General features: G+C 66.6%; 59 protein-coding genes, 4 tRNA genes and 3 pseudogenes. 38 read left to right on the top strand and 28 right to left on the bottom strand.

Annotated elements, in window-relative coordinates:
* Positions 1-295 precede the first annotated feature (295 nt).
* On the bottom strand, positions 296-976 hold the full coding sequence (locus A5625_RS06745) for an alpha/beta fold hydrolase (RefSeq protein ID WP_066990568.1): 681 nt from the start codon (positions 974-976) through the stop codon (positions 296-298).
* A gap of 319 nt (positions 977-1,295) precedes the next feature.
* On the opposite strand from A5625_RS06745, the gene A5625_RS28185 reads away from it, so the two are divergent.
* Genes A5625_RS28185 through A5625_RS06735 form a run of 3 tightly spaced genes read left to right on the top strand, consistent with a single transcriptional unit; the run spans position 1,296 to position 2,210 of the window.
* A complete protein-coding gene (locus A5625_RS28185; RefSeq protein WP_156747999.1) occupies positions 1,296-1,496 on the top strand; it encodes an excalibur calcium-binding domain-containing protein in 201 nt (66 codons plus the stop codon).
* 14 nt (positions 1,497-1,510) lie between these two features.
* Positions 1,511-1,738: a hypothetical protein gene (locus tag A5625_RS06740; RefSeq protein ID WP_066990566.1), complete on the top strand. Its 228-nt coding sequence runs from the start codon at positions 1,511-1,513 to the stop codon at positions 1,736-1,738.
* 31 nt (positions 1,739-1,769) lie between these two features.
* A complete protein-coding gene (locus A5625_RS06735) occupies positions 1,770-2,210 on the top strand; it encodes an alpha/beta hydrolase fold domain-containing protein (RefSeq protein ID WP_232003478.1) in 441 nt (146 codons plus the stop codon).
* Between the two features lie 330 nt (positions 2,211-2,540).
* Here the strand turns inward: A5625_RS06735 and A5625_RS06730 are convergent, their stop codons facing one another.
* Positions 2,541-3,932, bottom strand: coding sequence for an MFS transporter (locus A5625_RS06730; RefSeq protein WP_066990559.1), 1,392 nt, complete (start codon positions 3,930-3,932; stop codon positions 2,541-2,543).
* A 381-nt stretch (positions 3,933-4,313) separates the two neighbouring features.
* Here A5625_RS06730 and A5625_RS06725 point away from each other — a divergent pair, with 381 nt between their 5' ends.
* The 3 genes from A5625_RS06725 (at position 4,314) to A5625_RS28995 (ending at position 6,055) form a co-directional block, all read left to right on the top strand.
* Positions 4,314-4,769 (top strand): PPOX class F420-dependent oxidoreductase, encoded by a 456-nt coding sequence (locus A5625_RS06725; RefSeq protein WP_066990579.1) that lies wholly within the window; start codon positions 4,314-4,316, stop codon positions 4,767-4,769.
* 317 nt (positions 4,770-5,086) lie between these two features.
* Complete coding sequence (locus tag A5625_RS28180) at positions 5,087-5,239, top strand: phage major capsid protein (protein ID WP_232003476.1); 153 nt, start codon at positions 5,087-5,089, stop codon at positions 5,237-5,239.
* Positions 5,240-5,674: 435 nt separating this feature from the next.
* The gene (locus tag A5625_RS28995) at positions 5,675-6,055 is read left to right on the top strand and encodes a hypothetical protein (protein ID WP_156747997.1); all 381 of its coding nucleotides are present in this window, start codon (positions 5,675-5,677) and stop codon (positions 6,053-6,055) included.
* Between the two features lie 712 nt (positions 6,056-6,767).
* Here the strand turns inward: A5625_RS28995 and A5625_RS06715 are convergent.
* The 3 genes from A5625_RS06715 to A5625_RS06705 all read right to left on the bottom strand — a co-directional run bounded on the left by A5625_RS06715 (position 6,768) and on the right by A5625_RS06705 (position 7,034).
* Positions 6,768-6,842: transfer RNA gene (locus A5625_RS06715), tRNA-Val, on the bottom strand.
* A gap of 17 nt (positions 6,843-6,859) precedes the next feature.
* A tRNA-Cys gene (locus tag A5625_RS06710) sits at positions 6,860-6,933 on the bottom strand.
* Between the two features lie 28 nt (positions 6,934-6,961).
* A tRNA-Gly gene (locus A5625_RS06705) sits at positions 6,962-7,034 on the bottom strand.
* Positions 7,035-7,216: 182 nt separating this feature from the next.
* Here A5625_RS06705 and A5625_RS06700 point away from each other — a divergent pair.
* A tRNA-Val gene (locus A5625_RS06700) sits at positions 7,217-7,288 on the top strand.
* Between the two features lie 34 nt (positions 7,289-7,322).
* Here the strand turns inward: A5625_RS06700 and A5625_RS06695 are convergent.
* A pseudogene (locus A5625_RS06695) lies at positions 7,323-8,304 on the bottom strand (NAD(P)H nitroreductase).
* A 126-nt stretch (positions 8,305-8,430) separates the two neighbouring features.
* On the opposite strand from A5625_RS06695, the gene A5625_RS06690 reads away from it, so the two are divergent.
* The 3 genes from A5625_RS06690 (at position 8,431) to A5625_RS06680 (ending at position 10,102) form a co-directional block, all read left to right on the top strand.
* Entirely contained in the window at positions 8,431-8,877 is a 447-nt protein-coding gene (locus A5625_RS06690) for a hypothetical protein (RefSeq protein ID WP_066990551.1), read from the top strand.
* 14 nt (positions 8,878-8,891) lie between these two features.
* On the top strand, positions 8,892-9,185 hold the full coding sequence (locus tag A5625_RS06685; RefSeq protein WP_066990549.1) for a hypothetical protein: 294 nt from the start codon (positions 8,892-8,894) through the stop codon (positions 9,183-9,185).
* A gap of 95 nt (positions 9,186-9,280) precedes the next feature.
* Complete coding sequence (locus A5625_RS06680) at positions 9,281-10,102, top strand: enoyl-CoA hydratase/isomerase family protein (protein ID WP_197515994.1); 822 nt, start codon at positions 9,281-9,283, stop codon at positions 10,100-10,102.
* A gap of 7 nt (positions 10,103-10,109) precedes the next feature.
* On the opposite strand, the gene A5625_RS06675 is transcribed toward A5625_RS06680, so the two are convergent.
* The 3 genes from A5625_RS06675 to A5625_RS06665 form a co-directional block, all read right to left on the bottom strand.
* Complete coding sequence (locus A5625_RS06675; RefSeq protein ID WP_066990577.1) at positions 10,110-10,898, bottom strand: MBL fold metallo-hydrolase; 789 nt, start codon at positions 10,896-10,898, stop codon at positions 10,110-10,112.
* Between the two features lie 8 nt (positions 10,899-10,906).
* Positions 10,907-12,466 carry a long-chain-fatty-acid--CoA ligase gene (locus A5625_RS06670; protein ID WP_066990537.1) on the bottom strand — a complete coding sequence of 520 codons (1,560 nt, stop codon included), beginning with the start codon at positions 12,464-12,466 and terminating at the stop codon, positions 10,907-10,909.
* A 93-nt stretch (positions 12,467-12,559) separates the two neighbouring features.
* Positions 12,560-13,159, bottom strand: a complete 600-nt coding sequence (locus A5625_RS06665) for a hypothetical protein (RefSeq protein ID WP_066990535.1) — start codon at positions 13,157-13,159, stop codon at positions 12,560-12,562.
* A 254-nt stretch (positions 13,160-13,413) separates the two neighbouring features.
* Between A5625_RS06665 and A5625_RS06660 the strand changes: the two genes are divergently transcribed.
* The 3 genes from A5625_RS06660 to A5625_RS06650 all read left to right on the top strand — a co-directional run bounded on the left by A5625_RS06660 (position 13,414) and on the right by A5625_RS06650 (position 16,012).
* Positions 13,414-14,205, top strand: a complete 792-nt coding sequence (locus tag A5625_RS06660; RefSeq protein WP_066990532.1) for an SDR family NAD(P)-dependent oxidoreductase — start codon at positions 13,414-13,416, stop codon at positions 14,203-14,205.
* Between the two features lie 18 nt (positions 14,206-14,223).
* On the top strand, positions 14,224-15,165 hold the full coding sequence (locus A5625_RS06655) for a catalase family peroxidase (protein WP_066990530.1): 942 nt from the start codon (positions 14,224-14,226) through the stop codon (positions 15,163-15,165).
* Between the two features lie 61 nt (positions 15,166-15,226).
* On the top strand, positions 15,227-16,012 hold the full coding sequence (locus tag A5625_RS06650; RefSeq protein ID WP_066990527.1) for a sulfite exporter TauE/SafE family protein: 786 nt from the start codon (positions 15,227-15,229) through the stop codon (positions 16,010-16,012).
* A gap of 39 nt (positions 16,013-16,051) precedes the next feature.
* Here the strand turns inward: A5625_RS06650 and A5625_RS06645 are convergent, their stop codons facing one another.
* Complete coding sequence (locus tag A5625_RS06645; RefSeq protein WP_066990524.1) at positions 16,052-17,137, bottom strand: glutamate--cysteine ligase; 1,086 nt, start codon at positions 17,135-17,137, stop codon at positions 16,052-16,054.
* A 23-nt stretch (positions 17,138-17,160) separates the two neighbouring features.
* The gene (locus A5625_RS06640) at positions 17,161-17,598 is read right to left on the bottom strand and encodes an anti-sigma factor antagonist (protein WP_066990522.1); all 438 of its coding nucleotides are present in this window, start codon (positions 17,596-17,598) and stop codon (positions 17,161-17,163) included.
* Between the two features lie 156 nt (positions 17,599-17,754).
* On the opposite strand from A5625_RS06640, the gene A5625_RS06635 reads away from it, so the two are divergent.
* Complete coding sequence (locus A5625_RS06635; protein WP_066990519.1) at positions 17,755-18,372, top strand: TetR/AcrR family transcriptional regulator; 618 nt, start codon at positions 17,755-17,757, stop codon at positions 18,370-18,372.
* On the opposite strand, the gene A5625_RS06630 is transcribed toward A5625_RS06635, so the two are convergent.
* Complete coding sequence (locus A5625_RS06630) at positions 18,369-19,037, bottom strand: DedA family protein (RefSeq protein WP_066990517.1); 669 nt, start codon at positions 19,035-19,037, stop codon at positions 18,369-18,371. The genes A5625_RS06635 and A5625_RS06630 overlap by 4 nt on opposite strands.
* A 36-nt stretch (positions 19,038-19,073) precedes the next feature.
* On the bottom strand, positions 19,074-19,883 hold the full coding sequence (locus tag A5625_RS06625; RefSeq protein WP_066990514.1) for an SGNH/GDSL hydrolase family protein: 810 nt from the start codon (positions 19,881-19,883) through the stop codon (positions 19,074-19,076).
* Between the two features lie 50 nt (positions 19,884-19,933).
* Between A5625_RS06625 and A5625_RS06620 the strand changes: the two genes are divergently transcribed.
* Complete coding sequence (locus A5625_RS06620) at positions 19,934-20,749, top strand: IclR family transcriptional regulator (RefSeq protein ID WP_066990512.1); 816 nt, start codon at positions 19,934-19,936, stop codon at positions 20,747-20,749.
* Here the strand turns inward: A5625_RS06620 and A5625_RS06615 are convergent.
* From A5625_RS06615 to A5625_RS06595, 5 genes are read right to left on the bottom strand one after another with little or no spacing between them, the layout of a single operon-like run.
* On the bottom strand, positions 20,746-21,465 hold the full coding sequence (locus A5625_RS06615; protein ID WP_066990509.1) for a class II aldolase/adducin family protein: 720 nt from the start codon (positions 21,463-21,465) through the stop codon (positions 20,746-20,748). The two genes, A5625_RS06620 and A5625_RS06615, sit on opposite strands and share 4 nt — an antisense overlap.
* The gene (hcaB, locus tag A5625_RS06610; protein WP_066990506.1) at positions 21,462-22,256 is read right to left on the bottom strand and encodes a 3-(cis-5,6-dihydroxycyclohexa-1,3-dien-1-yl)propanoate dehydrogenase; all 795 of its coding nucleotides are present in this window, start codon (positions 22,254-22,256) and stop codon (positions 21,462-21,464) included. The genes A5625_RS06615 and hcaB overlap by 4 nt, the downstream gene beginning before the upstream one ends.
* The gene (locus tag A5625_RS06605) at positions 22,253-22,528 is read right to left on the bottom strand and encodes a dihydrodiol dehydrogenase (RefSeq protein ID WP_066990503.1); all 276 of its coding nucleotides are present in this window, start codon (positions 22,526-22,528) and stop codon (positions 22,253-22,255) included. Before A5625_RS06605 ends, hcaB begins: the two co-directional genes overlap by 4 nt.
* Entirely contained in the window at positions 22,525-23,049 is a 525-nt protein-coding gene (locus A5625_RS06600; RefSeq protein WP_066990501.1) for a 3-phenylpropionate/cinnamic acid dioxygenase subunit beta, read from the bottom strand. The genes A5625_RS06605 and A5625_RS06600 overlap by 4 nt, the downstream gene beginning before the upstream one ends.
* Positions 23,046-24,404 (bottom strand): aromatic ring-hydroxylating dioxygenase subunit alpha, encoded by a 1,359-nt coding sequence (locus tag A5625_RS06595; RefSeq protein ID WP_066990498.1) that lies wholly within the window; start codon positions 24,402-24,404, stop codon positions 23,046-23,048. The genes A5625_RS06600 and A5625_RS06595 overlap by 4 nt, the downstream gene beginning before the upstream one ends.
* Positions 24,405-24,676: 272 nt before the next feature.
* Here A5625_RS06595 and A5625_RS06590 point away from each other — a divergent pair, with 272 nt between their 5' ends.
* The 5 genes from A5625_RS06590 to A5625_RS06570 all read left to right on the top strand — a co-directional run bounded on the left by A5625_RS06590 (position 24,677) and on the right by A5625_RS06570 (position 28,717).
* Complete coding sequence (locus A5625_RS06590) at positions 24,677-25,645, top strand: Rieske 2Fe-2S domain-containing protein (protein WP_066990496.1); 969 nt, start codon at positions 24,677-24,679, stop codon at positions 25,643-25,645.
* Positions 25,642-26,127, top strand: coding sequence for a hemerythrin domain-containing protein (locus A5625_RS06585; RefSeq protein WP_066990482.1), 486 nt, complete (start codon positions 25,642-25,644; stop codon positions 26,125-26,127). Before A5625_RS06590 ends, A5625_RS06585 begins: the two co-directional genes overlap by 4 nt.
* Before the next feature lie 61 nt (positions 26,128-26,188).
* A complete protein-coding gene (gene pcaH / locus A5625_RS06580) occupies positions 26,189-26,947 on the top strand; it encodes a protocatechuate 3,4-dioxygenase subunit beta (RefSeq protein WP_066990480.1) in 759 nt (252 codons plus the stop codon).
* On the top strand, positions 26,940-27,500 hold the full coding sequence (pcaG, locus tag A5625_RS06575; RefSeq protein WP_066990477.1) for a protocatechuate 3,4-dioxygenase subunit alpha: 561 nt from the start codon (positions 26,940-26,942) through the stop codon (positions 27,498-27,500). The genes pcaH and pcaG overlap by 8 nt, the downstream gene beginning before the upstream one ends.
* A complete protein-coding gene (locus tag A5625_RS06570; RefSeq protein WP_066990475.1) occupies positions 27,497-28,717 on the top strand; it encodes a lyase family protein in 1,221 nt (406 codons plus the stop codon). The genes pcaG and A5625_RS06570 overlap by 4 nt, the downstream gene beginning before the upstream one ends.
* On the opposite strand, the gene A5625_RS06565 is transcribed toward A5625_RS06570, so the two are convergent.
* From A5625_RS06565 to A5625_RS06545, 5 genes are all read right to left on the bottom strand, one after another.
* Complete coding sequence (locus tag A5625_RS06565) at positions 28,714-29,361, bottom strand: TetR/AcrR family transcriptional regulator (RefSeq protein WP_066990473.1); 648 nt, start codon at positions 29,359-29,361, stop codon at positions 28,714-28,716. The two genes, A5625_RS06570 and A5625_RS06565, sit on opposite strands and share 4 nt — an antisense overlap.
* 96 nt (positions 29,362-29,457) lie before the next feature.
* A complete protein-coding gene (locus A5625_RS06560) occupies positions 29,458-29,721 on the bottom strand; it encodes a hypothetical protein (protein ID WP_066990470.1) in 264 nt (87 codons plus the stop codon).
* Between the two features lie 158 nt (positions 29,722-29,879).
* Positions 29,880-30,098 carry a hypothetical protein gene (locus A5625_RS06555; RefSeq protein WP_197515993.1) on the bottom strand — a complete coding sequence of 73 codons (219 nt, stop codon included), beginning with the start codon at positions 30,096-30,098 and terminating at the stop codon, positions 29,880-29,882.
* Positions 30,099-30,263: 165 nt separating this feature from the next.
* On the bottom strand, positions 30,264-31,103 hold the full coding sequence (locus A5625_RS06550) for a class I SAM-dependent methyltransferase (protein WP_066990464.1): 840 nt from the start codon (positions 31,101-31,103) through the stop codon (positions 30,264-30,266).
* The gene (locus tag A5625_RS06545; protein WP_066990461.1) at positions 31,103-31,408 is read right to left on the bottom strand and encodes a DUF2249 domain-containing protein; all 306 of its coding nucleotides are present in this window, start codon (positions 31,406-31,408) and stop codon (positions 31,103-31,105) included. The genes A5625_RS06550 and A5625_RS06545 overlap by 1 nt, the downstream gene beginning before the upstream one ends.
* A gap of 56 nt (positions 31,409-31,464) precedes the next feature.
* Here A5625_RS06545 and fdxA point away from each other — a divergent pair, with 56 nt between their 5' ends.
* From fdxA to A5625_RS06520, 5 genes are all read left to right on the top strand, one after another.
* Complete coding sequence (gene fdxA / locus A5625_RS06540) at positions 31,465-31,818, top strand: ferredoxin (protein WP_066990458.1); 354 nt, start codon at positions 31,465-31,467, stop codon at positions 31,816-31,818.
* Between the two features lie 87 nt (positions 31,819-31,905).
* Positions 31,906-32,529, top strand: a complete 624-nt coding sequence (locus A5625_RS06535; protein ID WP_232003482.1) for a metalloregulator ArsR/SmtB family transcription factor — start codon at positions 31,906-31,908, stop codon at positions 32,527-32,529.
* Positions 32,526-32,951, top strand: coding sequence for a hypothetical protein (locus tag A5625_RS06530; RefSeq protein WP_066990452.1), 426 nt, complete (start codon positions 32,526-32,528; stop codon positions 32,949-32,951). The genes A5625_RS06535 and A5625_RS06530 overlap by 4 nt, the downstream gene beginning before the upstream one ends.
* A gap of 51 nt (positions 32,952-33,002) precedes the next feature.
* Positions 33,003-33,347 (top strand): cupin domain-containing protein, encoded by a 345-nt coding sequence (locus A5625_RS06525; protein WP_066990449.1) that lies wholly within the window; start codon positions 33,003-33,005, stop codon positions 33,345-33,347.
* A gap of 5 nt (positions 33,348-33,352) precedes the next feature.
* Positions 33,353-34,294, top strand: a complete 942-nt coding sequence (locus A5625_RS06520) for a nitronate monooxygenase family protein (RefSeq protein WP_066990446.1) — start codon at positions 33,353-33,355, stop codon at positions 34,292-34,294.
* Between the two features lie 6 nt (positions 34,295-34,300).
* Here A5625_RS06520 and A5625_RS06515 read toward each other — a convergent pair.
* Positions 34,301-34,570, bottom strand: a pseudogene (locus A5625_RS06515) (transcriptional regulator); the annotation flags it as partial.
* On the opposite strand from A5625_RS06515, the pseudogene A5625_RS29520 reads away from it, so the two are divergent.
* Positions 34,551-34,726: pseudogene (locus A5625_RS29520) on the top strand (hypothetical protein); the annotation flags it as partial. The pseudogenes A5625_RS06515 and A5625_RS29520 sit on opposite strands and share 20 nt — an antisense overlap.
* Positions 34,727-34,735: 9 nt before the next feature.
* On the opposite strand, the gene A5625_RS06510 reads toward A5625_RS29520, so the two are convergent.
* The gene (locus A5625_RS06510; protein WP_066990574.1) at positions 34,736-35,236 is read right to left on the bottom strand and encodes a DUF1990 family protein; all 501 of its coding nucleotides are present in this window, start codon (positions 35,234-35,236) and stop codon (positions 34,736-34,738) included.
* 36 nt (positions 35,237-35,272) lie between these two features.
* Here A5625_RS06510 and A5625_RS06505 point away from each other — a divergent pair, with 36 nt between their 5' ends.
* On the top strand, positions 35,273-36,178 hold the full coding sequence (locus A5625_RS06505) for an aldo/keto reductase (RefSeq protein WP_066990443.1): 906 nt from the start codon (positions 35,273-35,275) through the stop codon (positions 36,176-36,178).
* 36 nt (positions 36,179-36,214) lie between these two features.
* Positions 36,215-36,841 carry a PaaI family thioesterase gene (locus A5625_RS06500; protein ID WP_066990440.1) on the top strand — a complete coding sequence of 209 codons (627 nt, stop codon included), beginning with the start codon at positions 36,215-36,217 and terminating at the stop codon, positions 36,839-36,841.
* A 42-nt stretch (positions 36,842-36,883) separates the two neighbouring features.
* Here the strand turns inward: A5625_RS06500 and A5625_RS06495 are convergent, their stop codons facing one another.
* Positions 36,884-38,599, bottom strand: a complete 1,716-nt coding sequence (locus A5625_RS06495) for a sodium:proton antiporter (RefSeq protein WP_197515992.1) — start codon at positions 38,597-38,599, stop codon at positions 36,884-36,886.
* A 97-nt stretch (positions 38,600-38,696) separates the two neighbouring features.
* Here A5625_RS06495 and thrS point away from each other — a divergent pair, with 97 nt between their 5' ends.
* From thrS to A5625_RS06445, 10 genes are all read left to right on the top strand, one after another.
* On the top strand, positions 38,697-40,805 hold the full coding sequence (gene thrS / locus A5625_RS06490) for a threonine--tRNA ligase (protein WP_066990434.1): 2,109 nt from the start codon (positions 38,697-38,699) through the stop codon (positions 40,803-40,805).
* A gap of 2 nt (positions 40,806-40,807) precedes the next feature.
* Positions 40,808-41,383: an HIT domain-containing protein gene (locus tag A5625_RS06485; protein WP_066990431.1), complete on the top strand. Its 576-nt coding sequence runs from the start codon at positions 40,808-40,810 to the stop codon at positions 41,381-41,383.
* A gap of 49 nt (positions 41,384-41,432) precedes the next feature.
* A complete protein-coding gene (pgsA, locus tag A5625_RS06480) occupies positions 41,433-42,080 on the top strand; it encodes a phosphatidylinositol phosphate synthase (RefSeq protein WP_066990428.1) in 648 nt (215 codons plus the stop codon).
* A gap of 47 nt (positions 42,081-42,127) precedes the next feature.
* Positions 42,128-43,066, top strand: a complete 939-nt coding sequence (locus A5625_RS06475) for a phosphatidylinositol mannoside acyltransferase (protein WP_066990425.1) — start codon at positions 42,128-42,130, stop codon at positions 43,064-43,066.
* Positions 43,066-44,190 carry a glycosyltransferase family 4 protein gene (locus A5625_RS06470; protein WP_066990422.1) on the top strand — a complete coding sequence of 375 codons (1,125 nt, stop codon included), beginning with the start codon at positions 43,066-43,068 and terminating at the stop codon, positions 44,188-44,190. The genes A5625_RS06475 and A5625_RS06470 overlap by 1 nt, the downstream gene beginning before the upstream one ends.
* A complete protein-coding gene (locus A5625_RS06465) occupies positions 44,190-45,215 on the top strand; it encodes an NUDIX domain-containing protein (RefSeq protein ID WP_066990420.1) in 1,026 nt (341 codons plus the stop codon). Before A5625_RS06470 ends, A5625_RS06465 begins: the two co-directional genes overlap by 1 nt.
* Positions 45,216-45,285: 70 nt before the next feature.
* Positions 45,286-46,191 carry a pyridoxal 5'-phosphate synthase lyase subunit PdxS gene (pdxS, locus tag A5625_RS06460; RefSeq protein WP_066990417.1) on the top strand — a complete coding sequence of 302 codons (906 nt, stop codon included), beginning with the start codon at positions 45,286-45,288 and terminating at the stop codon, positions 46,189-46,191.
* Positions 46,192-46,200: 9 nt separating this feature from the next.
* Positions 46,201-47,046, top strand: coding sequence for an acyl-CoA thioesterase II (tesB, locus tag A5625_RS06455; protein WP_066990414.1), 846 nt, complete (start codon positions 46,201-46,203; stop codon positions 47,044-47,046).
* 7 nt (positions 47,047-47,053) lie between these two features.
* The gene (gene pdxT / locus A5625_RS06450) at positions 47,054-47,644 is read left to right on the top strand and encodes a pyridoxal 5'-phosphate synthase glutaminase subunit PdxT (RefSeq protein WP_066990411.1); all 591 of its coding nucleotides are present in this window, start codon (positions 47,054-47,056) and stop codon (positions 47,642-47,644) included.
* Positions 47,645-48,018: 374 nt separating this feature from the next.
* Positions 48,019-48,774: a YebC/PmpR family DNA-binding transcriptional regulator gene (locus A5625_RS06445; RefSeq protein WP_066990408.1), complete on the top strand. Its 756-nt coding sequence runs from the start codon at positions 48,019-48,021 to the stop codon at positions 48,772-48,774.
* A gap of 10 nt (positions 48,775-48,784) precedes the next feature.
* Here A5625_RS06445 and A5625_RS06440 read toward each other — a convergent pair whose 3' ends face one another.
* On the bottom strand, positions 48,785-49,249 hold the full coding sequence (locus A5625_RS06440) for an RICIN domain-containing protein (RefSeq protein WP_066990405.1): 465 nt from the start codon (positions 49,247-49,249) through the stop codon (positions 48,785-48,787).
* 77 nt (positions 49,250-49,326) lie between these two features.
* Positions 49,327-50,847: a polyamine aminopropyltransferase gene (locus A5625_RS06435; RefSeq protein ID WP_066990571.1), complete on the bottom strand. Its 1,521-nt coding sequence runs from the start codon at positions 50,845-50,847 to the stop codon at positions 49,327-49,329.
* Positions 50,848-50,891: the final 44 nt, after the last annotated feature.

The raw sequence follows: 50,891 nt of genomic DNA, 5'->3' as shown, positions 1-50,891 counted from the left end.
GACCGGGCTGTGGGGACTGGTTGGGCTTGCAGGGCTTTTCGGGCTGGCCGGACTAGCGCGGCGGCGCACCGAGCCCAACATCGGAGCAGGAACCGTCGGGCCGAGTACTCCCGGCCAAACACCAACGGTTTAACCTTCGCCTGACCCTAGCGGCGATGCAGTTCTTCCGGCACTTCCAGGGCGCTAAATAGACGCTGCTGGGCCGGTGCGGCGCGGACTCCATCAACGATCCGCCTTCCGGATGTTGCGGCCTGAGGTCACGGCGAGGACCGCGAAATAGCTTGTGCCGCTGCGATCAGACTCGCGCGAGAACATCGGCCAACTGGTCGGGATGCGAAAGCTGCATCATGTGGTCAACTGGCAATCGAAGGACATGATCGGCGTTCACTGCCCACGCCTCCTGAGCAGCCACCGAAGCGTCGGTCTCGCGGGCAGCAATCACGTAGGTGGTCGGATGTGTGCGAACCGGTGCAGTGCTCGTGGCCGCGAAGGACGAATCGGACTGCAGCGCAAAGCGCCCGAGCACCTCGTGAGCGCGGTCGCGATCCAGGTCTGGGCAGAACGACTGCCAGGCGAACTCGAAATCTCTAGTGATTTCGAACGCACCGTCATTCCGCTGAGTGAACACGGGGGGCAACACATCCCCCATCAAATTCAATGCCGACTGGCCGCGCTCAGGCCACATCGCTGTGAGGTACACGGTGTGCCGCACTTTCAGGTGGTCGGCTAACTCGGTGACAACCATTCCGCTATAGGAGTGGCCCACCAGTACGACGGGCTTCTCGATCGCGTCAAGCATCTGTCGCACGCAACCTACGTCGGCCGCCAGGTCGCCGAGCGTCGCTGGGTCGCTGCCAACGCTCGGCAAGTGATCCACAACATGTACGCCGTGCGAGCCAGTTTCCAACCGCTTCACAACGTCATCCCATACCCAACCGACGCAAAGCCCGCCGTGTACTAGCAAGTACTCGCCCATGGCGAAATTGTGCAGTTACCATGGCTACGCGGTCCCGCGTTTCGCCAAAGGCCACGCCATCCCAAGTGTGCGATCCAAACGCTTACTGGCTGGGGTGGCCGCGTGAACTCGCGCCTGCCCGCCCGCTGCCCACCAGCTGGGTGCTCCACCCCCTGGAGCTTGTCACCGACAAATTGTTAGTCCGTAAAAGTCATTGGCAGCAATGGTTTTCGTGTATTTGGGCTGGTCATGCGTTGTGCGGCAATGGGTTTCGGGGAGAGCGTCGACCGTCAATTAGATCCAGGCCGAGCTCCGGCTTCCGGATCAAGATCAGAAATTCGTGGACTCCCTGTCGACTACCGCTGCACGCGATTCTCTACACGCCGCGAGCCCGAGCGCAAGCCGGCTAGCGATCTATTACAAGAAGTGCGCCGACGCCCACCCCGACGGCCGCTGCGACATTCCCGAGGATGACCCGGCCTACCGACTAGGCCTGGATAAGGACCACAACGGCATCGCCTGCGAGTCCCGCAAGGCATAAGACGCAACGCTGGTGTGCTGCACAACATATGGTCGGGCGATGGCACCCCAGCGCATCCGGTTGTTGCGGCGTGGTGGCTGGCGCAAGCCGCCCGGCGCCGTGGTGGTCACGCGGCGCGGCCGTTGGAAAACCCGTTCGACTACCGCGACCTTGAGGACGGCCGTGCCGAAGCGGTCGCGCGGTTCGCGGGCTGGATCGTCAACCCGGCCTCGGCGCCGATCCGCGGCGGCACGACCACTTAGGTTTGAGCTGTAAAACTCTTGCCTGATCGGATTGCAGTCGGCGGCGACAGCGCGGGGGGGCACGCTTGCCGCTGTTGTATCGAGGCTGGCACGCGACGACGGTGGTCTACTACCCGCGCTGCAGTGGTTGGCCTATCCTCTGACCGCTGCCGGCGCCAAGACGCCTTCGCGTGCGCTGTTCGCGGACGGATTCCTGCTCACAGAACACGATTTGAACTGGTTCAACGACGAATACTTAGATGGATCGGACGTTGCCCTAACCGATCGGCGCGTGTCCCCGCTGCTGGCCCCGAACCTGGCCGGCCTGCCGCCGGCCGTGCTCATCACAGCCGGGTTCGATCCGCTGCGTGATGAGGACACCGAGTATGCGGACGCGCTGCGGTCAGCAGGTGTGGCGGTCGATGTGCGGAAAATGCCATCGCTGATTCACGCATTTCTGAATCTCGGCTCGCTTGGGGTAGCCACAGAGTAAGCCATCAGCGAGTCCATCGCTGCCCTGCATGGCCATCTGAAATACAAATGATCCGGGCCGTGCGGGCATGTCGCGCCAGCGTCTGGCCCGTCCTTGGTGCAGATCGAACTTCGTGTCGGGCGGCCGCACCGCCATCGTCCCGGGGACTGGTGGCGTGATGACTCCACATCCGGGATCCCGGCGATCGTGATTGTCGCTCGCCCGCAAGGTCTTTGCCAACGCATTCCATGGCTACGCGCTCGGGCATTCCCGACGTGAGCGGCGCCGCGATCCGGAAGCGCATCGGCGACGATCACTGGAGACGCCAACGGCACACTTGCCCGCGCCGGATCACCGGACGCAATTGTCTACCGGGCGCAACGGGTCCTCGACCCGTCCGACGGCATCGAGTGGGCAGGAGCGGGTCTCGCGCATCGCTAGCTGGGCGATGAGGCTGACCCCAGCCATCACCATGAGGTAGATGCCCACATAGGCGACTCCGTGGGTGGTGGTCAGCCACGTCGCGATGAACGGTGCCACTGAAGCACCGAGGATGCTCGCAATATTGAAGGAAATTCCCGACCCTGTGTAGCGCACGTTGGTCGGAAACAACTCCGGCAGCACAGCGCTTATGGGGCCATAGGCGAAACCCGTCAGCGTCATCCCGATGATGAGGAACAGCAGCACCGTCGCCGATGACGCATGATCGGCGGCCAGCAGGGGACTGAACAGGGCGCCGTAGACAATGATGCCGACGCTGGTCACTAGGAGGGTCGGCCGTCGGCCGAAACGGTCGACCAGCCAGCCCGCGACCGGCAGCATGGCCGCGAAGAACAGCACGGCGATCAGCTGCATCCGCAGGAAGTTCATGTATCCCATGCCTAGTCCGGCGCCTTTCGGCCGGCGGGCGCCAGTGCCGTAACTCAGCACCCAAGTTGTCACGATATAGAACAGCGAATAGGCGCCGACGATCGCGAAGGTGCCGGTGATCAGCTGGCGCCAGCTCGTACGCACCACTTGCGCCAGAGGCGCTTTGACGCGCTCACCGCGCTCGATGGCCCGCGTGAATACCGGAGTCTCCACTAGCCGCAGCCGCACATACAATCCGATCACCACCATCACCGAACTGAGCAGGAACGGAACGCGCCAGCCCCAGGTGTAGAACGAGTTGTTCTGCGGGGTTTGCGGCGAGCCGTCGCCGAGCACCGTGAGCAGCACCAGGAAGACCGCGTTCGCCAGCAGGAAACCCAATGGCGCCCCTACCTGTGGCCACATCGCGGCCCAGCCCCTCCGGCCGGGGCGCGCTGATTCAATGGCCAGCAGGGCGGCCCCACTCCATTCGCCGCCTAGGGCCAGGCCCTGGCAGAACCGCATAACGGCCAGCAGGGCCGCGGCAATCAACCCGACCCTGTCGTACGTGGGCAGCAGTCCAATTAAGAAGGTGGCGATGCCCATGGTGAGGAGGGACACGATCAACGTGGCCTTACGACCAATTCGATCCCCGAAGTGACCGAAGAGAATTGACCCGACGGGACGCGCAACGAACGCCAGCCCGAAAGTCGCCAGTGATGCCAGCAGCGCTGTAGTCGGGTTGCCCCGGGGGAAAAACAACTGCGGAAACACAGACACTGCCGCTGTGGCGTAGACATAGAAGTCATAGAACTCGATGGTGGTACCCGCCATGGACGCCACCGCGACGCGGCCCCACGCGACGTCGACGACGATCCCCTCAGTTGTGCCCATATGTCTGGTTCACTCCTCGACTAGCGTCCATCGGTCCCTACGCAACGCGCATTTATATCGATGGCGGGCCGCATCGCTCCGCACCCGGGTATGAACGGAAACAGCACCGATCCGTCCGGGGTTGACCGTCGCGACGAACCCAAGCTTGGCGCTGTCGACGATGGCGCGTATGTCATTGTCGATGAGCGTCATTCACTGCTTTCTGTTAGGGGCGCGGGACTGGCGCAGGTGGTCGATGCCGACGACATCACTGCCCGGTGGGCAGAGAGCGACACGTTATTGTACGCGGGCCAAATAGTTTCCTTACTCCCGTGGACGATGGCCTCCGGTCCCTTGAGCCCGCAGCCCGCTGAGACGGCCGCGACAGTTACAGTGTTCGAAATGGCTCCAAAACTGGCGACAGCCGAGCGGGTCGATCGAGCCGCGATGCTTGAATTCATCCGACCACGGCACAAGATGGTGTTGACCACCTTCCGCTCGGACGGGTCGCTGCAGAGTTCACCGGTCACCGGTGGTGTCGACGGGCAGGGCCGGCTTGTGGTGTCGAGCTATCCGCAACGCGCGAAATGTGTGAATATCCGCCGGAACCCGGCGGTCAGTGTGCTCGTCTTGTCTAACGACTTCAACGGAGCGTATGTGCAAGTCGATGGAAACGCTGAGATCGTTGACCTGCCTGACGCGGTTGAATTTCTCGTCGATTACTATCGGGTGATCGCTGGCGAGCACCCCGACTGGGGACAATACCGGCGCGCCATGGTCGAACAAGGCAAGTGCTTGATCCGAATCACACCGCTCCGCTGGGGTCCGATGGCCACAGGCGGCTTCCCGCCAAGGTAATGGTTGGTCGCGGCTGCTTGGTGGACGTGGCCTTTCGCTCGTCACCGTCCACTCGCTCCGCAAGCGACGTCCTTAGACATTGCGAGGCAACGGGAAACAGGTTGGCGCGTCGACCCCGCTAGTGACGACAGTGGTCCCTCGACATGCTGACCTGACAAGGAACGCTTGATCCCGTCGCATTCGGCATGGCGGAGGCCAGAAACCGAAACCTCCTGGGTTAGCCGTCTCGGTCGGCAGGCCTATGCCTCGGCAGCGCGAAGTACAACCTTACCGCTCTTGCCGCGCCGGGCAGTTCGAGCGAAGGACGGCCCTTGCGAGTGTCGCTGGAACTGTTGCAGGACGCCGCTTTTGACGTTCAGAGTTTAGTGACGCGCAAGGTGTCGCAGCGTATCGCCCGCGCGCAGGCCGCGCATTGGGTGAACCGCACCGGCAGCAGCCAGCCATACGGCCTCAGCACCGGCATGTCCTGAGCGGCGGCATACGCGAGTTCAAGGCGCTTGTCAGCTGCTGGTTCTTCGGACGACATTCTCGGCAATCCGCTGAGGCTGGGTTGGCAACTGCATGTTCGCCAACATTACGGGCTTCCGAGCCGGCGGCACTACAGGAACTGGCCGGGCGGCCATCAGCGCGCGGTGTTCGTAGTCTGCGCGGGTTGCCAGCGCCTGGTGGCGGCGACATCGACTAGCGGCCAGAGGCACGGCCGCGGCGCCGACCGCCAGCGCATTCGCAGGCGAGTTGACGCAGCGGTCCGCCGTGCCGGCTTACGTCTAACCTCGGGTGCATGGAGTTCGAACAGAAGTACGTAGCCGCCCCTATTCAGCGCCGTTGCCGGCGCGACTGACATCGGCTACCTACGACTGACTGATGCCCAACTCCAAGCGTTTCTGTACGTTCTCGCGTGGTACATGGGCGGAAAGCAGGAGGCAGTAGATGGCTTTGTTGTTGGCGCGCCCGACACAGATGCCGGCAACCTCACCGTCTACTGGATAAGGGGCGAATCCATCGGGTCTCTGACCCTGGAAGGCAGTGACGTTGGAAACGCCGAACTACCTCCGATTAGCGGCTGGCTGCGTTCGGCACGAGAAGTCGAGCAGGTGAAACTTAGTGCCGTCGTCAAAATGGACAGCTTCACACAAGTGCCGGATGTTCGGCCTGTTGTGCTCGTCTGCTTCCGCGGCGAGCGGCCCATTGAAATTTCGGCCGACCGGCCGAATGAGCGTGCCCGTAAACAGGCGAAAGATTTCATCGCCCGCCTTCGAGCAGTTATCGGCGGCCAGCCCTCATAGGCTCCGTGGGGGACCAGTGGTCGGCGGGCCGGTGACGCGGCCGTGGTAGCTGCAGCGGTGGCGGCCATTTCCGCACCTGCGCCATCAGCTTCCGGTGCTCCCAGGCGGCCCGCGCGGCCAACGCCCCGCGGCGCTGCTGGCGGCGCACGGCCGCGTACACGGCCCCGCCGGCCCCGACAACGGCGAGTAGCCACGGGTGCGCGACCGCCATCGCGAGCACGACGATGGCCAGGGTGACGGCGGCGGCCAGGTGTCGATCCGGCCAGCTGCCACGCGCGCAACGGGATTCGAGCCGGCACGCGTGCGCGGTCACAGCCCCACGTCGCGGGCCTCGGCTGCGAGTGTCAGGAGATCGCCGGCGTTCTTTACCCCCGACCGCCGGAAAGCACAGACCGCCCCGCCAACGCCGTGCCTGCGCACCATCTCGTCGGTCAGCATCCACATCGGTGGGCACCCGTTTGCCCGCCAACGCCGCTCGGCCGCTGCATCCTCCCAAGGGCTGCTCCACTCCCAAGGCTGCATATCGTTCCCCTACGTTCTCTGTTGGTCACCACTCGCTCGAATGGTGCAGGACCGCAACAGGGTCGCAACGCTTTCCGGGTCTTTGGTGTGCATGCCCGCCGTACACCGCCGCTTGCCGCCGACGGGAATCGGGTATTTGGCACGAATTTGGCACGTGGCCGGGCCGGTAATTCAAAACACGGCTTTGAGCTGGTGCGCGATACTGGGATTGAACCAGTGACCTCTTCCGTGTCAGGGAAGCGCTCTCCCGCTGAGCTAATCGCGCCGGGGAAACCAAAAGCTTGGAGGTGGAGACGGGAATCGAACCCGTGTGCACGGCTTTGCAGGCCGTTGCCTCACCACTCGGCCACTCCACCGTTGGGGTCCACGCCACTAGCACCTTCGAGCGGATGACGGGATTCGAACCCGCGACCCTCACCTTGGCAAGGTGATGCGCTACCAACTGCGCTACATCCGCGCGCCTCGGACGAGATCGTCGCCCGGTGCGAAGCACGACGATAGTCCACGTGAGCGGGCACATACAAATTTCTTGGTACGAGCCGTGTCTAGGCTAGCGCGTCGTACCCGCCAACGGATGTGGCCGGTATTGTCGAGGGCTGGCGCATGCTAGTCTTCGACGTCGTTCGCCATCTCGGCGCCGGTCCCGTGGCTCAGTGGGAGAGCGTCCGCTTCACACGCGGAAGGTCGCTGGTTCGATCCCAGCCGGGACCACATATTAAATCCGCAGGCAGGGCTCGCCAGGCCCTTAATCCTGCAGCCGCAAGACTTCGCTCAGCGGTCGGCGTGGCGTAGGCCTCGGGTGTTCGCCGCCCGCCGGCGCCACACCCACCCGGATCAGAAGCTGCGGCCGTCTGCCTTCTTCCAGCAGTCCTGCAATCATCTCCCGGGTAACTTCGAGTTCGGTGACGTGGGTGACCGGGCAGGTGGCCAACTTCACCACCGTGCATTCGACCAACACAGTCGAGAGCGCTTCGCCGGACAGCAACGCGGCCAGGCGAGTGTCGTCATCGGTGGATAGCACCAGAATTGTCGACCGGTCTTCAGGAACTTCGGTGCGCCGTTCGCGGCGATGCGTCATCGGAAACATCCGCCCGACGTCGACCCGCTCACTTTCGGCCGGCGTCACCTGGGAACTGTACGGAACACCTTCTGTGGTCTCGAATGGCGTTGTCCACCAGTGAAGTTCATCATGGTAGGCGTTGTCGTAGAGCCGCAACGATTCGGCCATCCGCGACGCCCGGGCCAGCCTGTGGCGCACTTCGTCGGCCAGCACGTCCAGATGCACGGCATCGTTGTCGATGGCACTGTGCAGCGACCGCTGCAACGCTTCGGAGTTCATCGGCGCAATAAACGGCAATCGGTCGGTTCGGCGTTCCCAGATCGCGCTGGCGCTTCGACGTTCACCGTCGGTAACGGTTTCCGCCGGGATGAACTCAACGGACGCCAGATGGTACGGGTCCTTCGGATCGGGGAAGCGGGAAAATTCGGGCTCGCCACTCCGCCGCGGCGAGCGCCAGTCGTAGGTGATCGAGCGCAGCGCCGCAGCCGATCAGCGCCTCCCGGCCGGAGCGGTCGGAAACCATCTCCCGGCCTACATCGAGAAACAGCTCCAGCCGGCCGCCGGCGGCCACCCACTGCCAGGGTTGGCTGTTGTGCAGTGACGGCGCCCGGCATGCCGACCGCACTGCGTCCTTGATGAGTTCGGTATCCACCGTGGCGGCTGGCATGTCGACCTCAATCCCTTGCCTGCCATTGAGCATCCCACTTTCGAGCCTCTTGCGGGACGAGCATCCATATTGCGAAGGCCGCGTGCGTGGTAGCACCCCTTGCCTAATCGCATCGGCTGGGCCAGCATGAGCTGCATGAGTAAGGTAACCCTAACTACCGAGCTGCCGATCCCGGTCGAGACGGCGTCCGCGCTGGCGCGCAAACCCGAGCTGATGCGGCATGTTCTGAGTCCGGTGCTGCGGGTTTACCGGCTCGACGTCCCCGAACGGATCGAGGTCGGCACTCAGGGTTCGGCGCGGTTCTGGTGGTTCGGCTTCATCCCGTCCTGGACTCATCACCTCACCATCGAGCGGCTCGAGCCACACGAGATCTATACCAACGAGCACGGCGGACCCGTGCACACCTGGAATCACCGCCTGACGTTCGAACCCATCGACGAACACAGCTGCCGCTACACCGACGAGATTGAAACCGACGACGGCCTGCATGGGCTGCTGACCCGCGCCTTCGTCCGGGTGATGTTTCGCCACCGGCATCGGCGATGGCGCAAACTCGCCCAGATCCTGCACTGAAAGGACGGTGACCCATGGTCGGCAACCAAGAGGGCGTCGGCATGCTGAAACTCGAATGCCCACAGAGCCATCCCGTCGGACGGATCCTCAAAGACGCCCCGCACCAGGCGGTGCAGTTCGACCCGGGAGCTCAGGTTGGGCCGCGCCGGTTCTGGCCCGACGAGGACGAGCAGCCGAATTTCACGACGCAGTGCCGGTTCTGCGACAAGCCGGTCGGTGACGCTACGTCCGCCTTACAGGCCAAGCTCGCCACGGTGATCGCCGACTCGTCTGCGACCGTCGAGACGGCCACGCTGCCTTACCTGTAGGCGCCCGGCCGGCCGGATACCGTAAGCGCTACAGTAGCGGCGTTGCGGCGCGACGTATCCGGCGACGCCGACCCGAGAGGAGTCCCGTGGCGCAGATACTGCAGAGCACCCCCCGTCCACCGGAGGGCGATTGGCTGGGCACCCCATACCTGCGCTTCGAGCGCCAGGGACCGATCGCGGTGTGCACCATCGACCGGCCCGACGCGCGCAACGCCCTGAGTCCGGCGATGTACTTCGGAATCCGTTATGCGATAGGGCGTCTCAACGAAGACCCCGATTTGGCCGGGCTGGTGCTCACCGGAACCGGTGACGTCTTCGCCCCCGGCGGCGACATGGGCGGCGGGGGAGGCGAGGACAACTGGATCACCTTCGGCTCCGCGCTGGGCATGGACGTCACCCCGTTCGACGCGGTGCGCACCTCGCGCAAGCCCATCGTCTCCGCGGTCAACGGGCTGTGCCAGGGCGGCGGATTCCAGATCGCCCTGTGCAGTGACCTGTCGGTGGTGAGCGATCGGGCGACCTTCCGGGTGCCCGAGTTGTTCCGCGGCTACGCCGACACCTACTACAGCCAGATGCTCACCCGCGTCATCGGGCCGGTGCGCACCCGCGACCTCATGTTCACCGGCCGGGTGCTTACCGCGGTGGAAGCCCTCGACTGGGGTCTGGTCACCCGGGTGGTTCCGCATGAGGGTCTGCTGGACGCGGCGAAAGACATACTGGCGCAATGCTGTCGGACCGCGCCACGCGCCCGCGGCGTCATCAAGTCCAGCATCGACAACTACCTCGGCCTCTATGACCGCATCGGTATGACGTCCAGCCTGTCCGACGCCGAGGCCATCGAAGGCTTCCGCTCGTTCAAGGAACGCCGCTCACCCGACTGGGTACACCCGGATCTGCGCGTCGAGGGACGCCTGTAGCCGCCCGCTAGGTGAAGTCGATCCACTCGCCGTGGGGAGCAAGCTTCAGTACGTTGCTGATGCCGGCCTGATCGAACGCCGCGACGAATTCGTCGACGCCCTCGCTGAAGTGGGCCCAGCCGTCGACGTGGGCGGGGATCACGGCCGTGGCGCCCAGCAACTCGGCGGCGGCCGCCGCGCGCGCCGCGGTCAATGTCAACGGCCGCCCGCGCTCCTTGCTGGGCACACTCGCCGCCCCGGCGAACAGCACGGCGATGTCGATCTGGCCGACGCGATCGGCGACGTCCTTGACCGCGGCCATCGAGGCGTTGTCCCCGCTGAGATACACCGTCGGCAGCCCGGTCCCGGACAGCACGAAGCCGGTCACCTCGCAGTTGACGTGGCCGCCGGCGTCGCGCTGGCCGTCGGCCGGTCCGTGAACGGCCGGAACCGCTTGTACCGCAAGTGATCCGGTTCCGCCGGACAGCTGGTGAGACTGCCATGGTGCCAACCCGACCGCCGGCGGGCCTAACCGGCCGGCGGCACCGGGATGGGTGAGAATCAGCGGCGCGGCCAGCGCCATCCGGCGGCCGTCGTCGTCGAAATTGTCGGGATGCTGGTCGTGGCTGACCAACACCACGTCCAGCGGCCCCAGCGCCTCGGCGCTCACCGCGGGACCGGTGAGCTTGGTCAGGTAGGCATGCGCTCCCGGTGGATCGAAGCTCGGGTCCATAACGATCCGGCGCCCCGCTATGTCGACGACCGTCGTCGGCCCGCCCAGCACACTGATCGCGCAACCGCGTCGCTGGGCATCCACCTGAATGCTCATATTCCCCTTGCCCGCTCCCGCCAAAAAGGCTCCCGCAGCTGAGTTTTCAAGATCTTCCCGCTGGCGTTGCGGGGGAGTTCCGGTACGAAATCCACGGTGCGCGGACATTTGAAGCCGGCCAGATGCTGGCGGCAGAAGTCGATGATGTCGGCGGGATCGGCCTCGCCGTCGGCAACCACGATCGCCTTGACCGATTCGCCCCAGAAATCGTCGGGCACCCCGATCACCGCGGCGTCCTCGACGGCAGGATGTTCGATGAGCACGCTTTCCACCTCGGGGCCGTACACGTTTTCACCGCCGGTGATGATCATGTCCTTGATGCGGTCTTCGATGTAGACGTAGCCCTCGGCGTCCAGGCGCCCAACGTCACCGGTGCGCACCCAATCGTCGGCGGTGATCGTCTCGGCCGTCGCGTCCGGGCGATTGAGGTAGCCGGTCATGTTCTGGTTGCTGCGCACCCACACCTCCCCGGATTCGCCTTCCGTCAACTGGTTTCCGGTCTCGGGATCGACGATGCGAATCTCGCAGCCCAGCACCGCTTTTCCGGCGGCCAGTTGCAATTCGGGGCGTGCGGAATCACGGTGATCGTCGTCGGACAGAGCGGTGACCGCCCCGCACAGTTCCGTCTGCCCGTACACCTGCACGAATTTCGTGTCGGGCCAGGTGGAAAGCGCTCGATGCAACAAGGGCAACGGCATCGGTGCCGCGCCGTACACGATGTAGCGCAAGCCGGCGATGGCGGCGCTGGCCGCCTGGCCCGCATCCAGGAACCGGGCGATCACCGGTGGCACGAAGAACGCGTGCGTGGCCCCGGCGCGCACCGCGCCGATCAGCGTTGCGGCGTCAGGCTCGCGTGTCATGAAAGTCGGTGCGCCGGAACGGATTCCAAATAGCGCGTATCCGATTCCGCCGACGTGGAACAATGGCATGGCGACCAGATTCGCGTCCCCGTCGGCGAAGGGAAACGCCGGAGCCAGGTTCGACGCGTGGTTAACCAGCGCACGCTGGCTGAGCAACACGCCCTTGGGCCGGCCGGTGGTGCCGGAGCTGTAGATCACCAACGCGGTCTCGTTCTCGCCGACGCTCGGGTCGGGCTGGGCCGGTGGGGCTGCGGCGAGCAACGATTCGTACTCCTCGCCGATCTCGATGATGCGTTCCAGGCCCGGGACCCGCTCGGCGGCCGCTGTGGCGGCCGCACGCAGTTCGGCGCCGACCAACAGCATGCGGGCACCGCTGTCGGCCAGGACGTGGACCAGTTCGTCGCCGATCACCCGCCAGTTGACCACGGTGGTGACGGCGCCGATGGATGCCCCGGCGATGAGCACTTCGAGGCAGGCCGGGTGATTCTTGTCCAGAAACGCCACGCACTGGCCGCGCTCGATCCCGGCGGCCCGCAGCGCTCCGGCGGTGCGACGAATCCGCGAGTTCCAGTCGGCCCAGGACCACTGGCGCTCGCCGTAGTGGATCGCGGTCGCGTCGGGCCGCTGCTGCGCATGTCGTGCGACGATTCCGGCGAGCGTCTCCGCCGTGCTGGTCGTCGTGTCGGCTGGTGGCATGTACCCCTCCGGCTTCGGTTTGTTCCACTCTGTACTACGCGGCCGGTTCTGCGCGCACGACGCCGACCATCGCGAGCATATGCGGGCGCGAACTCACTGCATGGAGCTGATCATCAGCCCGCCGTCGCCGGCGGCTTGGGTGGTCGCGCTGCTGTCCTGCCGGAAGTCGATGAACGCCGAACGGCCGTTCCCGGTGTTCAGCATTTCGGTGAAGGTGCCGATCACCGGAATGGTGCCCTGCGGATCCACCACGGTGGCCGTGTAGTTGATCGAGGCTTCCTGCTGAAAATTGGCGCCGGGTAGCGGCTTGACATCGGGCGCCGACAAGCGGTTCACGTCGGTCAGGATGGCCGATGCACTGTTGGTGTACTGGTCGATGTCGGCCTGCAGTAGCCCCGCGGCGTCGGTGCCGGCGGCCGGTTTGACCGTGATCCGCAGCTGCGCGCTGGTGTCGGCGTTGTTCAGTGCCACCCAGTTCGGGCCGCGGTGTCCGAATGTCCAGCCGGGCGCGGGGGTGACCGAGACGCCCTGCGCGATGGCGATCGCGTCATCGGAGGTTAGTGCCACCGAGGCCGTCGATTCGGTGCGGTGAGCGACGGCGCCGACCACCACCGCGGCCGCGACGATCACGCGCACCGTCGCCAATCGCCACCCGGCCCGGCGGGAGCGCCTTTGCAGCTGAGTTGTTGACATCGCTATTCCTAACGTCGTCGGACGCTGCGAAATTCGTCCGTGGGCCCATCGTCCTTCAGGGCCAGGAGCAAAGTCCAAGTCGGGTTTGCTTTTAACTGGCACGGCCCCGTTGTCGAATCGTCGGCGCCACTCTGTAAACGCAAGCGCGCAAACTGGTTTCACGCGAAATTCCCTATTCGTGACGCGATTTCGGGGCGGTGTGTCACCATGACGGGGCTCCGACCCGCCTGATCGACTCAGACAAGGACCCTTTCATGGTGAACCCCGACCGCGCCCGTTCCCGCACCTTCGTCGTGACCGGCGCCGCGTCCGGCATCGGCCTGGCCACCGCGCGGCGGCTGCTGGACGAGGGCGGCACGGTGATCGGCGCCGACCTGACCGCCCCGCCCGACGACCTGGGTCCGCGATTCACTTTCGTCTCCGCCGACGTCACCGACGAAGCCGCGATCGCCGCGGTGCTGGCCGCCGTGCCCGGCCGCCTCGACGGGCTCTTCCACGCCGCCGGCGTCGCCGGGGGAGGCCCGGTGCACCTGCTCGAGCGTGCCGAATGGGACCGGGTGATCGGGATCAACCTCACCGGCACCTTCCTGGTGGCCAAGGCGGCCCTGGCCAAGATGATCGACCAACCACGAGCCGACGGCGAACGGGGTTCCATTGTGACCGTCGCCAGTGTCGAGGGTCTGGAAGGCACCGCCGGCGGCAGTTCGTACAACGCGGCCAAGGGCGGCGTCGTGCTGCTCACCAAGAACATCGCGCTGGACTACGGGCCGAGCGGCATCCGGGCCAACGTGATCTGCCCCGGATTCATAGAAACACCGATGGCGCACAGCGTCTTCAGCATCCCGGGGATGGAGGGACCGCTGGCTTCGATCACCAAGGAGCACGCCCTGCAGCGGTTGGGCCAACCCGAAGAGATCGCCGCCATGGCCGCCTTCCTGCTGTCGGCGGACGCCTCGTTCGTCAGCGGCCAGGCCCTTGCCGTCGACGGCGGCTACACCGCCGGTCGCGATCACGGTGTCGTCGAACTCTTCGGCTTTCCCACCTGACGCGACTAAGATTCGTACATGAGCGGTGGACTTACTCCTGACAAAGCGATCGAGGCGATCAGGGGCGCCGGAGGTGCTCAGCCCGGCTGCCGCGCATTGCACGCCAAGGGCACGCTGTACCGCGGCACGTTCACCGCCAGCCCCGACGCGCTGATGCTTTCGCGCGCACCGCATCTCGATGGCTCACCGGTTCCGGCGCTGATCCGCTTCTCCAACGGATCGGGAAACCCCAAGCAGCGTGACGGCGCACCCGGAGTGCGCGGAATGGCGGTGAAGTTCACGCTGCCCGACGGCTCCACCACCGACGTTTCGACGCAGACCGCCCGCCTGTTCGTCTCCAGCACGCCCGACGGCTTCATCGATCTGCTCAAGGCGATGCGGCCCGGCCTGACGACACCCGTGCGCATGATCAAACACCTGCTCTTCCACCCGGGGCTGCTCGGCGCGTTACCCATACTGCGTGAGGCGAACCGCATTCCGGCCAGCTACGCCACCACCGAATACCATGGCCTGCACGCGTTCCGCTGGACCGCCGCCGACGGCAGCGCCAGATTCGTTCGCTACCACCTGGTTCCGACCGCGGCCGAGGAATACCTGTCCGGGTCGGATGCCAGCCGCAAGGATCCCGACTTTCTCACCGACGAGCTGAAGACGCGACTGGACGACGGGCCGGTGCGGTTCGACTTCCGGGTGCAGATTGCCGGACCCACCGACTCGACGGTGGATCCCTCGGCGGCCTGGCAGAGCACCCAGATCGTCACGGTCGGCACCCTGAAGATCACCGGTCTGGACAAAAAACGAGAGCGCGGCGGCGACATCGTGGTGTTCGACCCGATGCGCGTGACCGATGGCATCGAGCCCTCCGACGATCCGGTCCTGCATTTCCGAACCCTGGTGTATTCGGCTTCGGTCAAGCTGCGCACCGGCGTGGATCGCGGCGCCGAAGCTCCTCCCGCCTGACCGGGGCCGACCCTGGACTCGGTTCGCACCGAAATCGGCGGCAGGCTAGGGTTTTTCTTCGGTGTCGCCATTTCAGATGTTCCTCATATGCCTGGCCGGGCTGGGCGCCGGCGCGATCAACGCGCTGGTCGGGTCCGGCACCCTGATCACCTTCCCGACGCTTGTCGCGCTCGGCTATCCACCGGTGACGGCCACCATGTCGAACGCGACAGGTCTGGTCGCCGGTAGCCTCTCGGGCACCTGGGGCTATCGCGCCGAGTTGAGCGGTCAGTGGGATCGGCTGCGGTGGCAGCTCCCGGCCTCACTGGCCGGCGCGGTGCTGGGCGCCTATCTGCTGCTGCATCTGCCCGAGCAGGTATTCGCCGAAATTGTGCCGGTGCTGCTTGTGCTGGCCTTGGTGCTGGTGGTGATCGGACCGCGGATCCAGGTTTGGACGGCGCGGCGGGCCGAGCAGGCGGGCCGCGCGCCCGAGCACGTCAGCCCGCGCCGGATGGCGACGCTGGTGTTCGGCACGTTCGCCGTCGGCGTCTACGGCGGCTACTTCACCGCCGCGCAGGGCATTCTGTTGGTCGGCCTGATGGGGGCTCTGCTGCCGGAGTCGGTGCAGCGCATGAACGCGGCCAAGAACCTCTTGGCTTTAGTGGTGAATGTGGTTGCCGCCGTGGCCTATACGGCGGTGGCGTTCGACCGGATCAGCTGGCCGGCCGCCGGGCTGATCGCGGCGGGCTCACTGGTCGGCGGGTTGCTCGGCGCGCGTTATGGGCGACGGTTGTCGGGCAACGCGCTGCGCGCCATCATCGTAGTCGTGGGACTGGTCGGGCTGTATCGGCTGCTGGCGGTGGCCTGACGAGCAGCCCGCCGCGGCAACGGGATTCACAGCTCCGGCTCAACTCAATGTGGCCTCGGCGGCTTCGGCGATGACGTCGCGCACCTCACCGCGTTTGCGCCAGGCCCGCAGCTGACGCATCGCCCCGTTACCGTGCGATACGACTCGGGCGAGTTCGTCGAGAACGTAGTCGTATTCACCCAACGACTCCAGCGCGGGGCGCACCCGCTGCACCAGCGCCTGCAACTGCTCATCCGCCGGCACCGCTCCGCGGTCGTGAATCAAATCGACTGTGCGGCCGGATAACCCGTCGTGTGCGGCCTTCCAATATGCCGCGCGCAATGCACCTGGCGGCAGCCGCCGAGCCTCATCGGGTGCGTCCAGGGCCGTCATCACCGCCGCCCTGGTCAAGGTGGCAAGCAGCACCGTCTCGGCGACCGTGGCCGGCACGTCGGCCACCCGGACCTCCACCGTCGGAAAGTCCGCCGATGGACGCACGTCCCAATAGACCATGTCCTTGTCCAGGATCACCCCGGTGTCGACCAACATGCGCACCGTCTCGTCGTACTCGTCGGATGAGGCGAAAAACGGCGGTGCTCCCGCGGCGGGCCAGCGCCGCCACAGCACGCTGCGCCAGCTCGCATACCCACTGTCGGCGTTGCGGTATACCCGCGAATTCGCCGACAGCGCAAGCAAAGACGGCAGCCACGGCCGCAGCCAATTACTGACATGGATGGCCGCGTCGCGATCGGGCACCTGCACATGCACATGGCACCCACAGATGCCTTGCTCGTGAGCGATCATCCCGAACTCCTCGCCGATCCGCTGGTAGCGCGGAGTGTCGGTGACGGGAAACTCGTGCGGCGTGGCCGGCGGAAGCCCACAGGCCAGCAGCTGGACACCGACGGCCTGCGCGGCCTGCGCGGCGGTGCGCCGCAGCCGGCTCAGTTCCTCGCCGAGCTCGGCACCTGTCGCCGCCACCGATGATGTGGTCTCCACCTGGCAACTGCTCAGTTCGAGCTGCAGCTTGACGCCCCGGCGCTTCGCCTCCGCGGCCACCGCGGCATTTTGCGGGGCGGGCTCGCCCTTTTTCGGGTCGACGAGGAGGAATTCCTCTTCGGCACCAACGGTCGGATTCTCGCCCATTGAGCCGGTGACGGCCCGATCTTTTACCGGCGAGCGGCCGCCGACAGCGCGGAGTCGACGGTCGGATAAATCGGCAGCACGCTGCTAAGCCCACACGCGTCGATAATGCGGCCGACAATCGACTCACAACTCACCAGCCGTAGGTCAATTCCGCGTCGCTGGCAGCGCTTCGCCTCATCGGCGAGCACTTCGAACGCGCAGCAACCCATGAAATCGAGCCCGGTGACGTCGACGACAAAGGGGCCGGGCGCGGTGACGCCGCTGGCCGCCTCGCTCACCAGATGGCGCCAGGTGTCCTCGTTGCAGGCGTCGACTTCACCCCCGGCGTAGATCACCACCGAGGGGCCGCTGCGATCGGCAGTCGCCCGTAGCGTGCTATTCGGGTCGCCTAGTTCGTAAACGAGTTTTGTGCTCAGCGTCAAATGACTGGTGGGCATTGGTTCCACAATGACGGAATTCATGATGGACCCCCTAATCGACAGGCGCTGCAGACGCCTCGATGGATGCCCGTCCTAATGTCTGAAGACAGACCTTCTTCGCCTATGCGAATCTCTTTTCTATAACGAGACAGGGCGGTCTGTCTACTGGCAGGGCTTAAGAGTATGGTAAGTGCCGCCATGACGACTTCCGATGTCGGATCGCCTCCCGCGTCGGCGCGTGAACGTGTTCTTACCGCGGCATATGAATTGTTCAGCCGCCGTGGAATCCGCGCCGTGGGCACCGACGAAGTGATCGAACGGGCAGGCGTCGCCAGGGCGACCCTGTACCGCCATTTCGCCACCAAAAACCATCTGGTGCTGGCGGTGCTGCAGCGCCGTGAGGAGCTGTGGACGCATGGCTTGATCGAGGAGCAGTCCCGGCGGCGCGGCAACACCCCCGAGGAACAGCTGCTGGCGATCTTCGACGTCATGCACGAATGGATTCAGCTCCGGGACGGGTACGAGGGCTGTTCGTTCATCAACGTGCTGCTCGAGGTGGGACCCGATCACCCGGCCGGTCGAGCCTGTATCACCCACATCGACCACGTGCGCGACATCGTGCGCCGCCGCGCTGTTGCGCTCGGCTTGACCGATGTCGAGGACTTCGCCTCGTCCTGGCACATCCTGATGAAGGGCGTGATCGTTCTGGCCGCCGTGGGAGATATCGACGCCGCGCTGCGCGCCCGCAAGATGGCCCGCGCTTTGATCGACGCACACCGGCCGCCACTGGCGGTGGACACCAGCGAGGCCGTCTAGTCAGACGGTGTCGGCGCGGTGCTGCCGGTCTTGCGTCGGTGTTCGGCTTCCAACTCCGCGATCATCCGGGAGGTGCGCTCCCGCAACAGGATTGCGGCGGTCACACCGGCGATGACGGCGATCACCAGCCCCATCCAGGAGAACCGCTCCAGCCAGCGTTCGGCGGCGATTCCGGCGAAGTACACCAGCGCGGTGGTGCCGCCCGCCCAGCAGATGGCACCCGAGACGTTGGCCGCCAGGAACCGGGGGTAATGCATCTTGAGCGCCCCGGCCAATGGTCCGGCCAAGATCCGCAGCAGCGCGATGAAGCGACCGAAGAAGACGGCCCGAACACCCCAGCGGTTGAACAACTTTTCGCCGAGCGCAATGTGTCCGGGACCGAAGTGTTTCGGAAACCGTCGGCCCAGTCGGTCGAAAAGCGGCATGCCGAACCGGCGTCCGATGGCGTAGCCGATCGAGTCGCCGATCACCGCGCCCATCACCGCGGCGATGCCGACCCCGAGTGGATTGACGGCCAGCTCATGGTGTGACGACATCAGCGCGGCGGTGACCAGCACGATTTCACCCGGCAACGGAATGCCCAAGCTCTCCACCCCGACCACCCCGCCGACGACCAGGTAAACCGCCAGCGGAGGAATCGAGTGCAGCAAGGACTCTAAATGCATGCGTCAAGGATGCCTGACCGGCCAAGAACCCGTGACTTAAGGTGTGCGCTTGAACTCGCTCGGGGCACCCAGCCCCTCCAACCGCGGACGTTTCGGTTCGCGCCCGTCGTACGACGACAGGCCGCGTAGACGCCGCCAGATCCAGGGTAAGAAACTCTCGTGGGTCCAGCGCAACTGCTCGAAAGTGCCGGCGGCGAAAGAGCGCTGGGTGGGACTGAGGCCGCCGCATGCCCAATCATGGTTGGCGTCAGGCAAATTGAGCGCTTCAGCGGCCGCGGCGGCGAATAGGATATGGCCCTTGCTGGAGGCGTGCACCCGGTCGACGGCCCAGGTGTCCAACTCGCGCATCGAGGGGGCGTTGTACAGATCGACGAGCCGGAACCCGTAGCGTTCGGCCGCCGCGCTGATCGCCGCGTTGATTCGGGCCAGCCGCCCCGCCACCAGCCGTCCTAACGGGAGGAACTGCGCGACGTTCGGGAAGGTCGTCGTCACCACCGTCGCCCCCGACTCGGCCAGCGCGGCGTAGATGCGCTCGAGGTCGATTAGGGCGGGTGCGAAGGATCGGCCGGGCTGGATGACGTCGTTCATGCCGGCGCAGACCGTGACCAGATCGGGCTGCATCGCCAGTGCCTGTGGAAGCTGCTCGAAGAGCACGTGGCTGATCCGTTTTCCGCGGATCGCGAGGTTGGCGTACTGCAGGCCGGGGTACAGGGAATCGACCATCACCGCGAGCCGGTCGGCGAATCCGTGCAGGCCGATGGTGTCGTCGCCGTCCCACAAGCCCTCGGTTTGGCTGTCACCGATGGCGACGTAACGGTGATATGCAGCGTGAGTAGCCCCGCTCACGATGCCGAGAATAACCCGAAGCCGCGCCCATAACTGGTTACCGTGGACGCATGCCACGCAAGCGCGAGTCGGCCGACTCGAGCGCCGCTGCGGCGCCGGCCGCCGATCCGCTTGCGCCGCAATACCCGATCGAGTCGGTCGACAACGCGCTCAAGCTGTTGTTGTTGCTGGGCGAACAGCCCCAGATCCGGTTGAGCGAGGCGACCCGCTATCTGGGCGTGGCGTCGTCGACCGCGCATCGGCTGCTGGCGATGCTGGCCTATCGCGGTTTCGTCCGGCAAGACCCGGTGTCCAAGGCGTATCTGCCCGGTCCGTCGTTGACCGGGGTGGCGTTCGCGATCTTCGGCCGCATCGACATCGCGCGGTCCGCCGTGCCCGTCATGCGCAGCCTCAGCGAGCAACTGCGCGAGACGGTGCACGTCGGAATGCTGGATGGTGCGAGCGTGCGATTCGTGGCCGCCGTCGAGGGTCCGGCCGCGGTGCGGGTGGCGTCCAGGCTGGGCCGCGCCATGCCCGCCCATTGCACCTCGACGGGCAAGGTCATGCTGGCCCAGTTGTCGCCGCCGGAATTGCGTGCGCTGCTGCCGCGCGAGCGGTTGAAGCGCATCACCTCGCATTCGATCGGCAGCCGCAGCCGGCTGGAGGCCGAATTGGCCGATATCCGCGAGCGTGGCTACGCCACCAACCGTGAAGAGAGTGAGGAAGGCGTCGCGTCGGTCGCGGTGCCGATTCCGACCCGCGCGCCCGGGCTGCGGCTCGCGCTCAACGCCGCCGCGCCGCAGAACCGGCTGGAGGCTTCCCGGTACCCCGCGGTGGCCGCGGCGCTTGTCGCGGCCGCCAAGGAGATTGGCGATCAGCTCGGCTAACCCGTTAGCCGTGCCACCTCGTGGCGCCAGGCGGCCTCGGCGGTGAACGCAGATCCCAAGTCCGGCAAGTCATCCCAGTCCGCGTCGTCGATGTCGTTACAGGTGCCGCCGGCCGCGTGCACCCGCAACGACATTCGGGCCAGCGTGTCCAGGCTGATCGCCTGCAGCACCGCCTGCGGCACGGTGGCCGAGACGCTGGTGATTCCGTGTCCGCGACAGATCACCACCGGCCGGCCACGCATCGCCGCCACCATTTCCTTGCCCAGCCGCGAATTCCGGATCAGCACAGCGCGTTCGTAGACGGGTACACCGCCGCGTGCCAGCCAGGCGCCGGGAATGTCGAAGGCGCCGTAGATCGGCCTGATCGTGATGCCGGCCAGGTCGGCGGCGACCACGTCCGGTGGATGCAGGTGCGCGACGGCGACGTGCCGTGCATCGGCCAGCATGGTCTCGACGTGGATCGGCAGCTCGTTGGGAACGCGATAGCCGTCGAGTTCGCCTGGGGCACCGGCGCTGCCGTCAAAGTTGATCAGCCGGATGTCGCTGGGCCGGGTGAACGCCACCCCGGTATCGGTATCGCTTCGGCAGCGCACCAGCAGGTGCTCGTCGTCGATCCGCAGGCTCAGGTGGCCGAGGATGCCATCGACCAGGCCGCGGGCCGCCGCGACGCGGCAGCCCTGGGCCACCAGAGCGCGCTCCTCGTCCAGGACGGTCATCGCGGTGCCCCCAGTCCGAAACCGCCGTCTGGCCGGACGGTTTCGCCGGTGAACCCGCGGGAGCGGTCTGAGGCCAGGAACACATAACTCCACGCGTGATCCTCACCCGAGAGCGCGACGTGCAGGGGAGTGCGCGCGGCCACCTGGTGCGCCCGATCAGGGCTGTCGTCCAGGCGGGTCTGGTCGAGTCCCAGGCTGGACAGGCCGCGCAGGTCGGTGTTGAGCGTGCCGCCGGGCGCCACCCCGTTGACCCGGATGTGTGGCGCAAGTTCGTACGCCAATGCCGAAACCAGTCCGCGTACCGCGAATTTCGAGGATACGTAGAGCACACCGCCACGTCCGGGGTAGAACGACGACGCCGACTCGGTCAGCACGATCGAGGATCCGCTCGCCGTGCGCAGCGCCGGGAGCGCGGCCTTTATCGACTGCAGATGACTCAGCACGTTGGTACGAAACATCTCGTCGAACGCATCGGACAGCAGATCGGTGTCGATGTCATCGAGGCCCCGGTAGAAGTCGAAGACGCCCACGCAGTTGACCAGGGTGTCCAACCCGTCGAAGGCATCCTCGGCCGCGGCGACGGCGCGGTCATTGGCCTCGCGGGTGGTGGCGTCACCCTCGACCACCGGGACCTGCGGCAACTGCTGTCGCAACCCTTCGCACTTGCGTGGGTCACGTTCCAGCGCAGCGACTTTCGCGCCTTCGTTGCTGAACGCGTCGACGACGGACCGGCCGATCCCCGAGCCGGCACCCACCACCAGTGCGCGCTTGCCGGCCAACCAGCCGGTCATGGTTGCGGTTCGCTTTCGTCCGGCAGCAGCGGCGCGTGGGAATTGCCGACCATGGCCGCCAGAGTACGGGGATTCTGCCAGGTCAATGCCTCGACCTCTAGAGCGTCCAGGGTGATCCACTGCCCGGATCTGGGCGCACTGATCAGCAGGCGTGATCCGTTGCGAGTGTCGACACGGCGCACCATGACCTCGGTGAATTCGTTTGCGACGCTGATAGGTTCGCCGACCGTGCCGTCCAACAGCTGCTGTAGCTCATCGCGAACATCGCTCATAAAAACACCGCCAGGTTCTGCATCCGAAGTACCGACTCGTCGGCGATGATCGTGCGGCGGGCCAGCTTCCAGCGATCATCGCACCAGCGCAACACGTCCTTGCGCCCGCACGACATCAAGGCGCTGTCGTTGACGTCGCCCCGGCTGCGAAACAGCAGTTCGGCCGATTCGACCACCAGGTGGGCTTTGTCTTCTGGGTCGTCCGGCTCAAAGGTGCGCACGTTGGTGATGAAATGCCGCAGCCGAGACGGCGGGTCCTCGGCCCACACGTGGTCGGTGCCCATCCGCGCGACCCGCTGGTTCAGCGAGTACTTGTCCTCGTCGAAATGGTCCATCCCCGGTGACGTGTCGAACCCGGCACCGCGCGCGGTTGTGACGCGCACCGGCATGGCGTAGTGAACGTCGTCGGTCAGCGTGTCCAGCCACGCCTCATACTGTTGGGCATCGAGCAGATACGCCTCATCGACCAGGAACTGATGCGCCGCCACGTGCCGAGTGTCATTAAATGGCAAGGGCTTCATGCCGGTACCCGCTGCAGATAGTCGGCCCACATGTTCAGCAACGCCCGTTGGTTGTGTTCGTTATAGCCGACTTGCGCGCGTCCGGGCCCGTGGAAAGCGCTGGGCGACAACGCCTCGATGACGGGACGGTCGTCGGCGAGCAGACCCATCCGGCTGTTCAGCAACAGCCGTCGTGCCATGGAACCGCCTGCGGTGGTCGTCAGCGACACCCAGTTCTCCACATCGTCTTGCTCGAACATGCCGGTCGACCCGAAGCACATCAGGTACGCCTTGTACGAGTCTTGTTTGTACTGCGGGGGAGCCGCGGAATCCACCGCGAACCACGAGCAGACCTCGGTCTCGTGCGCAGTGATCGGCTGCCACAACCGAATCGAGATGAACGGCAGCACCTCGGCCTGCCGATGGTCATCGCGGTCGCGCACCTTGGGCCAGTTGTGCACGAAGCTGAGGTTGGGGAAACACGTTGCGGCCGAGATCATGAACCCGTCGTCACCGACCACCCGTTGCTGTCGCGGTGTCCACACGTCTTTGATCCGGCCGATCATCTCGTCGGGGTAGCCGACGTAGCGCATCCGCTCCTCGAAGCTGCCCGGGGGGAGTTTGTAGGTGGTTCCGCCGCCGCGGTGCGCCCAATACGTGGCGCCGTCCTTGCGTTTTTGCGCCTTCGGTTCGCGGAACAGTCCGATGTCGACGATCGACGCATGGGTGTGCGGGGTGTGGTACATGTCGCCGGCGAAGTTCTCCGCGCCGATCTTCCAGTTGGCCTTGATCCGCCAGCGCTGCGGGCCGCGCACTTCGACACCGCCGGCGCTCTGTTTGGTGTAGTAGTCCAGATAGAAGACGAAATCGCCGAGGAAATCCCGCAATGGTTCGGCGTGCGGATCCAGGCTGATGAACATCAGGCCGTTGTAGCTCGCGAAATTCGGTGCAGGCAAAAGGGTTTGGTCTTTGGCGAACCCCTCGTCGCCGCCGTAGGCCTCCCGGTGGAACGGCAGCCCGGTCAGCCGACCGTCGTTGCGGTACGTCCAGCCGTGGTAGGGGCAGCGGAAGTTGGAAGCGTTTCCCAGCTCCGCGCGACAGACCTGCATCCCGCGATGCAGGCACATATTGAACAGCGCCCGCACCGTGCCTTGCGAGTCGCGGGTGATGATGAAGGAGTCGTCGAGGACCCGGCGCACCACGTAGTCGCCGTCCTGCGGGATCTCGGACTCGTGGCCCACGAACGTCCACGCCCGGCTGAACAGCCGCTCCCTCTCCAGCGCGAACAGTTCCTGGTCGTTGTAGATGTGCGCGGGGATCATTCCCCGGCGCACGTTCTCGAAGACCTGCACCAATTCGCCGCGATGGCCTGCCATGAACTCCTCTGTTCTACAGAAATACCCTCCGCTCAGTAGAATCCCGCAGTCTTCGCCGTCGGTCAATCACCAAGCAACCGAGCCGCCAGGCTTCTACAAGAATGCTCGGTGCTAACTCACAGGTGGCACGCAATTAATTGCTGGAAGCCCGCGGCTACGGTGGGTCACGACAGCCACTCCGCGATGGTGAGCGCGAAGTAAACAAGGGGTAATCGGCCGGTTTTGCGGAAAATAGCCGCCGTTTTCCGCTGATCTGAGGAAGGACTGGTGTCATGGTGAGTCGGCCACGAGGGGGTCGATTGCAGCAGGTCGGATCGAAGATTGTGGCCGCTATCGGACGCCAGGAATGGATTGATCGACCGAGCTATCGGTTCGAACACCTGCTCAGCTTCGCCTACAACGGGCTGGGCGGCGCCCGCAACACCGTCACCAACGCGCTCAACGGGGTCTGGCTCGGGCACCCGGTGCATCCACCGCTGGCGTCACTGACCAGTGGCGCCCTGGGCACCACGGTGGCGCTCGACGCGTTGAGCGTGCTGCCCGGACAACCCCCGACCGAAGTCATCGACGCATCGCGATTTGCCTGCCGGGCACTCGGGGTAGGCATCCTGGCCAGCATCGGCTCGGCCGTCACCGGCGTCACCGACTGGCAGCACACCCACCAGGAAGACCGACGGGTCGGCGCGGTGCACGGCCTGGTGAACGTGCTGGCGACCGCGCTGTACATGCAGTCGTGGTGGGACCGGCGCAAGGGCCGGCACGGTCGCGGCATCGTGCTCACCGCCCTGGGCTACGGCATCACCGTCGCCGGCAGCTATCTCGGTGGGGCGCTGGTGTTCGAGTCCGGGATCGGCATCGATCAGTCCGGTCCGCGGCTGCGCACCTCCACCTGGACGCCGGTGCTGCCGGCGAGTTCGCTGAACGGCAAACCGGTACGGGTCGAGGTCGACGGAGTGGGCCTGGTGGTCTGCCAGACCAAACCGGGCGAGGTCGCGGCGTACGGGGAATTCTGTCCGCACCTGGCCGCGCCGATGGCCGACGGCTGGCTGGACCGGGGCCGGCTGGTATGCCCCTGGCACGGTTCATGGTTCGCGGCCGAATCCGGGGAAGTTGTCCGCGGGCCGGCAGCAGCGCCGCTGCCGTGCTATGAGGCGCGACTGGTCGACGGAGTGGTCGAAGTCCGCGGCGCGCAGCACGCTCCCGGCGGCGCGGTAGGAATCGCAAAAGGAGAAGCCAATTGAACGCCTATGACGTGCTCAAAGAGCACCACATCGTGATCAAGGGCCTCGGCCGCAAGATCAGCGAGGCGCCGGTGAATTCCGAAGAGCGGCATGCCCTTTTCGACGATCTGCTGATCGAGCTGGACATTCATTTCCGCATCGAGGACGACCTGTACTACCCGGCGCTCAAAGATGCCAGCAAGCTGATCGCGGTCGCCCATGCCGAGCATCGTCAGGTGGTCGACCAGCTTTCCGTGCTGCTCAAGACCCCGCAGAGCGCGCCCGGTTACGAGGACGAGTGGAATTCCTTCAAAACCGTGCTGGAGGCCCACGCCGACGAAGAGGAACGCGACATGATCCCGGCGCCGCCGGAAGTGAAGATCACCGATGCGGAGATCGAAGAGCTGGGCAACAAGATGGCCGCCAAGATCGAGCAGTACCGCGGCTCGGCCATCCACCGCCTGCGAACCAAGGGCCGCGCGGCATTGGTGCGCGCCCTGTAGCAGCCGACGACACCGCCCGCTTGCGGGATTCGGCGGGCCACCGGGAGTAGCGTCACGGCTCATGAAGCCCGAGTGTCTCGCTTCTCAGGGTGACATCACGGCGGAGATCGCCCGCATCGCAGCGCAATACCCCGTCGGGCAAGGCGGGCAGCCGCGGCTGGACTATCCACCGTACCGCAGCACGAGGTTGCGCCACCCGAAGCGACCGCTGGTGCTCGTCGATCCCGAGGGCGTCGAACGCTGGGCCCCGTGCTTCGGCCGGCAAGACGTCGACCCGCTCGACGCCGACCTGACGGCCGGTCACCCCGGTGAGCCGATCGGGGAGCGCGTCGTCATCGCCGGTCGCGTCCTCGACCAAGCCGGCCGGCCAGTGGCGGGCCAGTTGGTCGAGATCTGGCAAGCCAATGCGGCCGGTCGTTACCGCCACCAGCGCGACCAGCACCCCGCACCACTGGACCCGAACTTCACCGGCGCGGGCCGCTGTCTGACCGGGCCGGACGGCAGCTACCGTTTCCGGACCATCAAGCCCGGCCCCTATCCGTGGCAAAACCACCACAACGCGTGGCGCCCTGCGCACATCCATTTCTCGCTCTTCGGAACAGCTTTCACCCAGCGCCTGGTCACCCAGATGTACTTCCCGGGCGACCCGATGTTCGAGCTCGATCCGATCTTCCAGTCCATCCTCGATCCCGCCGCGCGGCAACGGCTGATCGCCCGCTACGACCACGACCTCACCGAACCGCAATACGCGACCGGCTACCGGTGGGACATCGTGTTGGCCGGTCGCGGCCGGACCCCGACCGAAGGTGAGCATGACTGAATCTGCTTGCACGCCAGCACAAACGGTCGGGCCCTTCCTCGACCTGGGATTGCCGTATCCCGGCGACAACACGTTGGTCGACGACGGCCATCCGCAGGCCATCCGACTGCACGGCACCGTGTACGACGGCGCCGGTGTCGCCGTCCCGGACGCACTGGTGGAACTGTGGCAACCCGACAGCGCGGGAAGGATTCCACAACAAGCCGGTTCGCTGCGCCGTGACCCCGCGTTCACCGGGTGGGGCCGTTGCGCGACCGACGCCGCCGGAGACTACGCCTTCACCACATTGACGCCCGGTACGGTACTCGCCGGGCGTCCACCGTTCTTCGCGCTCACCGTGTTCGCCCGCGGCCTGCTAAACCGGCTTTTCACCCGCGCCTACCTGCCCGGCGGCGATCCGCATGCCGACCCGCTGCTGGCGGCGCTCGACGCCGAGCGCTCGCACACATTGTTCTGCGTCACCGAAAATGACGGCACCGCTTACCGTTTCGACATCCATCTGCAGGGGCCGGCCGAAACCGTGTTCTTGGAGTACCGGGACGTCGCACGATGACCAACCTGTTGTGGCCCGGAGACCACCGCGCCGGTGAGCACCTGAGCGATCGGGCGCTGCTGGCATCGATGGTCGCGGTGGAATCCGCGTGGCTGAGCGCGCTGGTGGCTGCCGGCATTGCTCCGGCCGAATGCGCCGCGGTGGATCTGTCGAAATCGATCACGCTCAACGATTGTGAGGCGCTGGCGGTCAGTGCCGAAGACGGCGGAAACCCGGTCATTCCCCTGGTGAAACTGCTGCGCCGGCGGGCCGAACCGGGCATCGCCCCGTGGATCCATCGCGGACTCACCAGCCAAGACGTCTTGGACACCGGGCTGATGCAGGCCGTGCGCGCCGTCGCCGATAACCTGAAAACACAGCTGCGACAGCAGATTTCCACACTGTCCGAACTCGCCGCCCGGCACCGGGCCACGCCCATGCTGGCCCGCACCCTCACCCAGCACGCCGCGCCCACCACGTTCGGCGTCAAGGCCGCCGGCTGGCTGGACGGCGTCGTGGACGCATTCGAGCGGGTGGCCGCGCTGGTCACGCCCATCCAGATCGGCGGCGCCGCCGGGACACTGGCCGCCACCACGGAGTTGGCGGCATTGCTCACCGGCTCCACCGACCCGGCCGCAGTCTCGGCTCAGCTAGTCCACAGCGCCGCAACCACTTTGGGCTTGCATGACCGGCCCGCGTGGCACACCGCCCGCGCACCCATCACCGCGGCCGCCGACGCCTTCGTGAGCTGCACCGACTGCTGGGGTCGCATCGCCTCCGACATCGTCACGCTGGCCCGCCCGGAGATCGCCGAACTCAGCGAGCCGACAACCGGGGAGCGCGGCGGCTCGTCATCGATGCCGCATAAGCGAAATCCGGTGCTCTCAATCCTGCTGCGTCGCGCCGCCATCGCGGCACCGCCATTGGCCGCGACGCTGCACACCGCGGCGGCACTGGCCAACGACGAGCGCCCGGACGGGGCATGGCATGCCGAATGGGACACCCTGCGCACGCTCGGCCGGCGCACCGTCGTCGCGGCATCTCAAAGCGGGGAGTTACTGTCCGGCTTGACCGTACACACGCAACGTATGGCCGAAAACCTGGATGCTGCAGACGTGTTGGGTGAACAGCGGGCGATAGCCGACTTGGTGGGCAAAGAGCCGTCGTCGACCTACTTCGGCGCCGTCGACCGATTGGTCGACGAGAGCCTGACCCGTGCTGCGCGGGCGCTGGGTTAGCGCAGGTAAATGCTGGCCAGCCAGATGTGCAGCAGCGTGTCGATTACCCGGTCTTCGGGAATCGCCTGGTCCTCGGCGGCGAACGTGGCGGCCATCATCCGCTCGCTCAACATGTTGAGCGCCACGGACAGCTCCGCGGCCGGGATGGTGTCGGGGGCGGCACCGCGACCTTGCTCGGACTTGATCGCGATGGTCGTGTAGGAGATCCACTTGCTCATCAGCGCCGACCACAACTGGCGCGCCTCGGGGTTGGTCGCTGTGGCCGCCGCGCCCGCGACGGCGACCGCCCGGTGCGATCCGGACACCTCGAAGAACGATTCGATGCGCGCCCGCCAGATCGCCTCGGGGTCACCGCTGGAGACGACGTCGAGCGCTCCCAGTGCCGCTTGCGCCTTGCTGTTCATCTGATCGAGCAGCGACAACAGCACCGCGTTTTTCGACCGGAAATAGAAGTAGAAGGTGGGTCGCGATATTCCGGCGCCTTTTGCTAAGTCGTCGACGGAAAAGTCGGCCAGCGGCCTTTCCTGCAGTAGCCGCTCGGCGGTGGCCAGTATCGCTTGCTCGCGGTCGTCACCGGCGTGCTGCGACGCGCGGCGGCCCCGCGAGGCCTGCGGATACTTCGTTTGTGTCGGGAAGTCGGACACGCCCGTTACTGTTGGGCACGTCGATATACGTCAACAAAACTGTTGATGAAAACCAGCAATAATGTCGATTAAGAACCGTGCTTTGCTGGCGACTTCTTAGTCGGCAACCGCGATCTCGATCGACAAGCATTCACTCAGCGCATGCGCGGCCGCCCAGTCGCCACCGCACACGGCGCGCTCGAGTTCGTCGACCAACGGGCTGTTGGCGCCCAGGTCGGCCAGCCAGGCCGATAGCGTCGCCGTGATCTGATGTGCGGGTACCCGGGCGATGTGTCCGTTGTGGAGGCGGTCGGTCAACTGGTAGATGGTGGCCGAAGGCCTGCGTTGCGACCAATGAACCATCCATTTCGGTGAATTCATCGTCCCCTCCCCGCTAGCCCCAACGACTCGTCCGATCCCGGCACCACGTTCGGCTCTAGGGCACAATAGTACGTCTGTACCAATGTGTTGGTCGGCATTTCGGCCGTGGGAAATCCCGTTTTTTTCATCTCTTTTGTCATCGGATCGCCTACCTGGTCCTACTGAATTCGGCGCCGCGTCAGCGAGGCGCGGCTGCGGGTCATGATGCGTTCTAAGACGTTGTGGGACAGGTCGCCGTCGTTGGCCACCCGGGCGAGGCCGCGCCGCCTCAAGAACATGTCCAGCCGCCGATCCGGTGACCAATCGGCGTAAATGGCCCCGAGGTAATGCGACTGCAGGAAGTCCGAAGCCAACGCATCGAGGTCGGACTCCGTCAGCAACGGTGGCGTAACACCCATAGTCGGCAAGCTCCTTCGTTCTCCCCGCAACTGCCGCAGCCAAGTTACGTCAGGGGGCGTCACTAAACCGTCACGCACAGATTGCGGAACGGAGCCAAAGTCGGCCGCGACGCAAAGGCGAAGGTCGAAGCCTCCCAGCGGTTGTCAGGCGCTGCCGGATGCCGCCGGCTTATGCGCGACGAGGGCGACGGCGGCCAACTGTTTGCGATGTTTGCGGAACGTGCGGCGCATCGCCAGAACCCGCTTACGCGCGTCCCGATGCACGGCCACGTTCCTGGCGAATCGCAGCGCACCGAAGAACCCTTCGTCGGCGACCAACCGGCGCGGCTGCAACAGTGCCATCGGTGCGGTCGCGACCCGATCGACCACCAAGCCATGCTCGGCGAGCAGCTTCGACCACTCCGCGACGGTCAACGGGCGGGCGTTCACCTTGATCGCCCGGGCGAGTGCCTGCCGGATGTCGGTGCTGATCTCCTCGGGCACGTTGTCCGGAGTGAGGGCCAGTTCGTGGATCGCGTAGCGGCCGCCCGGCCGCAACACCCGCGCCGCCTCGGCGACGATGGCCCGCTTGGCCGCATCGCCCTGCATGCTCAGCATCGCCTCGCCGATGACGACATCGCTGCTGGCATCCGGTAATCCGGTGGCCGCCGCATCCGCGACCCGCACGGCTGCATTATGCGCGCCGAGATCGCTGAGCACGCCGCGCACCACGTTGGCCGCGTCCGGGTCGCCTTCGGCGCCCACGTACGACCGAGGTCCGCGGGCCACGATCTCGGTGGCGGTGCGGCCCAGGCCGGGCGCCAATTCGACGACGTCGGCTCCGCTCAGCTGCGCCTGGGACAGCAGGGTGCGGGTGAGCTCGACACCACCGGGGCGAAGCACCCGCTTGCCCAGTCGCGCGAGCAGCCAATGGCCGGCAACCGCGTCGTCGGCGCGGCTCGACGACGGCAGTCGACGTTCGGAACCTGGTCGTTGTCCTGGCATCAGACCTCCTGCCGCGCAGAGCTTTCCACCGGCTTCAGAGGCAACTCCAGGCCCCGGCGCACCGGGGGTGGGGTGTCGCTAAGTTTACCGATTCGGATTCGCCAGACGGTGGGACCCTTGTCGAGGTACTCCCAGTCGTAGCCGCCCGGGTAATCAGCCTCGAATTCGCCGTGCAAGTGCTTGGGGTCGTGGTTGTTGACCAAGACGAACGATTCGCCGACTTGCAGCGCGGCGTATTTCGCGAAGATTCTCGGGTGCTTGTCCGGCTTGCGCAGCTGACGTATGTCAAGTTCGTTGGCGGCCATAGCGTCTTCGACCTTCGCCCTAGTTTTTACAAGCTATGTTGTGTAAACTCTAACGCATGACCTACGTGATCGGGAAGCCGTGCATCGATGTGATGGACCGCGCATGCGTCGACGAGTGCCCGGTGGATTGCATTTACGAGGGCGGTCGGGCGCTCTACATTCATCCCGACGAATGCGTCGATTGCGGCGCTTGTGAACCGGTGTGTCCGGTGGAGGCGATTTATTACGAAGATGACCTGCCCGAGGACCTCAAGCCGTACCTGGCCGACAATGAGGCGTTCTTCGCTGAAACGCTGCCGGGTCGTGACGCCCCCTTGGGGTCACCGGGCGGGGCGGGCAAGCTCGGTCGCCTCGGTGTCGACACACCCTTGGTGGCGGGCCAGCCCAGTGCCGCTCCCGACGGGGCGTAACGGACTAAGAGCGGGAGGGGCCCTTTGAAGTCTCAGAAGTTGCAGGACTCGTCTACCGGGGAATCGGCAGGCCGGCGACGCGCCGTCATGCGGCTGTTGCGGGCCTCGCCGGATCCGATGAGCATCGCAGGAATCGCCGACGTGCTGGGTGTGCACCCCAACACCGTGCGCTTCCACCTCGACAGCCTGGTCGCCGACGGGCAGGTGGAACACGTAGAGCTGGACCGTAAGGGGCCGGGACGTCCACCGCTGATGTTCCGCGCGGTGCGGCAGATGGACCGCGGCGGAACGCGGCACTACCGGCTGCTGGCCGAGATCCTGGCCACGGCCTTTGCCGCCGAGCGGGACCCGGCGCCCAAGGCCCTGGCCGCGGGCCGGGCCTGGGGGCAGCAGATGGATGCCGAACGGCATCTGCCGACCGACGGCGCCGACAGCGCCGAAGAGGCCATCACCCATTTGATCGATGTGCTCGACGAACTCGGCTTCGCGCCCGAGCGCCGGGTGAGCGACGGGCAGCAGCAAGTCGGACTGCGGCACTGCCCGTTTCTGGAACTGGCCGAGAACCGGTCCAGCGTCGTTTGCCCGGTGCACCTGGGCCTCATGCAAGGCGCCATGGAGACCTGGGGCGCGCCCGTCGCGGTGGACCGGCTCGACCCGTTCGTCGAGCCGGATCTGTGTCTGGCCCATCTGACGCTGCAAGCGGCCGAATGAACACCGGCACAGCGGTCGCTGTCGCCCTGACCTTCATCTGGCTCGGCATGGTGCTGGCCATCTCTTTCCTCGAAGCCCCGTTGAAGTTTCGGGCGCCCAACGTGACGTTGCAGATCGGCCTTGGCATCGGGCGCTTGGTCTTTCGCGCGCTCAACACAGTCGAGGTGGCCTTCGCGCTCGTCATCGGGGCCATCGTGGTGTCCGGTCCGGCCGCCGGGGGCGTGACGGCGGCAATCGCCGTCGCGGTGGCCGCTTTGGCCGTGCAGCTGGTCGCGGTGCGTCCCGCTTTGACCCGTCGGGCCGACAAGGTGCTCGCCGGATCGGAAGGGCCACGCTCCAGGGCCCACTACGTCTACGTCGCGCTGGAGGCGGTCAAGGTGGTCGGTCTCGTCGTGGCGGGGATACTGCTACTGAGCGGTTAACTCCCGACCCTTGAGGCTTCATGCAGGCCTTGCAACTTCGAAGGACCCGATATGGAATCGATTTCGCTGACCGACCTCTCGTCCGAAAAGATCGCCGAAGCCAAGCAATCGCACAGCGGACGGGCCGCCCACACCATCCACGGCGGTCACACCCATGAACTTCGTCAGACGGTGTTGGCCCTGCTGGCCGGTCACGATTTGTCCGAGCACGACAGCCCAGGTGAGGCGACATTGCAGGTGCTGCGCGGCCACGTGCGCCTGACGACCGGCGGCGACGCCTGGGACGGCAAGGCCGGTGAGTACGTCGCGATTCCCGCCGAACGCCACGCCCTGCACGCCGTGGAGGATTCGGTGGTCCTGCTGACCGTGCTCAAGACCATTCCCTCGGCGCACTAGCCGCGATGTTGTCGACGGCTTGGTCAAGGAGTTTCGGGCTGCGGGTCCCGATCGTCAACGCCCCGATGGGCGGGGTCGCCGGTGGCCGTCTGGCCGCGGCGGTCACCGCCGCTGGTGGTCTCGGCATGGTCGGCATGGGCAGCGTCGCGACCAGGGAGCTGCTCGCTGAGCAGCTGGCGCACGTCGACGGACGGTTCGGCATCGGCATGGTGGATTGGGTGATGCGCAACGAGCCCGGGTTGCTCGAGGACGCGCTGGCCGCACGCCCCGCCTTGTTGTCGGTCAGCTTCGGAACCGAATGGTCGTGGGTCGAAAAGGCGCATGACGCCGGAATCCCCACCGCCACACAGGTTTACGACAGCATCGGGGCGCGTCAGGCTGCCGACGCCGGAGTCGACATTTTGGTTGCGCGCGGCTCCGAGGGCGGTGGCCATGGAGAGGACAAGCTGGCCCTGCTGCCGCTGCTGGACGCCGTGTTGGACGCCGTCTCGGTGCCGGTGCTGGCCGGCGGCGGTGTCGCCTCGGCGCGCAGCCTGGCCGCGGTGCTGGCCGCAGGTGCCAGCGCAGCGTGGGTGGGCACCCGGTTGTCGGCCTGTCCGGAGGCCTTGACCGGGGACACCGGCCGCCGGGCCTTGGTCACGGCCACCGAAACCGACACCGCCGTCACCCGGGTCTTCGACGTCGCCAAGGGCCTGCCCTGGCCGGCGCGGTTCCCGTCGCGGGTGTTGGCCAACGACTTCGTCGAGCACTGGACGGGCCGCGAGGAAGCGCTGGACGCGCAGGCCTGCGACGAGTTGGCCGCCGCGATCGCCGCCGGGGACCGGCGGATGGTTCCGGTGGATGCCGGTCAGGGCGTTGGGATGATCCGCAGCGACGCGTCGGTGGGCGAGGTCATCGACGAGATGTGCACGGGCGCCGAGAAGTTGTTGTCCGGCTGGGGCGGATAGCGTGGGCTACCCGGGGCCGGGCCTGAGCACCACGCAACAGCGGTCCAGGCCGGGGCAGAGCCGGGCATCCGGGCCATGCGGTGCGAGTGCGTCGGCCACGCCGGTGATCAGCGCGTGATTCATGTTGCAGGCCAGCTCCGTCTGCTCCTGCGCCAAGGCGTGGAACGGGCAATTGGCGAGCTCGACCTCGTTTTCGGCGAACCGGGGCTGATAGCCGTATCGGCTGAGCACCGTGACGGCGCGTTCCAGCGCGTGGGGAGCCTGGGTGGTCGCGGCGTGGCTGGCCGGCATCATGTCGACCTGGTCACCGTCTCCGGCTTCTACGACGTCGCGCTGCGCGACTTCGGCTTGCTCGTCAGCGCTGTGGCGCTGGGCCGGCTGGCGCAGGGCGTGCACCACGGCAGCATCGGACGCGGCGTCACCGTGCGATAGCGCTCGCTGTCACACCGCCCGCAGATAGCGCTTCGCGATGAGGCGCTGGCCCAGTTTCACCACCGGCCCGCCGGCCTTGCTCCACCAGGTCGCGGGCCGGGAGAACGCCGACACCTCCGCGTACACCGCGTCGGTGACCGGGTCGCGACGCACCACGAAGCGCTCCTCGCCGGACTCCGGGTGGCCGGGCAGCGTGCCGTAGCCGAAGCCCCGGATGTCGGGTTCGTCGACGACGTAGACGACGCGACACGGCGCGGGCAGCGGGCCCATCTTCACAATCACCACCGCATCGACGACGGCGATCTCGGAGCTGGCCTGCACCCGCAGCCCGGATCCACGCTGCATGCCCCAGCGCATGACGGCGGCCGCGGCTTGCTCGAAACGCTGCTTGCCCGTGCCGATTTGGCACTCGACGTGTTGATGGTCGTATCCGACGGGCAGCTCACCGGCCGCCGTCGCCCCCACTTCGGCGTAGGTCAGGGGCAGTTCCTCGAGCGCTTGCAGGTCCACCTGCTCAGCTTGCCACGCCGAGATGCGCGGCCGCATATGACGCGTACGGTCGTAGAAGTGACCGCAAAAAACTCGAAAACTATTGCAGCTGCATCCGGAACGTTCACCTTCGGTGACGATCTGACCGTCAACCGGCTCGGCTTCGGCGCCATGCGCCTGACGGCCAAGGGCGTGTGGGGGCCGCCCGCCGACCGCGACGAATGCGTCCGGGTACTGCGCCGGGCCGTCGAACTCGGGGTGAACTTCATCGACACCGCCGACTCCTACGGCCCCTACATATCCGAGGAGATCATCCACGAGGCGCTGCATCCCTACGACGGTCTGGTGATCGCGACCAAGGCTGGGCTGCTGCGCACCGGCCCGGACATCTGGATTCCGTTGGGCAATCCGAGTTATCTGCGTCAGGAATGCGAGATGAGCCTGCGCCGGTTGGGTGTGGACACCATCGATCTGTTTCAGCTGCACCGGATCGACGCCAACTTCCCGCTGGAAGATCAGGTGGGCGAGCTGCTCACGTTGAAGAACGAAGGCAAGATCCGCCACATCGGGTTGTCTGAGATCAACGTCGACCAGCTGAACGCGGCCTTGCGGATCACCGAGATCGTGTCGGTGCAGAACATGTACAACCTGACGGCCCGCGGCGCCGAGCCGCTGCTGGACGCCGCGACCAGACAAGGCATCGGTTTCATCCCGTGGTTCCCGCTGGCCGCCGGGCCGCTGGCCGCCGCCGACGGTCCGCTGCAGCGCATCGCCGCCGAGCACGGCGCGACGCCGTCGCAGCTGGCGTTGGCCTGGTTGCTGAAACGCTCGCCGGCGATGCTGCCGATTCCGGGGACGTCCAAGGTTGCCCACCTGGAGGAGAACGTCGCCGCCGCCGAGATCGACCTGTCCGACGAGGAGTTCGAGACGTTGTCGGCGGCCGGGGCGCAGCAGCCGGTCTAACCACCGCGCGAAAGCCCGCCGGCCGGGCAATACGGTGTGGTGGTGGCCGAACATCAGCGACACCCCGGCGGCGGATTCAATCCGCCGGAGCCCACCACCAAGGGCGGACCCGACTACGGCAGGTTCATCGACGCGGTGCGCTCGCTGCAGGATCACGCCCGGGCCGCCGACGCACCCGACGAGGTGATCACCGAGGCCGCCGACCTGCTGGAGAAGGTGTCTGCCTTACTGGCACCGTTCGACGCCGACGAATGGGCGTCCCCGTCGGGACGCCGGATGGATCTGCCGATGCGCGGCAACATCCTGACCATCCCGATGTCGACGCATAAAGGTGAGGACGGCCGGATCCATGGCCAGGCCCGCTTCGCCCGGTTCCATCTGGGCCGCAATGGCGCCGTGCATGGCGGCGCGCTTGGGATGCTGTTCGACTCCATTCTTGGCTTGTCGGCCTCGGTGCTCACCGGTAGCCCGCGACAGCGCACCGCGTACCTCAAGATCGACTACCGCCACATCGTCCCGGTGGAAAAAGAACTGCAGTTCGACGCGGGCATCGACCGGGTGGACGGGCGCAAGATCTTCGTGTCCGGCCGGCTGACCGACGGCGACCGATTGCTGACCGAAGCGGAAGCGCTGTTCGTGCGGCTCAAACCTGGCCAGCCCTGAGCGCAGTGGGTGAGATCCTCAGCGCCGCGAACCACTAGGGAATCAAGGCCTTTGAGCGCGCCGGCGTCGCCGCCGGGTCCGCATCGGCAGCGTGCTCTCTTCGTGATCGAGTTCGCGTTCAATCGCGCGAAGGCTTTGGTCGGGCAGCATGCCCGCATCGCGCCAGCGCACCAGCTCGTCCCGCTGGGCGTCGATGGCGAGCCGGCGTATGGCGACCGCGGCCTCGTAGCGGGGCGCGGCGGGCGTCTCGTCGGCGTCCGACAAGAGATCGAGCCGGTGCTGATACCGCTCGAGCCGTGCCGACAACTGTTGGCGCACACTGTCGATCACCCGGGGGTCCACGTCCGCGTCGTCCTGTTGGTCCATCGAGTCGAGCCTGTTCAGTGCGGCCCGCACGGCGGCGGCGCGAGCCCGGTTGCGCAGCCGCAGTTCGTCGGCGGCATCGGCGCGCAGACCCAACGCCCGCACCAGCGGGCCGAACGTGATGCCCTGCCCGATCAGCGTCACCAGCACGACGACCAAAGTGCAGAACAGCATCAGGTCCCGGTCGGGAAACGCTGCGCCGGAGTTGGTCACGAACGGCACCGCGAAAATCGCCGCGAGGCTGACCACGCCGCGGGTGCCGGCCCAGCTCAGCACGAAGACTTCACGGCCACTGAGGCGCTCGGAGGTGCGGTTCGACCCAGTGTCGGGTTCGTCGGATTGCTCGCCCTCGTCGGCGTCGTCGGAGCCCGAGACGTTGCCGAGCCGGGTGTGCAGCGGCCGCGGAAGCGACTGGGTGAGCAGCAACCACAGCGGCCGCACCAAGAGAACCACCGCGACGGTGACGCAGACCGCCACAACGATCGTCGACAGCTGATAGCCGCCCAGGTCGTCGAGAATGGCCGGCAGCTGATGGCCGATCAGCAAGAACACCAGGCCCTCGAGCAGGAAGTTGACCAGGCGCCAGACAGCCCGGGTCTGCAACCGGCTCGCCCCCGATTCCAGCCGCGGCGAGTCATGACCGACGATCAATCCACACACCACGACCGCCAGGACACCGGAGGCGGACAGCTCCTCGGCCACCAGATAGGTCACAAACGGTGTGGCGAGCGAGATCGCATTGGCCGTCAGCACGTCGTGTCGCCACCGGCGGAGCAGCCGCCGGAAGTAGGCGAACACCCAGCCCACCGCCAGGCCGCCCAGGGCCGCCAACGCGAACTCCCGGATCGCCGACGGCACGGAGAACGCGGCGCCGCGCGCCACCGTGATGGCCACCGAAAGTGTGGTCAGCGCGGTCGCGTCATTCAGCAGCCCCTCGCCCTCGATCAGCGTAACGATGTTGAGCGGGAGGCCTTCCTTACGGGCTACGGCGAGCGCGGCCACCGGATCGGTCGGCGCGACCGCGGCGCCCAGCACCATGCCCACCGCGAGCGTCGCACCGCTGACGAGCAAGCCGAATGCGACGCCGACCGACGCCGCAGTCAGCAGGACGAGGACCACCGACAGGCTGATGACGGTGCGCAGATTGCGGCGGATGCCGACCAGCGACGATTCCAGCGCCGCGTTGAACAGCAGCGGCGGCAAAATGCAGGTCATCACGACGTCGGGTTCGAGGCTGATGTTGGGCCCCGGCACCAGCGCGTAGCCGATGCCCACCAGGACCAGCATCGGCGCGCTGGGCAGCCCGGTGCGTTCGCTGATCCAGTTGACCAGCACGATGACCGCGACGGCGCCGAGCAGCAACGTCAAAGCCGTCTGCGCCCCCATCGACCCCATCTTGCCGGACTTGTCGGCGCCTGCTCGACGGCCCTGCTCGGCGCCGAACCGCCCCGATAGCATGGTCGTCGACCCATCGAGCCTTGGAGACCGCACAATGACCGCCCCCGCAAACCCCGCTTCGGGAGCCGATGGCAGCGACTCGCAGCGCCCGGCTACGCCGGACGTGCGATCGCCGCAAGCCCCCATCCGGGTGGCCGCCGGGACTACCGCGGCGGCCGCGGTCGGCGAGGCCGGGCTGCCGAGGCGGGGCACGCTCGATGCCGTCGTGGTGGTGCGCGATGACTCGGGGAAGCTGCGCGACCTGAGTTGGACGCCCGACGCCGACGTCGACGTGGTGCCCGTGGCCGCGAACACCGACGAGGGCCGCAGCGTCATCCGGCATTCGGCCGCGCACGTGCTGGCCCAGGCGGTCCAGCAGCTGTTTCCGCAAGCCAAGCTAGGCATCGGCCCGCCCATCACCGACGGCTTCTACTACGACTTCGAGGTGCCGGAGCCGTTTACTCCCGAAGATCTCGCGGCGCTGGAAAAGCGGATGCGTCAGATCGTCAAAGAGGGCCAGCTGTTCGAGCGGCGCGTGTATGAGTCCAAGGACCAGGCGCGCACCGAGCTGGCCACCGAGCCCTACAAGCTCGAACTCGTCGACGACAAGTCCGGCGATCCCGACATCATGGAGGTCGGCGGCGACGAGCTCACCGCCTATGACAACTTGAATCCCCGTACCCGCGAACGGGTTTGGGGCGACTTGTGCCGGGGCCCGCATATCCCGACGACCAAACACATCCCGGCGTTCAAGCTGACCAGAAGCTCCGCGGCCTATTGGCGGGGCGACCAGAAAAACGCCAGCCTGCAACGCATCTACGGCACCGCGTGGGAGTCGCAGGAGGCGCTGGACAAGCACCTGGAGCTCATCGAAGAGGCTCAGCGCCGAGACCACCGCAAGCTGGGCGCCGAGCTGGACCTGTTCAGCTTCCCCGACGAAATCGGTTCCGGCCTTGCGGTTTTCCACCCCAAGGGCGGCATCATCCGGCGGGAGCTGGAGGAGTACTCGCGACGCAAGCACGAGCAGGCGGGCTACGAGTTCGTCAACACCCCGCACATCACCAAGGAGCAGCTCTACATCACGTCGGGTCACCTGGAGTGGTACGCCGACGGCATGTACCCGCCGATGCACCTGGACGCGGAGTTCAACGACGACGGAACGGTGCGTAAACCGGGCCAGAATTACTACCTCAAGCCGATGAACTGCCCGATGCACCATCTGATCTACCGGTCCCGGGGGCGGTCGTATCGCGAACTCCCGTTGCGGCTCTTCGAGTTTGGCAGCGTCTACCGGTACGAGAAGTCCGGTGTGATCCACGGGCTGACCCGGGTGCGCGGCATGACGCAGGACGACGCCCACATCTACTGCACGCGCGAAGAGATGCGCGACGAGCTGGCCTCGGTGTTGCGTTTCGTGCTCGACCTGCTGGCCGACTACGGGCTCAACGACTTCTACCTGGAGCTGTCCACCAAGGATCCGGAGAAGTACTCCGGCTCTGACGATGTGTGGGACGAGGCCACCGAGGTCCTGCGCGAGGTGGGCGTGGCCTCCGGGCTGGACCTGATTCCCGACCCCGGCGGCGCGGCGTTCTACGGTCCAAAGATCTCGGTGCAGGTCAAGGATGCGTTGGGCCGCAGCTGGCAGATGTCGACCATCCAGCTCGACTTCAACATGCCGGACCGCTTTGAGCTCGAATACACCGCCGCGGACGGGTCGCGGCAGCGGCCGGTGCTGATCCACCGCGCATTGTTCGGGTCGATCGAGCGGTTCTTCGGCATTCTCACCGAGCACTACGCGGGGGCGTTCCCGGCGTGGCTGGCGCCGGTGCAGGCGGTGGGCATCCCGGTGGCCGACGAGCACGTGGCATACCTGGAAAGTGTTGCCGCCCAACTCAAATCACACGGTGTACGGGCCGAGGTGGACGCCAGCGACGACCGGATGGCGAAGAAGATCGTGCACCACACCAACCAGCGGGTGCCGTTCATGTTGCTGGCCGGTGACCGCGACGTGCAGGCCGGGGCGGTCAGCTTCCGTTTCGGGGACCGCACCCAGATCAACGGCGTGCCTCGCGACAGTGCGGTCGACGCCATCGTAAAGTGGATCGCCGACCGCGAGAATTCCGTGCCCACAGCCGAACTCGTGAAAGTGTCAAGTGGTGAGTGACTGTGAGTGATCGCGAACCGGCCGAGCAGGGTGCCGACGACACCATCCTGGACAGGGGTGTCGGCGAGCAGGATCACCTGCAGCGGTTGTGGACGCCGTACCGGATGACCTACCTGGCCGAAGCGCCATTGAAGCGCGACAACGGTAAAACCGAGCAGCCGTTCACCGACATTCCGCAGCTGACCGACGAAGACGGCCTGGTGGTCGCGCGCGGCGAACTCGTCTACGCCGTGCTCAACCTCTATCCCTACAACCCCGGACACCTGATGGTGGTGCCCTACCGCCGGGTCTCAGAGCTCGAGGACCTGACCGTCCCGGAGAGCGCGGAGCTGATGTTCTTCATCCAGAAGGCAATCCGCGTCATCAAGAGCGTGTCGCGGCCGCACGGTTTCAACGTTGGGCTGAACTTGGGGACATCGGCCGGCGGGTCACTGGCCGAACACCTGCACGTGCACGTGGTGCCGCGCTGGGGCGGCGACGCGAATTTCATCACCATCATCGGCGGGTCGAAGGTGATCCCGCAGCTGCTGCGCGAGACGCGCCAGCTGTTGGCCACGGAGTGGACAAAACAAGCATGAGCCGCGCCGGCGACGATGCAGAGCGCAGCGATGGTGCGGAGCGGCGCAGATGAGCAAGGTGCCGTTCCTGTCCCGGGCGGCGTTCGCGCGGCTGACCACTCCGACGGCACGGGCATGCCTGCGGATCGGATTGACCCCCGACGTCGTCACCATCTTGGGCACCATCGTGGCGGTGGCCGGAGCGCTGACGCTGTTCCCGATGGGCAAGCTCTTCGCCGGCGCGCTGGTGGTCTGGTTCTTCGTCCTTTTCGACATGCTCGACGGGGCGATGGCGCGGGAACGCGGCGGCGGCACCCGATTCGGCGCGGTGCTGGACGCCACCTGTGACCGCATCAGCGACGGCGCGGTGTTCTGCGGGCTGCTGTGGTGGATCGTCTTCGGCCTGCACGACAAGCTGCTGGCCGTTGCCACGCTGATCTGCCTGGTCACTTCGCAGGTCATCTCCTACATCAAGGCGCGCGCCGAAGCCAGCGGACTGCGCGGCGACGGCGGCCTGATCGAACGTCCGGAACGGTTGATCATCGTGCTCGTCGGCGCTGGGGTGTCGGACCTGCCGTTCGTCGCCTGGCCGGCCGCGCTGCCGATCGCGATGTGGGTGCTGGCGGCGGCCAGCCTGGTCACCTGCGCGCAGCGGCTGCACACGGTGCGCACCTCGCCGGGTGCGACCGACCGGCTGGTGGGATCGGACGGGCCGTGATCCCCACTCCTCCGGGCATGAAAATTGTTGGGGCACAACCGCCCCGGATGGTGCGCCAGCTGGCGGGTCGGATGACGGGTCGGCTGGCGGGGGGCAAAGGCGTCGACTGGGCGTACGCGTCAGGCTGGATGGCGGTGCGCGCGATGCCGGAGTTCGCCGCGCGCAACGCCTTTGCGGCCGGAGCGCGGTACGCCGCCCGCGGCGGCGGCCCCGATCAGCTGCGCAAGAACCTGGCTCGCGTCTTGCGGGTGCCGCCCGAAGAGGTGCCGGACTCGCTGATGCGGGCCTCGCTGGCCTCCTACGCCCGCTATTGGCGCGAGGCGTTCCGCCTGCCCGGGATGGATCTGGGCGTGGTGGGCCGCGAGCTGCACGATTCGGTCCTCGGGCGAGAGAACATCGAGGCGGCGCTGGCATGCGGCCGCGGCGCGGTGATCGCGTTGCCACACAGCGGTAACTGGGATATGGCCGGGGTTTGGCTGGCGCAGACGCACGGCACCTTCACCACCGTCGCGGAGCGACTCAAACCCGAGTCGCTGTACCGGCGCTTCATCGCCTACCGCGAAGGCCTCGGCTTCGAGGTGTTGCCCTTGTCCGGGGGAGAACGGCCGGCATTCGAGGTGTTGTGTGATCGGCTGCGGGCCAACCGGGTGGTATGCCTGATGGCCGAGCGCGACCTGACCCGCACCGGTGTCCAGGTCGACTTCTTCGGCGAACCCACCCGGATGCCGGCCGGGCCGGCGAAGCTCGCGATCGCGACCGGCGCAGCCTTGCTGCCGGCGCACTGCTGGTTCGAGGATCGGGGCTGGGGCGTCGATATACAGTCGCCGCTGGATTGCACCGGCGGCGACGTCGGCGCCATCACCCAGGCGATGGCTGATCATTTCGAGAAGAACATCGCCGCCCGCCCCGAGGACTGGCACATGATGCAGCCGCAGTGGCTGGCCGACCTCCCCGAAGCCAAGCAGGCTCGGCTGAAGGAAATCTGATGCGGATCGGGATGGTCTGTCCCTACTCGTTCGACGTTCCGGGTGGGGTGCAGTCGCACGTCCTGCAGCTGGCCGAGGTGATGTGCGCCCGGGGGCACCAGGTCAGCGTGCTCGCGCCGTCGTCGCCGCACGCCGCGCTGCCGGACTACGTCGTCTCGGCGGGCAAGGCCGTCCCGATTCCGTACAACGGGTCGGTGGCCCGGTTGCGGTTCGGGCCGGCCACCCACCGCAAGGTGAAAAAGTGGCTCTCCGAAGGCGATTTCGATGTGCTGCACCTGCACGAGCCCAACGCGCCGAGCCTGTCGATGCTAGCCCTCAACATCGCCGAGGGCCCGATCGTGGCGACGTTTCACACCTCGACCACCAAATCGCTGACGCTGACCGTGTTTCAGGGCATCCTGCGCCCGATGCACGAGAAGATCGTCGGCCGGATCGCGGTCTCGGATTTGGCCCGTCGTTGGCAGATGGAGGCGTTGGGCACCGACGCGGTGGAGATCCCGAACGGCGTCGACGTCGCCGCATTCGCCTCCGCCCCGCGCCTGGACGGCTACCCGCGCGCCGGTAAAACGGTGTTGTTCCTGGGCCGTTACGACGAGCCGCGCAAGGGGATGTCGGTGCTGCTCGATGCGCTGCCTCGGCTGGTCGAACGGTTCGAAGGCCTGCAGCTGCTCATCGTCGGCCGCGGCGACGAGGACGAATTACGCGACCAGGCAGGCGAATTGATGGAACACATACGCTTTCTCGGCCAGGTCGACGATGCCGGGAAGGCGTCGGCCATGCGCAGCGCCGACGTCTATTGCGCGCCCAACCTCGGTGGGGAGAGTTTCGGCATCGTCCTGGTAGAGGCGATGGCCGCCGGAACCCCGGTGGTGGCGAGCGATCTGGACGCCTTCCGGCGCGTGCTGCAGGGCGGCGACGTGGGCTGCCTGGTGCCCGTCGGCGACGGCGACGAGCTCGCCGATGCGCTCATCGCGGTGCTGGAGGATGATGTGCTGCGAGATCGTTACGTGACGGCCGGTTCGGCAGCTGTCCAGCGCTACGACTGGTCAGTGGTGGCCAGCCAGATCATGCGGGTGTACGAGACGGTCGCCGCGTCAGGCGCCAAGGTTGAGGTGGCCAGTTGATGACATGGCTGATTGTCGCCATCGCGGTGTTGGTCGCGGTGCTGGCGGTCGTCGGCGTCTGGGCTTACCGGACGGCCAACCGGCTGGACCGCCTGCACGTCCGCTACGACCTGTCCTGGCAGGCGCTCGACGGTGCGCTGGCCCGGCGGGCGGTGGTGGCGCGCGCCGTCGCCATCGACGCTTACGGCGGTGCGTCCGAAGGGCGGCGGCTGGCGGCGCTGGCGGATGCCGCCGAGGGGGCGAGACGGACTGCGCGAGAGAACGCCGAGAACGAACTGTCGGCGGCGCTGGCCGTCGTCGATCCGGCGTCGCTGCCGGCCGGGCTGATCGCCGAATTGGCCGATGCCGAGGCCCGGGTGGTGCTGGCCCGTCGCTTTCACAACGATGCCGTTCGCGACACCCTGGCGCTGGCCGAGCGGCCCCTGGTGCGGCTGTTCCATCTCGGCGGGACCGCCGCGCTGCCCACTTATTTCGAGATCGTCGAGCGGCCGCACGCGCTGGCGCACGGCGATCACGGCGTCCTCAACCACCGCACCTCGGCGCGCATCGTGCTGCTCGACGACACCGGTGCGGTGTTGCTGCTGCGCGGGTCGGATCCCGCACTCGCCGAGCAAACCGCGCCGAAATGGTGGTTCACCGTGGGCGGCGAAGTGCAGCAGGGGGAACGGCTAGCCGAAGCCGCCGCGCGGGAACTGGCCGAAGAGACCGGTCTGCGGGTCGCGCCGGGTGACATGGTCGGGCCGGTGTGGCGGCGGGACGAGGTCTTCGAGTTCAACGGCTCGCTGATCGACAGCGAGGAGTTCTACTTCGTCTACCGCACCCAGCGATTCGAGCCGTCGCGAACCGGGCGAACCGAACTGGAACGCAGCTACATCCACGGCCATCGCTGGTGTGACGCTGCTGACATCGCACAACTGGTCGCGACGGGGGAGACGGTGTACCCGATGCAACTATCCGGACTGCTCACCGACGCGGCCGCGCTGGCCAGTGGCCGGACCCCCGGACCGCTGCTGTCCATCCGCTGACTCCGTGCAGTCAACGCGGGCCATAGCGCCTCATTAGACTGGATCGACAACGGTTGAAGGAGATCATGCAGTGAGTACCGCCCACCCGAGCAACGGGCGAACCGGAACGGCGCGCGTCAAACGCGGCATGGCCGAAATGCTCAAGGGCGGCGTCATCATGGACGTCGTCACCCCCGAGCAGGCCAAGATCGCCGAAGCCGCCGGCGCCGTCGCCGTCATGGCGCTGGAACGGGTGCCCGCCGACATCCGCGCTCAGGGCGGGGTGTCGCGGATGAGCGACCCGGACATGATCGAGGGCATCATCGCCGCGGTGACCATCCCGGTGATGGCCAAGGCCCGCATCGGCCACTTCGTCGAGGCGCAGATTCTGCAAAGCCTGGGCGTGGATTACGTCGACGAGTCCGAGGTGCTCACCCCCGCCGACTACACCCACCACATCGACAAGTGGAAGTTCACCGTGCCGTTTGTCTGCGGTGCCACCAATCTCGGTGAGGCACTGCGACGCATCAGCGAGGGCGCGGCCATGATCCGCTCCAAGGGCGAAGCCGGCACCGGAGACGTCTCCAACGCGACCACCCACATGCGGGCGATCGGCGGCGAGATCCGCCGCCTGACGTCGCTGTCTGAAGACGAATTGTATGTCGCCGCAAAGGAATTGCAGGCGCCCTACGACCTCGTTGCCGAGGTTGCTCGGGCGGGCAAGCTGCCGGTCACGCTGTTCACCGCGGGCGGCATCGCCACTCCGGCGGACGCGGCGATGATGATGCAGCTCGGCGCCGAGGGCGTGTTCGTGGGCTCGGGCATCTTCAAGTCCGGCGATCCCGCGCAACGCGCCGCCGCGATCGTCAAGGCCACCACCTTCTACGACGACCCCGATGTGCTGGCCAAGGTGTCACGCGGACTGGGCGAGGCGATGGTCGGCATCAACGTCGAGCAGATCGCGGAGCCGCATCGACTGGCTGAACGCGGCTGGTAAAAACAGTCCGTGGCGATCGAAGAGATCCTTGACCTCGAGCAACTCGAGGTCAACATTTACCGGGGCAGCATCTTCAGCCCAGAGTCGGGATTCCTGCAGCGCACCTTCGGGGGCCATGTAGCCGGGCAGTCACTGGTGTCGGCCGTGCGCACCGTCGACCCGCGGTACCAGGTGCACTCGTTACACGGATACTTCCTGCGGCCCGGGGACGCCAAGGAGCGCACGGTGTTCATCGTGGAACGCTCGCGCGACGGCGGTTCGTTCGCCACCCGGCGGGTCAACGCGATCCAGCACGGGGAGATCATCTTCAGCATGGGCGCCTCCTTCCATACCGACCAGGAGGGCATCAGCCACCAGGACGCGATGCCGGCCGCGCCGCCGCCCGACGGCCTGCCCGGGTTGGACTCGATCAAGGTCTTCGACGACGCCGGGTTCAAGCAGTTCGAAGAGTGGGATGTCTGCATCGTGCCGCGTGACCGCCTGCAACTGTTGCCGGGCAAGGCCTCCCAGCAGCAGGTGTGGTTCCGCCATCGTGAGCCGCTGCCGGACGACCCGGTGCTGCACATCTGCGCGCTGGCCTACATGAGCGACCTCACGCTGCTGGGATCGGCACAGGTCACCCATCTCGACGTGCGCGAGCACCTGCAGGTGGCATCGCTGGATCACGCGATGTGGTTCATGCGGGCGTTCCGGGCCGACGAGTGGCTGCTGTACGACCAGTCCTCGCCATCGGCCAGCGGCGGCCGCTCGCTGTGCCAGGGCAAGATCTTCACCCAGTCGGGTGAGATGGTCGCCGCGGTCATGCAGGAGGGGCTGACCCGCTTCAAACGCGGACAGCAGCCGGCCCAGCAGTGAGCGCGCTGTGACCGGTCCAAGGATCGGAGTGCTGGCGCTGCAGGGCGACACCCGCGAGCACCTGGCCGCCCTGCGCGAGGCTGGAGCCGAGTCGATGCCGGTGCGTCGACGCGCCGAACTCGAGGCGGTCGACGGGCTGGTCATTCCCGGTGGGGAATCGACCACCATGAGCCACCTGCTGCTCGATCTCGGGCTGCTGGAGCCGTTGCGGGGCCTGCTGGCCGACGGGCTACCCGCCTACGGCGCCTGCGCGGGCATGATCTTGCTGGCCAGCGAGATCCTCGACGCCGGCGCGGGCGGTCGCGAGGCGCTACCGCTGCGCGCGATCGATATGACGGTGCGCCGCAACGCTTTTGGACGACAGGTCGATTCGTTTGAGGGTGACATCGCGTTCGCGGGGCTCAGCGATCCGGTGCGCGCAGTGTTCATTCGCGCCCCCTGGGTGGAGCGCGCCGGTGACGATGTGGAGGTGCTGGCCAGCGCGGCCGGGCACGTGGTCGCGGTGCGGCAAGACCGCAACCTGGCCACGGCGTTTCACCCGGAGATGACCGGCGATCGGCGCATCCACCACCTGTTCGTCGACCTCGTCACCGGCTGAGGGCACCGGGTGCATCCGACAGGCGCGGGTAGCTCTCAGCGGTGACTGGAAACCCACATCGATTGACAGGTCTGCGAGCACTCACGGCTTTAACCGACTTAGGCTCGTCGTCCATTGCCGCCGGCGTTCTCGCACGGCGGCGCCCGGTGGTCCGGCTCTCGTCGCTGCGGTGACGGCGGAGACTCGCAGCTGATGATGCGCCAGTGCGCTTTCAGCTAGCGGATGCACTAGCGCATTTCGAGACGCCGCGTATCCCGCCCTGGTGTGACTCCTGAGGCCACTGGGACGGACGGGCAGTGGCCGGCAACCCACTGCGTGCGTCCACGTAGACTCGTCTGGCCACAAAAACAAGAGGACTTTCAGATAGGACACCGATGAGCGGCCATTCCAAGTGGGCCACCACCAAACACCAGAAGGCCGTCAAAGACGCGCGCCGCGGCAAGGAGTTTGCCCGGCTCATCAAGAACATCGAGGTCGCCGCGCGGACCGGCGGTGGTGACCCGGCGGGCAATCCGACGCTGTATGACGCCATCCAGAAGGCGAAGAAGACCTCGGTGCCCAACGACAACATCGAGCGCGCCCGCAAGCGGGGCGCCGGCGAGGAAGCCGGCGGCGCGGACTACCAGACGATCATGTACGAGGGTTACGGACCCAACGGCGTGGCGGTGCTGATCGAATGTCTGACCGACAACCGAAACCGCGCGGCAGGTGAGGTCCGGGTGGCTGTGACGCGTAACGGCGGCAACATGGCCGATCCCGGGTCGGTGTCCTACCTGTTCACTCGCAAGGGCGTCGTCACGCTGGAGAAGAACGGCCTGACCGAGGACGACGTGCTGACCGCTGTGCTGGAAGCCGGCGCCGAGGACGTCAACGACCTCGGCGACAGCTTCGAGATCATCTCCGAACCGACCGACCTGGTCGCGGTGCGCACCGCGCTGCAGGACGCCGGCATCGACTACGAATCCGCCGAGGCGAGCTTCCAGCCGTCGGTGAGTGTGCCGGTCGACGTCGACGGCGCCCGCAAGGTGTTCAAGCTGGTCGACGCGCTGGAAGAAAGCGACGACGTGCAGAACGTCTGGACCAACGTTGACCTGTCCGACGAGGTGCTGGCCGCCCTCGACGAGGACTAGGCCTGCGGGGTCAGGGGACGATATCCCATCCCTGGCCTGGATCTCCATTGCACCAGCGGGTCGACACCCAGGTCCCCGGGTCGGGGCCGCCGAGGACGGCGAGGCAACCACCCAGGACGGCCGTGATCTGGCCGTTGGGCTGCACGTTCCACCGCTGGCTGTCCCAACAGCCCACGAGGTGCGCCGCCCCCGTGCCGTCGGAATTCAGGCATTGCCCGGGAAAGGCCGCGCTCTCGAGTCGCCCGATACCGCTGAGAGTCCAACGCTGCGAGTTCGCACCGTTGCATGGGTTGACCACCACCGGGGCCAGCCATCCCGATCCCGGGCCGTCCACGCAGGCATCGCCTAACCGGCTTCTCAACTGGACCGGACCATCGGCACTTGCCCCACCAGCACCGAGCACCGCGAGACCGAACACTGTGCCCAACAGCACGAGGGCCCGGCGCGCCTCGCCCACCAACCGCGGTTTCTGCATTTCGGTTCGGTCCTTTCGTTCGCGGAGACGACACGCCGGCTCAGGGTGGCACACTTTTCGCGGGCCCGACCCCGGTTTTAGTCGTAGCCGTGCCGCATGTCCTCGACGATGCGCGGATTGTCCAGCGTTGACGGCGGCAACGGGCGGGGCGCGATGTCGTCGGAGAACACCGTCGCGGCCGCCAGCACCTGCGGGTTGAGGTAGCGCAGCGGCGGCGTGTTGGTAGGCATCCGCGGGGTAGGTGCGACGTCGGCGCGTTGCGCCAGGACGAATCCCCAGTCACCGAAGGTGGGCACGTGCACGTGATAGGGCGTGACGGCGTAGCCGGCGGCCCGGATCGTCGACACCGTGCGCCAGTAGGCCGTCGAGGTGGAGAACGGACTGCCCGCCTGCACCACCATCAGCCCGCCAGGGGAAAGTGCATGTGCGACAAGGCCGTAGAACTCGGCTGAATACAGCCGGCCCAGCACGGGTGTGTCCGGATCGGGCAGATCGACGATGATCGCGTCGAAGCGGTCCACCTTCGGCCCGCGCAACCAGTTCAGCGCGTCCTCGGTCACCACCGATACCCGCGGGTTGTCCAGCGAACCGCCATTGGCGCCGCGCAGCGTGGTGCGGGCGATGTCGATCACCGCGGGGTCGAGTTCGACCTGCACGATCTTGGAAATGCCGGGCTGGCGCAGCAATTCGCGGGCCGCCAGGCCGTCGCCGCCGCCGAGCACCAGCACCGAATGCGCGCCGTTGCCGAGGGCAGGGTAGACGAGGCTTTCGGTGTAGCGATATTCGTCGCGGGTGGAGAACTGCAGGCCCCCGTCCAGATACAGCCGAGTGTCGTTGCCGCGTCGCGTCACCACGATCTCCTGGTAGGGCGTGTGCCGGTAGGCGATGATCGGGTCGGCGTAAAGCCTTTGCCTGCTTGTCGTTTCGATGTCGGTCGAATTCAGCAGCAGGGTGGCCAGCAGTCCGGCCGCGGCGGCCAGCGCGCACAGCGCCAGCACCAGCTGCCGCGTCGAAACCACCTGGCGCAACAGGAAAATCGCAACCACGGCCGCGGCTGCCAGGTTGATCATGCCGGTGGCCGCCGCACCGCGAATCATCCCTAACTGCGGCAGCAGCAGGAACGGCCACACCAGCCCGCCCAGCAGCGCGCCCAGATAATCCGCGGCGTTGAGGTTGGCCAGCGTTCGCCCGGCATCGGCGGCCGGGCTGATCTCGGGGCCGGTGTGCCCCTGGTGCAGCAGCGTCATCAGCAGCGGCACCTCGGCGCCGACCAAACCGCCGATCAGCGCCGTGCTCACCGCCAGCACCCAGGTCGAACCGACGGACCCGTCCAGGAACGCGAACACCGCATACAGCGCGGCCGCGGACAGGCCACCGATGATGCCCAGCAGCGCCTCGACGGCGATGAAGGTGATCGCGGCGTGCCCCAGCAACGGTTTGACCAGCAGCGCGCCCACACCCAGCGCTGCGATGTAGCCCGCCACGATCAGTGAGGTGGCGACGATCCCGCCGCCGTCGAGGCTGGCCGACAGCGTCAGCAGCGCGAGTTCGTAGATGATGCCGCAGGCCGCGCAGGCCGCGACGGCAGCCAGCAACAGTGCCCGCCACCGCCCCGACGCGGCCGCCGGCGGCGGCGCCTCGG

The sequence above is a fragment of the Mycobacterium sp. 1465703.0 genome, assembly GCF_001672975.1.
Classification (GTDB): domain Bacteria; phylum Actinomycetota; class Actinomycetes; order Mycobacteriales; family Mycobacteriaceae; genus Mycobacterium.
This window is presented reverse-complemented; position numbering and strand designations above follow the sequence as displayed.

What these genes read in the sequence shown, in the direction of transcription:
- A5625_RS06605 (WP_066990503.1), bottom strand. Translation starts at nt 22,528, where the DNA reads ATGAGCGATGTTCGCGATGAGCTACAGCAGCTGTTGGACGGCACGGTC.
- A5625_RS06505 (WP_066990443.1), top strand. Translation starts at nt 35,273, where the DNA reads ATGACGCGTACGGTCGTAGAAGTGACCGCAAAAAACTCGAAAACTATT.
- A5625_RS06535 (WP_232003482.1), top strand. Translation starts at nt 31,906, where the DNA reads ATGCGGCTGTTGCGGGCCTCGCCGGATCCGATGAGCATCGCAGGAATC.
- A5625_RS06640 (WP_066990522.1), bottom strand. Translation starts at nt 17,598, where the DNA reads ATGAATTCCGTCATTGTGGAACCAATGCCCACCAGTCATTTGACGCTG.
- A5625_RS06560 (WP_066990470.1), bottom strand. Translation starts at nt 29,721, where the DNA reads ATGAATTCACCGAAATGGATGGTTCATTGGTCGCAACGCAGGCCTTCG.
- A5625_RS06440 (WP_066990405.1), bottom strand. Translation starts at nt 49,249, where the DNA reads ATGCAGAAACCGCGGTTGGTGGGCGAGGCGCGCCGGGCCCTCGTGCTG.
- pcaH (WP_066990480.1), top strand. Translation starts at nt 26,189, where the DNA reads ATGAAGCCCGAGTGTCTCGCTTCTCAGGGTGACATCACGGCGGAGATC.
- A5625_RS06730 (WP_066990559.1), bottom strand. Translation starts at nt 3,932, where the DNA reads ATGGGCACAACTGAGGGGATCGTCGTCGACGTCGCGTGGGGCCGCGTC.
- A5625_RS06615 (WP_066990509.1), bottom strand. Translation starts at nt 21,465, where the DNA reads ATGACCGTCCTGGACGAGGAGCGCGCTCTGGTGGCCCAGGGCTGCCGC.
- A5625_RS06595 (WP_066990498.1), bottom strand. Translation starts at nt 24,404, where the DNA reads ATGGCAGGCCATCGCGGCGAATTGGTGCAGGTCTTCGAGAACGTGCGC.
- hcaB (WP_066990506.1), bottom strand. Translation starts at nt 22,256, where the DNA reads ATGACCGGCTGGTTGGCCGGCAAGCGCGCACTGGTGGTGGGTGCCGGC.
- A5625_RS06545 (WP_066990461.1), bottom strand. Translation starts at nt 31,408, where the DNA reads ATGGCCGCCAACGAACTTGACATACGTCAGCTGCGCAAGCCGGACAAG.
- A5625_RS06600 (WP_066990501.1), bottom strand. Translation starts at nt 23,049, where the DNA reads ATGAAGCCCTTGCCATTTAATGACACTCGGCACGTGGCGGCGCATCAG.
- A5625_RS06570 (WP_066990475.1), top strand. Translation starts at nt 27,497, where the DNA reads ATGACCAACCTGTTGTGGCCCGGAGACCACCGCGCCGGTGAGCACCTG.
- A5625_RS06550 (WP_066990464.1), bottom strand. Translation starts at nt 31,103, where the DNA reads ATGCCAGGACAACGACCAGGTTCCGAACGTCGACTGCCGTCGTCGAGC.
- A5625_RS06495 (WP_197515992.1), bottom strand. Translation starts at nt 38,599, where the DNA reads ATGGGGTCGATGGGGGCGCAGACGGCTTTGACGTTGCTGCTCGGCGCC.
- A5625_RS06660 (WP_066990532.1), top strand. Translation starts at nt 13,414, where the DNA reads ATGGTGAACCCCGACCGCGCCCGTTCCCGCACCTTCGTCGTGACCGGC.
- A5625_RS06470 (WP_066990422.1), top strand. Translation starts at nt 43,066, where the DNA reads ATGCGGATCGGGATGGTCTGTCCCTACTCGTTCGACGTTCCGGGTGGG.
- pgsA (WP_066990428.1), top strand. Translation starts at nt 41,433, where the DNA reads ATGAGCAAGGTGCCGTTCCTGTCCCGGGCGGCGTTCGCGCGGCTGACC.
- A5625_RS06690 (WP_066990551.1), top strand. Translation starts at nt 8,431, where the DNA reads ATGAGCTGCATGAGTAAGGTAACCCTAACTACCGAGCTGCCGATCCCG.
- A5625_RS28995 (WP_156747997.1), top strand. Translation starts at nt 5,675, where the DNA reads ATGGGCGGAAAGCAGGAGGCAGTAGATGGCTTTGTTGTTGGCGCGCCC.
- A5625_RS06665 (WP_066990535.1), bottom strand. Translation starts at nt 13,159, where the DNA reads ATGTCAACAACTCAGCTGCAAAGGCGCTCCCGCCGGGCCGGGTGGCGA.
- A5625_RS06465 (WP_066990420.1), top strand. Translation starts at nt 44,190, where the DNA reads ATGACATGGCTGATTGTCGCCATCGCGGTGTTGGTCGCGGTGCTGGCG.
- thrS (WP_066990434.1), top strand. Translation starts at nt 38,697, where the DNA reads ATGACCGCCCCCGCAAACCCCGCTTCGGGAGCCGATGGCAGCGACTCG.
- A5625_RS06590 (WP_066990496.1), top strand. Translation starts at nt 24,677, where the DNA reads ATGGTGAGTCGGCCACGAGGGGGTCGATTGCAGCAGGTCGGATCGAAG.
- A5625_RS06745 (WP_066990568.1), bottom strand. Translation starts at nt 976, where the DNA reads ATGGGCGAGTACTTGCTAGTACACGGCGGGCTTTGCGTCGGTTGGGTA.
- A5625_RS06475 (WP_066990425.1), top strand. Translation starts at nt 42,128, where the DNA reads ATGGTGCGCCAGCTGGCGGGTCGGATGACGGGTCGGCTGGCGGGGGGC.
- A5625_RS06725 (WP_066990579.1), top strand. Translation starts at nt 4,314, where the DNA reads ATGGCTCCAAAACTGGCGACAGCCGAGCGGGTCGATCGAGCCGCGATG.
- A5625_RS06620 (WP_066990512.1), top strand. Translation starts at nt 19,934, where the DNA reads ATGCCACGCAAGCGCGAGTCGGCCGACTCGAGCGCCGCTGCGGCGCCG.
- A5625_RS06670 (WP_066990537.1), bottom strand. Translation starts at nt 12,466, where the DNA reads ATGCCACCAGCCGACACGACGACCAGCACGGCGGAGACGCTCGCCGGA.
- A5625_RS06635 (WP_066990519.1), top strand. Translation starts at nt 17,755, where the DNA reads ATGACGACTTCCGATGTCGGATCGCCTCCCGCGTCGGCGCGTGAACGT.
- A5625_RS06445 (WP_066990408.1), top strand. Translation starts at nt 48,019, where the DNA reads ATGAGCGGCCATTCCAAGTGGGCCACCACCAAACACCAGAAGGCCGTC.
- A5625_RS06685 (WP_066990549.1), top strand. Translation starts at nt 8,892, where the DNA reads ATGGTCGGCAACCAAGAGGGCGTCGGCATGCTGAAACTCGAATGCCCA.
- A5625_RS06525 (WP_066990449.1), top strand. Translation starts at nt 33,003, where the DNA reads ATGGAATCGATTTCGCTGACCGACCTCTCGTCCGAAAAGATCGCCGAA.
- A5625_RS06530 (WP_066990452.1), top strand. Translation starts at nt 32,526, where the DNA reads ATGAACACCGGCACAGCGGTCGCTGTCGCCCTGACCTTCATCTGGCTC.
- A5625_RS06520 (WP_066990446.1), top strand. Translation starts at nt 33,353, where the DNA reads ATGTTGTCGACGGCTTGGTCAAGGAGTTTCGGGCTGCGGGTCCCGATC.
- A5625_RS06630 (WP_066990517.1), bottom strand. Translation starts at nt 19,037, where the DNA reads ATGCATTTAGAGTCCTTGCTGCACTCGATTCCTCCGCTGGCGGTTTAC.
- pcaG (WP_066990477.1), top strand. Translation starts at nt 26,940, where the DNA reads ATGACTGAATCTGCTTGCACGCCAGCACAAACGGTCGGGCCCTTCCTC.
- A5625_RS06645 (WP_066990524.1), bottom strand. Translation starts at nt 17,137, where the DNA reads ATGGGCGAGAATCCGACCGTTGGTGCCGAAGAGGAATTCCTCCTCGTC.
- fdxA (WP_066990458.1), top strand. Translation starts at nt 31,465, where the DNA reads ATGACCTACGTGATCGGGAAGCCGTGCATCGATGTGATGGACCGCGCA.
- A5625_RS06655 (WP_066990530.1), top strand. Translation starts at nt 14,224, where the DNA reads ATGAGCGGTGGACTTACTCCTGACAAAGCGATCGAGGCGATCAGGGGC.